This window comes from Corynebacterium sp. UMB8791 (genome assembly GCF_054166365.1).
In genome coordinates this window covers 1-57,671 of the sequence record NZ_JBSZCG010000125.1, presented here as the reverse complement: position 1 = coordinate 57,671, position 57,671 = coordinate 1, and the positions used below count along the sequence as shown (strand labels likewise).

The following is a 57,671-nucleotide window of genomic DNA, read 5'->3' as shown; positions in this document are numbered from 1 at the left end:
CGTCCAGCAGCGTGTCTTCGAAGTCATGGGCATCACCGAGGAAGAAGCCAAGGAGAAGTTTGGCTTCCTGCTTGAGGCATTTGCTTACGGTGCGCCACCGCACGGCGGCATCGCATTCGGCTGGGACCGCATTGTGTCCTTGCTTGGCGGGTTTGACTCCATTCGTGACGTCATTGCCTTCCCGAAGTCCGGCGGCGGCGTAGACCCACTGACGGATGCGCCTGCGCCTATTCCAGACGAGCAGCGTAAAGAGACTGGCGTTGATTTTAAGCCGAAGAAGTAGCGTCGACATTGCGCACGGATGAGCCGGCGCAATGAAACAAACGCGTGCCGGAGCGTCGGCAACCGTGTAGGTTGTTGGAGCTCCGGCTTTTCTCACAGGTGGTCGGCCTGCCGGGACTGAGCGGTAGTTTTTGAGGAGAGTAAACATGTCGCAGGGTGATCTATTCGGTAACTCCTTACCGACTAGTGGCCAGCAGACTGCCAATGATGGTGGCGCACAACGTGGCTCAGACTTTTTTGCAGCAGGTCACGGTGCACCCCTCGCTGCCCGAATGCGCCCTCAGAGTTTGGATGAAGTTGCTGGGCAGCAACACCTTCTTTCCGAGGGCAAACCTCTACGCCGGCTTGTAGAAGGATCGGGTGCAGCCTCAGTGATACTTTACGGTCCACCCGGTACTGGTAAAACAACCATCGCTTCGTTGATCGCTAAAACAATGGGGCAAAACTTCGTTGGTCTTTCTGCACTGTCTTCAGGGGTGAAGGAGATCCGCGCGGTCATCGATGCAGCGCGTAGAGATTTGATCTCGGGTGAGAGCACGGTCCTGTTTATTGACGAGGTTCATCGGTTTTCTAAGACTCAACAGGATGCGCTGTTAGCTGCCGTCGAGAATCGCACGGTGTTGCTTGTAGCGGCTACGACGGAGAATCCCTCATTTAGCGTGGTAGCCCCGCTGCTTTCACGCTCGTTGCTTCTGAAACTTGAATCCTTATCGGCTGAAGACCTCGGCGTGGTGATTGATCGAGCGATACAAGACGAACGTGGGCTCGCGGGTTCCGTGAAGCTTGCCGACGACGCGCGAGCGCAACTCATAGCCTTGGCGGGTGGAGATGCACGCCGCAGTTTGACGTACTTGGAGGCAGCTGCAGCATCAGTCGAACCGGGGGAGACAATCACTCTTGATGTCGTGAGGGAAAGCGTGAACCGTGCGGTGGTGCGTTACGACCGGGACGGCGACCAGCACTACGACGTAGTTTCCGCATTCATCAAGTCGATTCGAGGCTCAGATGTCGACGCAGCGTTGCACTATTTGGCACGGATGATTGAAGCTGGTGAGGATCCTCGCTTTATAGCCCGCAGGCTGGTCATTCATGCTTCGGAGGACATTGGTATGGCCGATCCATCAGCGTTGCAAACTGCAGTTGCCGCAGCGCAGGCGGTACAGCTGATCGGGATGCCTGAGGGTCGACTGACACTTGCACAAGCGACGATTCATTTGGCTACCGCGCCAAAATCGCCAGCAGTGATTCAGGCGATTACGCGCGCCCAGGAGGACGTGCGCGCGGGAAAGATTGGCCCGGTTCCAGCGCATTTACGGGACGGGCATTATGAGGGCGCGAAAGCGATGGGCAATGCAGTCGGTTATGTCTACCCGCATGATGACCCGAAGGGGGTAGTACAACAACAGTACATTCCCGACGGCTTAGAGGATGCGGTCTACTACACACCAACGGACCACGGTGACGAGCGAAGAATTTCCGGGTTCTTGGGTAGGCTGCGTAGGTTAGTACGTGGTTGAGGGGTAGAGTAGTTCGAGATTGATTCGAACTTGAAAGGAAACTACTCCGTGCAAACCCATGAGATTCGTGAGCGCTTTACGCAGCACTTCGTTCGTGCAGGACATACACCAGTTCCGAGCGCATCGCTTATCTTGGACGATCCGACACTGCTGTTCGTGAATGCGGGCATGGTTCCGTTCAAGCCGTATTTTCTTGGCCAACAGAACCCTCCCTTTGAACATGGGAAAGCGACTTCGATTCAAAAGTGCGTGAGAACGCTTGATATTGAAGAAGTAGGTATCACGACTCGCCACAATACGTTTTTCCAGATGGCCGGCAACTTCTCCTTCGGCCAGTATTTCAAGGAAGGCGCGATTACTCACGCATGGGAGCTGCTGACGGGCAGCGTAGAGGATGGCGGTTACGGCCTCGACCCAGAGCGGCTGTGGGTGACGGTGTATCTGGATGACGACGAGGCTGCTTCGATTTGGGAAAACAAGATCGGGGTAGATCCGTCGCATATCCAGCGAATGGGCATGGAGGACAACTTCTGGTCCATGGGTATTCCTGGGCCGTGTGGTCCGTGCTCGGAGATCTACTATGACCGTGGCCCTGAATACGGTAAAGAGGGCGGGCCAATCGCTGACGATAACCGCTACATGGAGATCTGGAACTTGGTCTTCATGGAGTCGATTCGCGGTGAGGGCGACAAGAAGGGCAACTTTGAGCTCGTCGGAGAGTTGCCAAAGAAGAACATCGATACCGGGCTAGGCATCGAACGCGTTGCCTGCCTGCTGCAGGGCGTCGACAATGTGTATGAAACAGATCTGCTCCGCCCGGTTATTGACGCGGCAGTTGAGCTTACCGGCACTAAGTACGACGCAGGAGTGCACGAAGATGATGTAAGGTTCCGCGTGATTGCGGACCACTCGCGTACAGGCATGATGATCATTCTCGATGGTGTTACGCCGTCGAACGAGGGGCGCGGTTACATTCTGCGCCGCTTGCTGCGCCGAATTGTTCGCTCTGCACGTCTCCTAGGCGCAACTGGGAACGTGCTTGAGGTCTTTATGAACACCATTATGGATACAATGACGCCGTCGTTCCCGGAGATCGCGAAGAACCGGGAACGTATCCTGCGGGTTGCTTTGGCTGAAGAGCGTGCCTTCTTGAAGACCCTCGAATCCGGTACACACCGATTCGACGAAACAGTCGAGCAACTGCGTGCATCCGGAGCGAAGACTCTGCCTGGCCAGCAGGCATTCGAACTCCACGACACGTACGGTTTCCCAATTGACTTGACGTTGGAGATGGCGCATGAGGCCGGACTTGACGTCGATATGGACGCATTTAACTCCGCCATGCAGGAGCAGCGAGCTCGGGCGAAGGCTGACAATAAAGCGAAGAAGCACCGTAACGTTGATGAATCGCTCTATCGGGAGTGGGTGGACAATCACCCGACCGAGTTTGTGGGCTATTCAGAACTTGAGCATGATGCCCGAGTCCTCGGTCTCGTCCGCGACGGTGACAAGGTGAACGAGGCTGCGGAAGGCGATGAGGTCGAGGTTATTCTCGACGTCACTCCGATGTACGCCGAAGCCGGTGGCCAGATGGCCGACCGCGGTCTGATTCGCGTTGGCGATACGATGTTGCAAGTTCACGACGTGCAGAAGATCGGCAAGAAACTGTGGGTGCACAAGGCAACCGTGGAACATGGCGGCATTGGCCTCGGCGATCAGGTACAAGCTGAAGTTGATGAGAAGTGGCGTCATGGGGCGCGACAGGCGCATACCGCTACCCACCTCATTCACGCTGCGCTACGTCAGGTGCTCGGCCCAACCGCTGTCCAGGCTGGTTCGATGAACAAGCCTGGCTACCTGCGTTTCGACTTCAACTACACCGAACAGCTGACTGATGCTCAGCTCCAGGAGATTGCAACCATTACGAACCAGGCGGTGGACGCAGACTTCGCGGTTAACACCATCGAAACTTCGCTATCAAAGGCGAAGGAAATGGGCGCGATGGCGCTATTCGGCGAGAACTACGGTGACCAGGTGCGGGTGGTAGAGATCGGCGGGCCGTTCTCGATTGAGCTGTGCGGTGGTACACACGTTGAGCACTCGTCACAGATTGGACCTGTTGCTGTGCTCGGCGAGTCTTCTGTTGGCTCTGGCGCACGCCGTATCGAGGCGTACTCCGGCATGGACTCCTTCCAGTACTTTTCGAAAGAAGCTGCACTGGCCTCGGGGCTCGCTGCCGAGCTCAAGACTCCAACAGGCCAGCTGCCGGAGCGCATTGCGCAGCTCACAGAGCGGCTCCGAGCTGCTGAAAAAGAGATTGAGAATTTGCACCGTCAGCAGTTGCTGTCGAAGACTGGCGAGTTCTTGGACCGCGCAGAGACCATCGGTGCGTACAAGGTGATTGCTGCGAAGCTGCCCGACGGTATCGAAGCTGGCGATGTTCGCACCTTGGCGAACGACCTACGCGGCAAGCTGGAAGGTGAGGCCGCGGTCATTGCGCTGGCCTCTGATAACGGTGGCAAGGTGCCGTTCGTGTTTGCGGCTACCAGTGCGGCGGTAGAGAGCGGGATCAAGGCTGGCGAACTTGTGAAGTCCTTCGGTGAATACGTCAACGGGCGCGGTGGCGGCAAGCCGAACCTTGCTCAGGGCTCCGGCTCTTCCGCTGATGGTATCGATGCCGGCTTCAAGGCAATCCGCGACGTACTTGGTGCCTAAGCCCCGTAAGCACGGATCAATAGTGCGACACGCCGTATTTGGATATCCGTTGTCCCAAAAAACCAGTAGGTTTTAAGGGAAGGCACAGAGTAAACGGTTGGAGTGATGGTATGACGGTGCAGCCCGATCGCCCCGGGGTTCAAGATCCCGGGCCGGGACGTCGCCTCGGAATTGACGTCGGTACAGTTCGTATCGGTGTCGCATCGTCAGACCGTGATGCAAAGCTAGCGACTCCACTTGAGACTGTTGCCCGTGTTACAGGATTTAAAGATCGCGACGGAGCAGATATCGATAGAATCATCGACATCATCGACGAGTACAAGATCGTTGAAGTTGTTGTTGGTCTGCCACGCGATTTAAAAGGTCACGGCTCACGTAGCGTCAAACACGCGAAAGAGATCGCGTTCCGGATTAGGCGACGATCTGGGCTTCCCGTAAGAATGGCTGATGAACGTCTAACAACTGTTGCTGCAGCTCACGCCTTGCGTGCGAGCGGCGTGAACGAGCGCGCTGGTCGTAGTGTGATTGATCAAGCTGCGGCGGTTGAGATTTTGCAATCCTGGCTGGACGGCCGAACGAATTACTTCAAGGAGAATCAATCGTGACGACCCCAACAACCTCGAAACGACGTACACGGGGCACGGCGGTGCTCGTAACGTCGATCTTGCTGATCATTGGATTGATTGCCTGGATCGCGGTGATGCGTAACGGCACGAACGCCGATTTTAACGGTACCGGTAATGGTGAGGAACAAGTCGTCGAGATCCCCGAGGGCTCGAACATTTCGTCGCTGGGTCCTGAGCTTGAAGAACGTGGCATTGTTGCTTCGAACGGAGCGTTCCAGACTGCAGCTGCGAATAATGCGGACTCGGACAACATTCAGCCTGGATTCTACCGCTTGGAAGGTGAGATGAGTGCGGACAGCGCCGTGGCTGCGCTGCTCGACCCATCCAAGCGCGTGACGCCACTACAGGTTTATGGGGGTGCAACGCTCATGGATGTCAACGTAGTTGGTGGGCAACGGCGTCTTGGTATCTTGTCCATGATTCAGCAAGTTTCTTGTGGTGAGGAAGTTAAACCTGGTTGCGTTACTGTTGAAGAGCTGCACCACGTTGCGGCCGATGCGGATCCGGCGAGCCTCGGCGTTCCAGAGTGGGCACTCGAGGTAGTGAACGCTCGAGCGGGAGACGCGAAACGTCTTGAAGGACTTATTGCTCCGGGTGAGTACATCGTGGATCCAGGGGTGTCTGCCGAGGCCGTGCTCACTGATTTGATTACGCGATCTGCAAAGCAGTATGAAGCGACAGACATAGTCACGAGGGCAAAGTCAGTTGGATTGACTCCGTACGAACTCGTCGTAGCTGCATCTCTGGTTGAGCGTGAGGCTCCCGCCGGAGAGTTCGATAAGGTGGCTCGAGTTATCCTGAACCGTCTCAAAGAGCCTATGCGTCTCGAGTTTGACTCGACCGTCAACTATGGGTTGCCCTCTGTTGAGGTTGCGACGTCACGTGAGGACCGTGAGCTGGTCACTCCTTGGAACACGTACGCGATGGATGGACTACCGCAAACGCCGATTGCATCACCATCGATGGAAGCAATTGAGGCGATGGAGCGGCCTGCAGAAGGTGATTGGCTGTTCTTTGTGACCATCGATAAGGATGGCACGACAGTCTTTAACCGCACTTTTGATAAGCATTTGGAGGATACGCAGCGCGCGTATGACTCTGGCATTCTCGATTCTCAGCGCGAAGGAAATCGGGAGCAGTAATGTACCAAGCAGCCGTCCTCGGTTCCCCGATTGAGCATTCACTCTCACCGGTCTTGCACCACGCTGGGTATAAGGCTCTGGGGCTCGATGATTGGCGTTACACAAGGATTGAGTGCGTCGAAGCAGACCTTCCCAGGGTCGTGCTTGAGGCGGACGAGAGTTTCCAAGGGTTTTCAGTTACGATGCCCGGCAAGTTTGCCGCGTTAAAGGTTGCGGATCGGGCAACCGATCGGGCAACTGCGATCGGGTCCGCGAACACCCTGGTCCGCACGCACCAGGGGTGGCGGGCGGATAACACTGACTGCGAAGGAGTGCTGTACGCGCTTCGCCGTTTGCTTGGCGGAGCAGATATCCAACGAGCGGTTGTGATCGGCGCCGGCGGTACTTCTCGGGCTGTGATTTGGGCCCTTCGGGAACGAGGGGTTGAGGAAATTACTGTTATCAATCGTTCAGATAGGAGCGGCGAGCTTCGAAGATTGACGGAAGGCATTAGGTGCAACTTCGTATCTTTTGACGGTGATCTATTCAAAGTTACGGCTGCTGCTGACGTGGTTGTTTCGACTGTCCCCGCAGATACGCTGCGGCCCTATGTTCAGCAGCTGGCTCACGCCCCGTTGCTGGACGTCATATATGATCCGTGGCCGACTCCGCTGGTATCCCAATCTGCCGCGAACGGTTACAAAGCAGTCGGGGGGCTGACGATGCTAGCGGGGCAGGCGTTCTCACAGTTCGAACAGTTCACGGGACGCAATGCGCCGCGTGAAGAAATGGAAACGGCGCTCGTGGAGCATTGGACCGCGTTAGAGCAGCAAAGTCACTAGAAGATGGCGGGGGGAGCTGTTTGGGGCGCGGTCGCTCTGGGGTTGGCCTGGTCGATACTGACATGCTGGTACGACCTGAAATACACGAGGTTGCCTAATTGGCTCACGTTGCCACTGTGCGTTGTAGCTGTCATTGCCGTCGCGTTCGAGCCTTTCTTATCTGTGGGTATGCTTTGGCCTGCCACCTATTTGCTGTTTGGACAGGGCATTGGTGGTGGTGACATCAAACTCGCGCTTCCACTGGGCGTTGCTTCGGCAGCGGCTGGTGGATTCATCGGTGTTATGGCGGCGTTGTTTATAAGCAGCTTCTGCACGGTATGTTTCGCGTTACTCGTAAGGTCTCACCGTGTTCCACATGGCCCGTCGATGCTATTGGCGAGTTGGGCAGTAATTGGAATCTATGCCGGAAACTGCATCTTCTCATGAGAAGTGTGACAGAATAGCCATCATGTTTCGCTGGACCACTGCCGGAGAATCCCACGGCCAAGCCCTGATCGCACTTGTTGAGGATATGCCTGCTGGCGTGCCAATTACTGAGCAGGAGATCGCACATCAGCTCGCTCGTCGCCGTCTCGGGTACGGACGCGGCGCGCGGATGAAGTTTGAGCAAGACAAGCTGGAGCTGCTCGCTGGAGTTCTGCACGGCACCACGATTGGCAGCCCGATTGCGATTCAGATCGGCAATACAGAGTGGCCAAAGTGGACGACGATTATGTCTCCGCATCCATTGGATACTTCGAATGAAGATGTACAGAAGGCTATGTCGTCTGGGCGTGGTGCAAAGTTGACTCGGCCGCGACCCGGGCATGCGGATCTTCCTGGCATGATCAAATACGGATTCGATTCGGCACGACCTGTGCTTGAGCGTTCGTCAGCACGTGAAACGGCTGCGCGAGTCGCCGCAGGATCGGTTGCGCGTGCGCTTTTGCGTGAGGCCCTGGGCGTTGAGGTGTTTTCGCACGTGGTTTCAATTGGGGACTCAGTGCCTGATTGTGACGTGTTGCCTTCCTTTGCTGACATTGATGCTATCGACGCCTCCCCGGTACGTGCCGCAAGCAAGGAAGCAGAAGCCTCGATGGTTGCGTGTATCGAATCCGCAAAGAAAGCAGGGGACACCTTGGGCGGAGTCGTCGAAGTAATTGTCGACGGCCTCCCAATCGGCCTGGGCTCCCACATCTCTGGGGAAGCACGCCTCGACGCTCAACTTGCGGGCGCGCTGATGAGCATTCAATCCGTGAAGGGCGTTGAAATTGGAGATGGTTTTGAGACTGCTACGCGTAGAGGGTCGCAAGCGCACGACGAAATTACGTTGAAAGATGGCCGGGTTCAGCGGCTGTCTAACCGAGCCGGTGGCCTTGAGGGTGGTATGACCAACGGTGAGCAGCTTCGTGTGCGAGCTGCCTTCAAGCCGATTTCTACGGTGCCTCGCGCGCTGCAATCTATCGATATGGCTACCGGAGCGGAGGCCACAGGTATTCACCAGCGATCCGATATCTGTGCTGTCCCAGCGGGAGGCGTGGTTGCAGAGGCGATGGTGGCACTTGTGCTTGCGGAAGCGACATTGAAAAAGTTCGGTGGGGACAGTCTCGACGAGTTGAGGCGTAATATTGCGTCGTATCAGCAATACGTTGCGCAGCGCTTCCGTTTTGATGGGGAGTAGTCCGCAAAGAAAGGATGACTGTGAACGCAGATACAGGTTCCCGACCAGCCATAGACGAGGTTCTAGGGTCGTGCGAGTCCGGTATTCCAAAAGTCGTGCTTGTTGGCCCTCCAGGCGCTGGGAAGACGACGATTGGGCGTCGATTAGGGAGGGCATTGAACCTTCAGTTCGTGGATTCTGATTCGATAATCGAGCAAGCTGAAGGTAAACCGTGCGGTGAAGTCTATGCATCGTTGGGGGAGGATGCGTTTCGTGATCTTGAGCACGAGGTTGTGAAGCAGGTATTAGGGAGCAAGGGCGTTGTGAGCCTAGGCGGTGGCGCTGTGGTTCGGCCTGAGACGAGAGCTCTGTTAGAAAACCACCTTGTCGTGTGGGTTGACGTCGGGGTGAAAGAGGGCACTCGACGGACTGCAGGAGACGGGACTCGTCCAGTGCTGGCAGCAGAAGACCCTGAAGCGCGTTACCAGGCGTTGCTTACTGAACGTGAGCCTTTCTACCGCGAGGTTGCTGACTACCGCGTCCGCACTGACGATCGTCCGCCACAGCGCATCGTTGCTGAAGTGTTAGGCGTCATCGATAGCGAATAGAACGATTCCTAGAGACAAGAGAGGCAAGTCATGGCAGTAGTGGATGTTTGTGGGCCCCAGCCGTATCAGGTCTTCATCGACCACGACACAACTATGATGGTCGGTAATCACGTGCAGGCGCTCGGGGCGAGAAAGGCTCTGATCGTGCATCAGCCTCCGCTAGCTGCCGTTGCACGAAGTATCGCGCAAGACTTAGAAAACAATAACATTGACCCCCACCTGGCGGCCGTCCCTGATGCGGAGGACGGCAAGAGCATTGCGGTTGCAAGTGAACTTTGGGATGTTCTTGGGCGTGCCGGTTTCTCGAGGCAGGACGCCGTGGTCACTGTGGGCGGCGGTGCAGCAACTGATATGGGTGGATTTATCGCTGCTACTTGGATGCGTGGCATTGACGTCGTGCATGTCCCAACTACATTGCTAGCAATGGTGGACGCCGCAGTAGGCGGGAAGACTGGGATGAACACAGCGGAAGGTAAGAACCTGGTCGGTGCATTTCATGAGCCGAAGGGCGTCTTCATCGACTTGGAACGCGTGTACACCCTTCCAGAAGAAGAGATCGTGTCTGGCTCCGCGGAGTTGATCAAGACGGGTTTTATCGCTGACCCAAAGATTTTGGATCTATTTCAGGAGGGTGCCTCTCGTCACTGGCCTGAGCTCATCGAGCGCTCTGTCGCTGTCAAAGCAGGCGTCGTCTCCGAGGACCTCAAAGAGTCGGGACTCCGTGAAATCTTGAACTATGGGCACACGCTTGGTCATGCAATCGAGCGACGCGAGCAGTACCGTTGGCGGCACGGAAATGCTGTTGCTGTGGGAATGATGTTCGTTGCGTACCTTGCGCTGCAGCGGGGACTTATCGACGAATCGGTTGTTTCGCTACACCGTACGATCCTTGAAGCGGCTGGGTTGCCAACGCGCTACGAGCATGGCGTGTTCGATGAGCTCTATGAGGGAATGACCCGCGATAAGAAGAATAAGAACGGGCACATTCGGTTCGTGGTACTCGATGGTATCGGTTCTTGTACACGAATCGAAGATGCCACCAAAGAAGAGATGCGTGCTGCTTACGAAGCCATGATGGGGGACTAGCGCGATGATGATCCTTGTTCTCAACGGACCAAACTTGGATAGACTCGGCAAGCGGCAGCCCGAAATCTATGGCGCCGAAACCTTGGAGACACTCACACAGCGGCTGCAGAGCAAGGCTACAGCGGCAGGCGTGGATGTTGAGGTTCGTCAGTCCAACCACGAGGGCGACTTGATCGATTGGGTGCACGAGGCGGCTGACAGTAAATGGCCTGTCATCATTAATCCGGGCGGTTTTACGCATACATCAGTGGCGCTGCGCGATGCTGTCGTTGAGTTGGGAGACGGTCCGGGGTTTGTGGAAGTGCACATTTCGAATATTTACGCGCGTGAGGCCTTCCGACACCATTCGTATTTGTCGCCGGTAGCGCGTGGCGTAATTGCCGGTCTTGGTCTGGAAGGTTACGAGCTTGCAATGCAAGTATTTATCAACGACTTGAAGGAGTCTCAATGGGTTTAGCAGATACTCGATTTGAAAACCGGCGCCGTAAGCTGGCGTCTCTTTTAGCTGGTCACCGGATCGACGACATGTTAGTAACCCATTTGACGCATGTCCGTTACTTGTCTGGGTTCTCTGGTTCCAATGGTGCGCTATTGATCTCCAAAGACCGCTCAGCCCGTATCACAACAGACGGGCGATATGCGACGCAGGTCGCAGAAGAAGTTCCTGATATCGAGGCGACGATCACTCGAAAAGTCGCCACCGAACTGCTGAGCGCAGTTGTAGAGGGACACCGCGTTGGGTACGAAGCAGACTATGTCAGTGCATCGCAGCTTGAAGCTCTGAAGCAGGCTTGTCCTGAAGGCGTGACCTTGGTGCCTGTCACGCAACAAATCGAGGGAATTCGGTTAGTGAAAGATGAACTGGAGCTTCAACGCTTGGCTGAGGCCGCGGAGCTGGCATCGACAGCGCTTCGCGAACTAGTTGACGCCGGTGAGCTCGCAGCAGGACAGTCAGAGCGCCAAGTCGCTGCCAACTTGGAATACCGGATGCGATTGCTTGGCGCTGATCGCCCGAGCTTTGACACGATTGTCGCGTCGGGTTTGAATTCGGCTAAGCCACACCATGGTGCCTCTGACCGCGTGATCGAAGACGGTGACTTTGTCACGATTGATTTCGGAATGTACCGTGCAGGATTCAACTCCGACATGACAAGAACATTTGCGGTGGGGGAACCTTCTGCGTTTCTCCGCGAAATCTACGAGGTTACTCGTGAATCCCAGCAAGCAGGTGTCGAGGCGGCTGTTGCAGGTGCGAAGTTAGTCGACGTAGACAAAGCATGTAGAAGCATCATTGAAGACGCGGGCTACGGCGAATACTTCGTGCACTCGACGGGTCACGGTATCGGGTTGGATGTGCACGAGGGACCATACGCGGCGCTGACTGGCACTGGAGAGCTAGAACCATCGATGACCTTGACCATCGAACCGGGTATTTACGTTCCTGGGAAGGGAGGTGTCCGAATTGAGGACACCCTGATTATCACCAGCGGTGCACCACGTATTATCACCCAGTTCCCCAAGGAACTCATCGTGCTGTAGCATAATTGTGATTGCGAGAGCACATCTATTGTTAGAAAGAAGGAAGGCTTCAAGTGGCAACTACTGCTGATTTTAAAAACGGTTTGGTTCTGTTGGTAGATGGGAAACTCCAGCAGATTGTTGAGTTCCAGCATGTGAAGCCCGGTAAAGGCCCAGCTTTCGTTCGTACTAAGTTGAAGGATGTTGTCTCCGGCAAAACCGTGGACAAGACCTGGAACGCTGGCGTTAAGGTTGACACGGCAACGGTTGACCGCCGTGACATGACCTACCTGTACAACGACGGAACCAACTACGTGGTCATGGACGACAAGACCTTTGAGCAGTTCGAGCTTCCAGAAGAGAAGTTCGGTGATGCCGCAAAGTTCCTGCTGGAAAACATGCATGTCCAGGTCTCGTTCTACGAGGGCGACGCACTGTTTGCAGAACTACCGATCTCGGTCGATCTCAAGGTCGAGCACACCGAGCCGGGTCTGCAGGGCGATCGCTCCACCGGTGGCACCAAGCCTGCAACCCTGGAGACCGGCGCCGAAATTCAGGTCCCACTGTTTCTTGAGACCGGTAATGTAGTGAAGGTTGATACGCGTACTGGTGAATACCTTTCGCGTGTGAACAACTAATGGAGAATTTCAAACGCCATGGCGCACGATACCGTGCGCGTCGTAGAGCCGTCGATATCCTCTTTGAAGCCGAAGCTAGAGACATCGACCCGGTTGCTATTGTCGAAGACCGAGAGACGCTGTCTCAGAACCCGCTGAATCAAATTGCCCCGGTGGCTCCGTATACCCGGACCATCGTGGAGGGCGTGGCCCTTCAGCTCGATGATATTGACGACGCAATCGAGAAGTTTCTCAGCAGCGATTGGGAGTTGGATCGAATCCCCGCAGTGGATCGGCAGATCTTGCGCGTAGGTATCTGGGAGATCCTGTTCAACGCAGAGGTTGATGCCCCAATCACGATCTCGAATGCGGCTGAATTAGCTACGCAATACTCAGGTGCGAAAGCGGCACCGTATATCCACGCGGTGCTCGACGGAGTAATTCAATCGCAATCTGAAAATGCTCCAATGTCTCAGACTCACGCAGAAGAACCTGCTGACGGTCAGGAGGGCGAGGAAGCTTAACGAGTTTTCCGCTGTAAAAAAGTGGGAGGCAACGAATCAACGCGTTGCCTCCCACTTTTTAGTTTCCGCGTTGGGCGGCTTCAGCGATCGTTTCTGATAGCACTTTCATCATATTTTGTGCATAGAGCACCTGGTCGACACTACGGCGGAGAGCACTCGAAAGTTGTTCATCGGTCATGCCCGCGGCAACGTGTATCTCGCTTTCAGAACGGACAACTAGTGTCTCCCCTCTGTTTGCCACAACCGCGCGGCAACCGAGCAGCGAAGAGTTCGTCTGGTTCGCGGCGAGATAGAGTGAGGGATCTGTGGAGTCGGAAGGAACGTCTGTTTCGGCATCGGCGCGGACGATCAACACGGTGTCCAGGAGTACAAACAAGACATGGAAATCATTCAGGTTTGCATGCGCGACGCGCCCTGTCGGATCATCGGACAGTTCGATGCCGTGACCCCGCATTTGTTCAATGATGCGTTCGATCGTTACCTGGGGGGTAGAAGTACTAGTGCTCAACGTGGGGATCCTTCCAGTTCACTAACGTAGGAAATGACGTTTCCAGAAAATCAAAAGCCTGCAGTGTTGATTCGATCGATGTGACTATAAATGCGCCCAATTGATCTGGTGTTAACCCGTTTGTGACGTCTGTCGTACGGATTGCGCTCACCGCCAGTGATGGTGCATCGCTTCCTGTTTCGTTTTCGAAGAAACGCAAGGTTGGCGCAAAGTGGGTTTGGTTATGTTCGTTCATTGCCAAGAGCAAGTGTGAAGCCATTTCTTGTGGCACAGCACCGCGCCAAATGGATTCGAAAATCAGATAACTATCATCCAAAGCGCACACAGTCGCGCAGTTGACGAATCCGCTTCGCAAAATATTTTCTTCAATGCGGTACTCAAGGTCCTCATTTTCAAAAATGGCTGCAACATCTGCAAGCGAAACCGGACTGGGCTGTTCAGGGATTTGTTGCGTCGTCATTGTTCCAACCCTACCAATCATTCGTCGGCCAACTACCTATGCGGAATCCTCAGAAAACTTGGCGGGTACACCTGTATAGGGGAAGCGAGCAATCTAGTAAAGAGAATTATTGACTGATATAGCGAGACGCCTTTGTGAAGGTGCTAAAATTCTGACCAGTCTCAGCATAGACAAATACCAATTTCGACATCCTTTAAATTCCGCACAGCGAGGCGGGGAAGGAGGTTCGATGAGTGACAAGCAACGCGTGACGTCTGCGCTATTAAATGAGCGTGACGTTGAGCGAACAATTGCACGCATCGCGCACCAGATCATTGAAAAGAATGCGCTTGATTCGGAGTCTTCAGACACTCCAGTCCTATTGGGTATTCCTTCGGGGGGAGTGCCACTAGCAGAGCGGATCGCGGATGCGATTCAGTCTTTTACCGGGATCACCGTCCCCGTAGGCAGCCTGGATATTACGCTGTACCGAGACGATCTCCGAGACAAGCCTCATAGGGCGCTAATGCCGACGAACATTCCGGTTGAGATCAATAACGCAACCATAATCCTCGTAGATGATGTTTTGTTTTCCGGTCGGACCATCCGCGCGGCACTCGATTCGTTGCGAGATCTTGGTCGACCACGCACTATTCAGCTTGCAGTCCTAGTTGATCGTGGACACCGCCAACTACCAATTCGCGCCGACTACGTTGGCAAGAACATTCCAACCGCCATTGCTGAAGATGTCACGGTGTCTCTGACCCCAATTGATGACATCGATGCGGTGACGCTGACCAAGGAGGTCACCACCGAATGAAGCACCTGATTTCGATCGACGATCTCAGCGTTAACGACATTCACCTCATCATGGATGAGGCAGATCGGTTCCGAGAAACCCTCGAGGGTCGCGAGATTAAAAAGCTCCCAACGCTGCGTGGACGTACGATCTTCACGCTGTTTTACGAGAATTCAACGCGCACGCGCTCCTCATTCGAGACTGCAGGTAAGTGGATGAGCGCTGACGTCATCAATATTTCTGCGTCCTCTTCTTCCGTGAAGAAGGGCGAGTCGCTGAAGGATACGGCCTCGACGATCGCTGCAGTCGGCGCTGACGCCATTGTCGTTCGCCACCCATCGTCTGGTGCAGCGAAACTCATTGCTGACTGGGTTCCTAATGTATCTGTTGTCAATGCGGGCGATGGCCAGAACCAGCACCCGACGCAGGCGCTCCTTGATGCGGTAACAATGCGTCAGAAGATTGGTGAAATCGCCGGCAAGAAAATCATCATTGTCGGCGATATTTTGCATTCAAGGGTCGCACGCTCCAACGTGCAACTGCTGTCGAAGCTTGGCGCGGATGTCGTACTCGTTGCACCACCAACCCTGTTGCCAGTTGGGGCGGAGTACTGGCCATGCCGTATCAGTTACGACTTTGATGCCGAGATTCCAGACGCGGACGTTGTAATGATGCTGCGCGTTCAGGCAGAGCGTATGCATGGCGGGTTTTTCCCATCGCACCGCGAGTACGCCACGCTGTTCGGACTCAGCAAACAGCGAGCACAGCAAATGAAACCCGGCGCCATCATCATGCACCCGGGCCCAATGCTGCGCGGTATGGAAATCAACTTTGATGTTGCAGACCGCGAAAATACTGCTGTACTGCAGCAGGTCTCAAATGGTGTTTATACGCGAATGGCTGTGCTGTTCGCTTTGTTGGCTGGAGAGGATAGCTAGAAATGTCAGTAATTGCATTGACAAACGTTCGGCCATACGGCGAATCCACCGTAAACGTCCTGATCAAAGATGGGCAGATTGCTTCGGTAGGGGAAGACGTCGATACCTCGAAGGCTGACGAAGTACTAGATGGTCAGGGTTGGGTGCTGCTGCCTGGCCTGGTGGACATGCACGTCCACCTCCGTGAGCCGGGCCGGGAAGATACGGAAACCATCGCCACAGGTTCCGACGCAGCTGCGAAGGGCGGTTTTACAGCCGTGTTTACGATGGCTAATACGCGGCCGGTGATTGACCAGCCATTCCTTGCTGAAGCGGTGTGGAACAAGGGGCAAAGCTACGGTAAGTGCGACGTGTACCCGGTTGGATCTATCACGCAAGGGCTTGAGGGCAAGCAGCTCACCGAGATGGGATTGATGTCGAAGTCCCATGTTCGTATGTTCTCGGACGACGGAAAATGCGTAAACGATCCACAAATCATGCGGCGCGCAATTGAATATGCGAAAGCATATGATGTGCTGCTCGCACAACACGCCGAGGATCACCGTCTGACTGAAGACGCCAGCGCTCACGAAGGGCCAATGGCTGCGAAGCTGGGCCTTCGTGGATGGCCGCGCGTAGCTGAAGAATCGATTGTCGCCAGGGACATGATCATGTCGCGCGATTACGGCGGACGTCTCCACGTCTGCCACGCTTCGACGGAAGGAACTGTTCAGCTCTTGCGCCTGGCGAAGCAGCATTCCTCAAAGATTACGGCGGAGGTTACACCGCACCATCTGCTGTTGACAGATGAGAAGCTGGAGACGTTTAACGGAAACTTCCGGGTAAACCCGCCGCTGCGTGAGCACAGAGACACAATTGCGCTTCGTGACGCTTTGCTGAACGGGATTATTGACGTAGTTGCGACGGACCATGCCCCGCACGGTTCGGAAGAAAAGTGTGTGGAGTTTGAACACGCGAAGCCAGGCATGCTGGGGCTCGAGACATCGCTGGCAATCATTGCGCGTGTCTTCGTTGAAGCGGGGTTGGCGGACTGGCGGTTCGTCGCAAAGGTAATGAGTGAGAGACCAGCTGAGATTTTGAGGCTGGAGGACCAGGGGAGACCGATTACTGCTGGCGAACCAGCAAACCTCACCTTGGTCGACCCGAATTCGCCGTGGACGGTAGAGCCGGAAGAGTTGGCGTCGAAAGCCTCGAACACACCATACGAGGGAATGCAGTTCAATGCGCAGGTCAAAATGACGATGCTGCGTGGAGCTATTACGTACCAAGCTGATAACGAGTAAAGGAACTAAACAATATGGTTAATGAACGTATCCCAGCGCTTCTCGTGCTTGGCGACGGAAAGGTTTTTCGAGGCTTCTCATTTGGGGCGAAGAAGCAGGTCTTCGGAGAGGCAGTGTTTAGCACCGCGATGACGGGGTACCAGGAAACGATGACTGACCCGTCCTACCACAAGCAGATCGTGACCCTTACAGCCCCACAGATCGGCAACACCGGTTGGAACGACGAAGACAATGAGTCCCACGACAACAAGATCTGGGCTGCTGGCCTTGTGATCCGCGATCTTTCCACCGTGCACTCGAGCTGGCGCGCAAAGCGCAGCCTTGCAGAACAGATGGAAAACGAAGGTATCCCGGGCGTCTACGGGGTGGACACTCGTACTCTGGTGCGTCATCTCCGCAATCACGGCTCTATTGCGGCAGGAATTTTCGTCGGTGGAGACACCGAGCGTCCAGTCGATGAGCTAGTGAAGCTGGTGAACGAGCAGCCTGCGATGGCTGGGGCAGACCTCAGCGAAGAGGTCTCGACGAAGCAGCCGTACACTATCCCCGCTGAAGGCGAGAAGCGTTACACCGTCGTCGCCTACGACATGGGTATTAAGACTGCTACGCCTATGCAGTTTGCACAACGGGGCATTGAGACCGTCGTGGTGCCGGCAAATACTCAGCTAAAGGATATTGAACAGTACCGACCGGATGGTGTGTTCGTCTCGAACGGTCCAGGAGACCCATCCACCGCAGACGAAATGGTGGCGATTGTTCGCGATATTATCGCTGCTGAGATTCCGTTCTTCGGGATCTGCTTCGGTAACCAAATCTTAGGTCGTGCGCTTGGCCTCGAGACGTACAAGCTGCGCTACGGCCACCGGGGAGTCAACGTTCCGGTGAAGAACCTGCGCACGGGAAAGATTGATATCACGAGCCAAAATCACGGTTTCGCCCTCCGCGGCAAGGAAGGCGACACATTCGAGACAGATTTCGGCCCGGCTTCCATCACACATGTCTGCCTCAACGACGGCACCGTCGAAGGCGTGGCATTGGACAACAACATGGCGTACTCCGTGCAGTATCACCCCGAATCAGCCGCCGGACCGCACGATGCGAACCCGCTGTTTGACCAGTTCATCTCGTTGATGGACTCGAAAAGCCCGAACAACCAGTAACCAGCATTAGAGGAGATTCACACAATGAAGCGCGAAGATATCAACCATGTGATGGTTATTGGCTCCGGGCCAATCGTTATTGGCCAGGCGTGCGAGTTTGACTACTCGGGGACGCAGGCTTGTCGCGTCCTGAAGGAAGAAGGGCTACGAGTCACGCTCATTAACTCGAACCCGGCAACGATCATGACGGACCCGGAGTTTGCGGATCACACCTATGTTGAGCCGATTGACCCAAGCTACATCGACATGATCTTGGCCCGTGAAGCAGAGCAGGGGCATCCAGTCGATGCGATTCTGCCAACGCTCGGCGGTCAAACTGCCTTGAACGCAGCGATCCAACTTGAGCGCCAGGGTATCCTGGCAAAGCATAACGTGGAGCTTATTGGCGCAAACATCGATGCAATTGAGCGCGGTGAGGATCGGCAGAAGTTCAAGGACATCGTCGAGAAGATCGGCGGTGAATCTGCCCGCTCACGTGTGTGCTACTCGATGGATGAAGTCCACGAGACTGTCCAGGAGCTTGGGCTTCCGGTCGTTGTCCGTCCTTCCTTCACCATGGGCGGTCTTGGCTCTGGTCTTGCGTTCACTATGGAGGACCTTGACCGCATCGCAGGTGGAGGACTTGACGCCTCCCCGGAGGCAAATGTGCTGATCGAGGAGTCTATTCTCGGCTGGAAAGAGTTCGAGCTTGAGCTTGTCCGCGACCGCAATGACAACGTCATAGTGGTCGCCTCAATCGAGAACGTTGATGCGCTTGGTGTCCACACAGGTGACTCTGTCACCGTCGCGCCGGCTATGACGCTGACGGATCGGGAGTTCCAGACCATGCGTGATCAGGGTATCGCCATTATCCGCGAAGTGGGCGTCGATACGGGTGGCTGCAATATTCAGTTCGCGGTGAACCCTACTGACGGGCGCATCATCACAATTGAGATGAACCCACGTGTCTCTCGCTCTTCGGCTCTTGCGTCGAAGGCGACGGGCTTCCCGATTGCAAAGATCGCCTCCAAGCTGGCTATTGGCTACACGCTGGATGAGATTCAAAACGACATCACCGGGGTGACCCCAGCCGCGTTTGAGCCGACGCTCGACTACGTCATCGTCAAGATGCCTCGCTTTACGTTCGAGAAGTTCCCTGGATCAGACGAGACGTTGGGCACCTCGATGAAGGCTGTTGGCGAAGCGATGGGCATTGGGCGCAACTACATCCAAGGCTTGAATAAGGTCATGCGGTCAATGGAAGAGAAGCCGAACGGTTTCTGGACGAAGCCGGATAGCTACTTTGCTGAGGGTCGTGAGAATGATGTGGATGCTGTCCTCCAGGATCTGCGCGTCCCGACCGACAAGCGCATGTACGATGTTGAACTCGCGCTGCGCTTGGGCGCGAGCATCGAGCAGGTCTACGAAGCTAGTGGGATTGACCCGTGGTTCCTCGCTGAGTTGGCAGCGCTCGTTGAGTTCCGCCAGGCGCTAATCGACGCCCCCGTTCTCGACGCTGAGCTGCTCCGTGAAGCGAAGGTTTTCGGGCTCTCTGATGCACAGATTGCTGACCTTCGCCCTGAGTTAGCCGGTGAAGATGGCGTACGTTCGCTCCGGTGGTCTCTTGGCGTCCACCCTGTATACAAGACCGTTGATACTTGCGCGGGTGAGTTCGAAGCACAGACGCCGTATCATTACTCCGCTTACGAATGGGATCCTGAGGCAGAGTCTGAGGTTGCCTCCTCCGATAAGGAGAAGGTGCTGATCCTGGGCTCCGGCCCGAACCGCATCGGTCAAGGCATAGAGTTTGACTACTCGTGCGTCCACGCCGCGCTGGAGCTCTCGCGGGTTGGCTACGAGACAGTGATGATCAACTGCAACCCGGAGACCGTTTCCACTGACTACGACACGGCTGACAGGCTCTACTTCGAGCCTCTGACATTCGAAGATGTCATGGAGATCTATCGCGCTGAGTCTCTGTCTGGCACGGTTGCAGGCGTTATCGTGCAGTTGGGTGGTCAGACGCCACTCGGGCTCGCGCAGCGACTCGCCGACGCCGGGGTGCCGGTAGTCGGAACTAGCCCCGAAGCCATCGATTCCGCGGAAGACCGGGGCGAGTTTGGCAAGGTGCTCGACGCTGCCAAACTGCCTGCGCCAGCGTACGGTACCGCCGTTTCCTTCGAAGAGGCACGTCGAGTAGCAAATGAGATTGGATACCCCGTCCTTGTTCGTCCTTCCTACGTGCTGGGCGGTCGAGGCATGGAGATTGTCTACGACGAGCAAAGCCTTGAAGACTATATCAATCGCGCGACCGAACTCTCGCCGGATCACCCTGTGCTTGTTGACCGCTTCCTGGATTCCGCGATTGAGATCGACGTCGACGTGCTCTCGGATGGTAAGGACGTCTACCTCGGTGGCGTCATGGAACACATCGAGGAAGCCGGTATCCACTCCGGCGATTCGGCCTGTGCACTGCCTCCGATGACCATTGGGCCAGAGGACATTGAAAAGGTGCGTCGTTCTGCAGAGGCGTTGGCGCACGGTATCGGCGTTACTGGTCTGATGAACGTACAGTTCGCGTTGAAAGACGACATCCTCTACGTCATTGAAGCCAACCCGCGTGCGTCGCGAACCGTTCCTTTCGTGTCGAAGGCGACCGGCGTACACCTAGCCAAGGCGGCTGCTCGTGTGATGATGGGTGCGACCATCGCAGAGCTGAAGGCCGAAGAGATGATCCCGAGTGACTACGACGGTGGCTCGCTGCCACTTGATCACCCAATCGCAGTGAAAGAGGCCGTGTTGCCGTTCAACCGCTTCCGTCGGCCGGACGGAGCGATGCTCGACACCATCCTTGGTCCAGAGATGAAGTCGACTGGCGAAGTGATGGGCTTAGCGCCGTCGTTCGGAGTTGCCTACGCGAAGGCTGAGGCAGCAGCCTTTGGCGCACTTCCGACGGAAGGCACAGTATTCGTTTCTGTCGCTAACCGTGACAAGAGAACCCTGATTTTCCCAATTCAGCGCCTTTCCACAATGGGATTCAAGATTCTGGCTACAGGCGGCACAGCCCAAATGCTGCGAAGGAATGGGATCCCTTGCGAGATCGTATTGAAGGCCTCAGACGTCCGAAACGGGGCGGAAGGCAAATCGATCGTCGACTGCATTAACGATGGTGAGATTGACCTGATTCTGAACACGCCCGCAGGATCTTCAGGTGCACGCCACGACGGATACGATATCCGCGCCGCAGCCGTTGCACACGGCGTACCACTCATGACGACAGTTCAGGGCGTTACCGCCGCGGTCCAAGGTATCGAAGCGCTTCGTGACAATGAAATCGCTGTCATGAGCCTTCAGGAACTTGAGTCCGAAACTCGGACTGAGAACGGAGATAAGTAGCCGTGTCCTTTGCGCTCGACTTGCACAGTGCTGCCCGTGAACACGGGCAGCTGTGTGTGGGCATCGACCCGCATGCACAGATCCTTGAACAGTGGGGTCTCCCAGATACCGTAGATGGCCTTGCCGCGTTTTCCGATGCCTGTGTTGAGGCGTTTGCTGGCCATGCAGCTGTGGTCAAGCCACAGGTCGCGTTCTATGAACGATTTGGATCCGCAGGCTTCCGCGTCCTAGAGCGACTCATTCAACGCTTCCGGGAGTCACGAACGCTTGTGATAGCAGATGCGAAGCGAGGGGATATCGGTTCGACAATGCAAGGGTATGCCGACGCTTGGCTTCGACCGGGATCGCCCCTAGAAGTGGATGCCCTCACGCTGACTCCGTTTCTTGGCGTTGGTTCCCTTGCCCCTGCAATCAACACTGCTTTCGAGTATGGGAAAGGAGTATTTGTTATGGCTGCTAACTCGAACCCGGAGGCGCTGGAGTTCCAATCTCAACAGATAGACGGTGTAACAATTGCGCAGCAGATGGTTGATGCCTGTGAGGCGCTGAATAGCACGCACCGTTCAGATGTGGGGATTGTGGTGGGGGCGACGCTCTCATACGCGCTTGATCTTTCGAGGTTTACTGGGCCAGTCCTTATGCCAGGCGTTGGCGCACAAGGGGCTAGCTTTAACGACGTTCGTGAGATCGCGGGGAAGAGAATTGGGCAGTTTTATCCCAATATGTCACGTGGGATTCTTACTGCTGGTCCGGACCCAGATGAACTGCGAAAACGTGCCGTTGACCAGGCGAATTGGCAATAGAGATAGCTCGTATTTACCAGATTGCATAATTGCTGGTAGTTTAGTTGCGTCGATGCGTTGACGTGGCTAAACGCCATGCAATACATCATGAAGAAAACTTCCTAGTGCTACACTGGCTCGGAGCCGCTTGCTTAGTCCGGTACTATCGGGGCTGGTAAATCGCGGTCCGGTGCCAAAGCACTGGAGCAATAGAACTACTATCTACATGGAGGAAACCGTGGCACTTCCACAGTTGACCGATGAGCAGCGCAAGGCAGCACTTGAGAAGGCAGCAGAAGCGCGTAAGCAGCGTGCAGAGCTGAAGGCTTCGCTGAAGCGCGGCGACACGAACCTCGCTGAGGTTTTGGAGAAGGCAGCTACCGATGAAATCATCGGTAAGACCAAGGTCTCTGCGCTCCTGGAGGCTCTGCCAAAGGTTGGCAAGGTGAAGGCTCGCGAGATCATGGAAGAGCTTGAGATTGCACAGACGCGTCGTCTGCGCGGTCTGGGTGACCGTCAGCGCCGTGCCCTGCTTGAGCGCTTTGGTTTCTCCGAGGACTAATCCAGTGTCGACTCCCACTTCACGCGGTAATCTCGTAGTTCTGGCCGGCCCGTCAGCGGTAGGGAAGTCAACCGTTGTGCAGCGCTTGCGCACAGAAGTTCCTGAACTGTACTTCTCTGTCTCAATGACAACGCGCGCACCTCGGCCGGGCGAACAGGACGGCAAGGATTACTTCTTTGTTACGCCTGATGAGTTCCAACAGAAGATTGATTCGGGCGAGATGCTTGAGTGGGCAGATATCCATGGAGGGCTCCAGCGCTCCGGTACTCCAGCTTCTCCAGTGCGCGAGGCGTTGGAGGCTGGTCGGCCAGTCCTCGTCGAAGTCGACTTGGTTGGAGCTCGAAACATCAAAGGCTTGATGCCAGAGGCGGCCACCGTTTTCTTGGCCCCGCCGTCGTGGGAAATTCTTGTAGAGCGACTCACTGGCAGGGGCACGGAGACGCCAGAGGTGATCGAGCGTCGTCTGGAAACTGCCCGCAACGAGATTGCGGCGCAGGACGAATTCGACAACGTCGTGGTCAATGACAACATCGATGACGCTGTCGCTGCTATAGTGGACCTTCTTGTGGGGTCTGACGGCCGAGACACTGACAATTAATTGAAGTACAACGAGAAGTAGGTTGAATTGAGCACGATCAACAGCGATCTGTTGCAAGATGGCTCTGCGGGCGACGCGGAAGAAAAAGCATACGACACCCCTGATGGTATTACCGCACCCCCGATTGATGAGCTACTGACGAAGGTTTCGTCGAAGTACGCCTTGGTAATCTTTGCGGCCAAGCGCGCCCGCCAAATCAACAGCTACTACCAGAACTCAGACGAGGGCGTTTTTGAGTTCATCGGGCCATTGGTGACGCCGGAGCCGGGTGAGAAGCCGCTTTCGATCGCGCTTCGTGAGATCAACTCGAGTTTGCTCGAGCACGAAGAGGGCATGTAACTCCCCGCACCCTCATATCACACACTTGCCCCGCAGCGGCTCCCTAATGGAAGCGGCTGCGGGGTTTTGCGTACACTCTTTTGCTATGAACGAAGTGAGCAAGGTAGTCGTTGGCGTTTCGGGCGGTATCGCAGCGTACAAAGCCTGTCAGATTGTTCGCGGATTTCGCGAGCAAGGGGTTGAAGTACGGGTTATTCCGACAGAAAACGCCTTGAAGTTTGTAGGTGCGGCCACTTTTGAGGCGCTGTCTGGCGCTCCGGTAGACACTGATGTTTTTTCGCGCGTTGATGAGGTGCAGCACGTACGAATCGGGCAGGATGCGGACGTCATTGTGGTGGCTCCTGCTACTGCAGACTTTCTGGCGCGCGTGGCTAGTGGGCGCGCTGATGATCTCTTAACTTCCACACTGCTCATGGCAACGTGCCCCGTCGTGCTCGCTCCGGCAATGCATACTGAGATGTGGGACAATCGCGCTACGCAACACAACGTGTCGGTCCTTCGCTCTCGGGGGTACACCGTACTGGAGCCAGCGCATGGGCGGCTGACGGGCAAGGACAGTGGGGCAGGTCGGCTTCTCGACCCCTCGCAGATTGTCAAGCTGACAGAGACCGTGGCTGCTACCGGGCCAATTGAGCAAACGCTCAAGGGCAAAAGAGTGTTGATCAGTGCCGGAGGCACTCGGGAGCCACTTGATCCTGTCCGATTCTTGGGGAATCATTCCTCCGGCAAGCAAGGTTTTGCTCTGGCAGAGATTGCAGCACAAAGAGGTGCCCATGTTGATATCGTCGCGGGTGCCATTGACCACTTGAGCATCCCCGCTGGTGCCGAGATACATCGTGTCACTACTGCTCTCCAGATGAATGAGGCGATGCGCAGCCTTGCTCCACAAGCCGACATCATCGTTATGGCTGCTGCTGTAGCTGATATGAGGCCACGGCATGCGGCGCAGAAGAAACTGAAGAAAGATGATAACAGTCAAGAGCTTTCTCAGGTGGACCTGGTTGCAAACCCCGATATTTTGCAGGGACTTGGTGAGATGAGGAAAGAGGGGCTTACCTCTGCGACGATTGTTGGGTTCGCTGCGGAGACCGATAACGAACTTGAGAACGCCCGGCGCAAGCTGCAGCGCAAGGGAGTGGACGGTCTGATGGTGAATTCGGTGGCGCAGGGAGCTGTCTTCGGTCAGGCACACAATCAGGGGTGGTTCCTTGATAGTTCGGGTCGGGAACAGGCGATTCCGCATGGTACAAAGCTGGAAGTTGCAGTGCACCTGCTGGATAAGGTTGAGTCACTCCACATGTAGAAACGACGTTTGAGTTATTAGACCGAGTGGTCTACTCTAAAGTGCATTGCATCAACGGTTGGCGATGGTACGTCTTCGCTGGCCATTCTCTGTAGGAACGAAAGAGCAAAAGGAAGACCGCTTTGTCTACACGTGATACTGGTACGTACTACCGTTTATTCACCAGTGAATCGGTGACTGAAGGTCACCCCGATAAAATCTGCGACGCAATTTCGGACGCGATTTTGGACGACATGCTCAAGCAGGATCCGTCCTCGCGTGTCGCTGTAGAAACCTTAGTGACGACCGGTCAGGTGCACGTGGTGGGTGAGGTGCAAACCGAGGCTTACTCAAACATCGCCAAGATTGTCCGCGACAAGTTGGTCGGTATCGGGTTTTCCTCGTCGGAGGTGGGCTTTGATGGCCGTACATGTGGAGTGAACATCGCCATCGGCGATCAGTCTGCTGAAATTTCGGACGGCGTTAGTTTTTCTCAGGAGTCGCGCGAGAACGACACCATCGAAGCGCTCAACCAGACAGGTGCTGGTGATCAGGGGCTGATGTTTGGTTACGCTACGAATGAAACCGAAGAGTACATGCCGCTACCAATTGCGCTTGCGCACCGACTTGCGCGACGCTTGACCGAGGTGAGAAAGATGGGCACCGTCGTGGGCTTGCGCCCGGACGGTAAGACTCAGGTGACGTTCGCTTACGACGGCGACACCCCAGTGGCACTGGATACCGTGGTTATTTCCACGCAACACGACCCGGACTTCGTCGGAGAGGAACTCGAGAACGCGCTCCGTACCCATGTGCTCGAGTGGGTAATCGCTGACGCTGGGTTAGAGAAGTTCTACACGGATGACACCAAGCTGCTGATTAACCCTTCGGGTTCGTTTGTGCTTGGGGGCCCGATGGGAGACGCCGGGTTGACTGGGCGAAAGATCATCGTAGACACATATGGTGGCATGGCACGGCACGGCGGTGGTGCGTTTTCCGGCAAGGATCCATCAAAGGTTGACCGCTCTGCTGCGTACGCAACTCGTTGGGTTGCCAAGAATATTTGTGCAGCTGGTTTAGCAGACCGCGTCGAGGTGCAGGTAGCGTACGCGATTGGGCGAGCAACCCCGGTTGGCCTCTACGTTGAGACGTTTGGCACCGCAGCTGAAGGACAGACGAACGAGTCAATTCAGCAGGCTGTGGAGAAGGTCTTTGACCTTCGTCCGGCCGCAATCATCAAAGAACTTGACTTGCTTCGCCCAATTTATGCCCAAACGGCTGCGTACGGTCACTTTGGACGCACGGATGTCGACTTGCCGTGGGAGCGTTTGGACAAGGTAGATGACCTGCGCGCTGCAGCAGGGGTATAAGGCCCGACTGAATGTCGAAGCAGTCCGCAACCTTCCTTCCTGTCGCTAAGGTGCTACCGCAGCTTGGGTTGGCACATCTAGACCGCACCTTTGACTACTACGTAGCTGAAGAGCAGTCAGAAGATGCGCAGCCGGGAACGCGGGTGCGGGTGCGGTTCGCTGGTCGACTTGTTGATGGGTTGATTCTTGGCCGGACGGAGGCCCCTGAGCATGTAGGTAACTTGCGGTTCCTCGAGCGCGTGATTTCATCGGAGGTCGTCGCTCCAATCCAGTTACGCCAGCTTGTCGACGCACTCGCTGAGCGCTATGCCGGCGTCAGGTCTGATATCTATCGCTCAGCGATCCCTCCTCGGCATAAGAAAGCTGAAGAGACAGACACTTCTACACCTTGGGCGGAGCTTGGTGAGGCCACCGAGCCAGATCTTTCGGGATGGAGTACATATCAATACGGTGAATCATTCGTCGATGCTGTGCTTGCCAGAAAGCTAGTGCGAGCAGCGTGGCAGGTTGCACCAGGTGCTCCGTGGGCAGGTCCTGTTGCTGCTTTGGCTGCAAAAGTCGCGCTTGACGGTGGCGGAGCACTCATCGTCGTACCAGACCAGCGAGATGTAGATAGCCTCGAAGCACAGTTGAAGAAGGTGGTCGGGCCTCGGCAGATAAGCACGCTCACTTCTGCACAGGGTCCGCAGGCGAGGTATTCACGATATCTTTCGGCATTGCATGGGCAGGCCCGAATCGTGGTGGGGACTCGCTCAGCCGCGTTTGCGCCGGTACAGGATCTTCGACTGCTTGTGCTCATGGATGACGGCAACGACAATCTTGTTGATCCGCGTGAGCCGTATGTGCATGCTCGCGAGGTCTTGACGACGCGCTCCGCGCTTGAGCACGTCCCTTTAATCATCGGTGGTGTCGCAAGAACTGCAGAAACCCAAATGCTGGTCGAATCGGGTTGGATGCATGGGTTGGAGGCGTCGAAAGGTACGATTCGAGAGCGGATGCCGCGGATCTATGCAGCGGGGGATTCTGACATCGCACTAGAACGTGACCCGCGTGCAAGGCAAGCAAGGCTTCCTTCTGCGGCGTTCCAAGCAGCGAAGCGGGCGCTTGAGCGCAATCGCCCGGTGCTGTTTCAGGTGCCTCGTGCTGGATACATTCGTGCGCTGGCTTGCGGTGATTGCCGCACCCCATCGCGGTGTCGTGCGTGCAATGGACCGCTCGAGTTGCCACAAAGTGGGGATGCATCCGCACCAACCTGCCGGTGGTGTGGCCGCATAGATCCGTCTTATCGTTGTGTTGCATGTGGTTCGCGAAAGCTGCGCGCAGTGGTATTGGGCACAGACCGGACAGCAGAGGAGCTTGGCCGAGCATTTCCTCATGTTCGTGTGCGGAACTCCTCGGGCGAGAAGGTACTCGCTGAGGTTGAGCCTCAGGCACAGCTTGTTGTAGCCACGCCCGGCGCGGAACCCGTAGTGGAAGGCGGGTACGGAGCAGCGGTGCTGATGGATGCGTGGGCGCTGCTGCAACGTCCAGACTTGCGAGCGGCTGAAGAGACATATTCGAGATGGATAGCGGCTGCAGCGCTGGTTGAGCCCCATGAACGCGGCGGGGAGGTCGTCGTGACCGCTGATCCGGGAATTGCGGTTGTGCAGTTCTTCCTGCGCTGGGATCCGTCCGGCTATGCGGCGCTTGAGCTTGGACATCGAAGAGAGGTTTCGTTTCCGCCAGCTGCTCACGTAGCAGTGGTGGACGCACCACGTGTCGCTTTGGAAGATTTTTTCGCACATACGACGCTTCCTTTAGCTGCTGAGTTATTGGGGCCTGTCGACTTACCGAGCGGGGTCTCATTACCTGGCACTTGGGACGAGCAGCAGTTCGGCCCTGCGCAGCGCATGCTGGTGAGGTGCGCAGTGCAAGAACGGAATGAGCTAGGTCGTGCTTTACGGGCTGGAGTGATCAGTAGAGCGACGCGCAAGCAGGATTTACCGCTGCGGGTGCAGGTTGACCCTCTGCATATTGGATAGTGTTGCGCCCGTGGAGCCGAGAGATGGGTAGACTATCGGTCCATGACAGTTCGCAGGCTTCGATTGCTCGGGGATCCTGTGCTCAATGAAGTAGCTCAAGAGGTTACTGAGTTTGGCACTGGGATTCGCACGCTGGTCAATGACATGTTCGACACGATGGATGACGCAGGTGGTGTTGGCTTGGCTGCAAATCAGATTGGCCACAGTCTCAGGGTGTTCGTCTTCGATTGCCAGGGGCTTCGGGGACACATTGTGAACCCGTCGTGGTCGCCGCTTTCTGGGGATAGTCAGCTGGGTACTGAAGGGTGTCTGTCCATTCCCGGTGTTAGGGCCGATGTGGAGCGATATCGCTCCGTAGTCTGCAACGGTGTCGACGCAGAGGGACATCCGTTGTCGATCCTGGGAACAGGACTCCTCGCGCGGTGCATTCAGCACGAGACTGACCACCTTGACGGCGTTGTGTTCTTGGAGCGTCTGTCTGCGGAAGAAAAGAAACAAGCTATGTCACAAGTTCGAACATCAACGTGGTGGAAGGAACGGTAATGCGTATTGTGTTTGCTGGGACGCCAGAACCTGCAGTCGTGGCGCTGGAGGCGTTGCTTCATTCAGAGCATGAAGTAGTTGCGGTGCTCACGCGCCCTGACGCGCCGAAGGGGAGAGGGCGGACGCTTCACCCGTCGCCGGTTAAGAAAGTTGCGCTTGAGCATGGCATTGAAGTACTTGAGCCGAAGACATTGCGTGGTAATGCAGAAATCGTCGAACGTCTACGTGCGATTGCTCCAGATGCGATTCCCGTAGTAGCGTACGGCAACCTTGTTCCACCTGAGCTGCTCGACTTGCCTCAGCACGGGTGGGTGAACCTCCACTTCTCGCTTCTGCCTGAGCTCCGGGGAGCAGCTCCAGTCCAGGCTGCAATCTTGTCGGGATTGACGACGACCGGTGCCACGACATTCCGCATCGATGAGGGACTCGATACAGGTCCAGTTCTGGCTACGTTTGAGGAAGCGATTTTGCCTACCGATACCGCGGACGATCTCTTGACCAGGCTTGCGTACAAGGGTGCTGACTTGCTTGTTGCCACGATGGATGGTCTCGCCAGTGGCAGCATAGTACCGGAACCCCAGCCCGTGGATGGCACATATGCCCCGAAAATTCAGAGCAAGGATGCTCGGATTCAGTGGGATTGTGACGCCGAAGTAGTTGATCGTACGATCCGCGCATACACGCCAGGACCTGGTGCGTGGACAATGCTCGGTGAGCAGCGTGTCAAAATCGGGCCGGTGTCGATTGGTGACTCGGATACGCTTGGCGCGGGCGAAGTGGCCGTCGAAAAGAATCGGGTGCGAGTTGGGACTGGGACAGTCGATGTGATCTTGCAAGAGATACAACCGCCTGGGAAGAAGCGTATGGCTGCAGATGCGTGGGGGCGCGGGCTCGCAACCGAGACTATTGAGGCAGGGGTGAAGTTTGTATGAGCGGAGGGTTCCGATCCCGGTCTGCGGGGCGTCGTAAGCCTGCCGCGGTAAGCAAGAAGACGGCGAAGGTTGCGCAAAAGCGAACCAACCAGCAAGCGCCAAAGGTTGATATTGGTGACCCTGCTCGTGAGGCAGCGTGGTCGACGCTGATGCGCGTCGACATAGACGGGGCGTTCGCGAACTTGGTCTTGCCAGGAATACTCCGTGAACACAAGGTGCGCGGCAAGGATGCTGCATTTGCCACGGAGCTGACGTATGGAGCACTGCGATCGCTCGGAGTGATTGATGCAGTTCTTCAGGAGTGCTCGAGCCGCGCTATTGCTGATCTCGATGCTGAGGTACGCGCAGCTCTGCGATTAGGCGCTTACCAGTTGCTATACACCAGAGTCGGGCAGCATGCCGCGGTTGATACTTCTGTGCGCTTGGTTATCGGCGCTGGGAAACAGGGCGCGAAAGGTTTTGTTAATGCGGTGCTGCGAACGATGAGTCGGCAACCCTCGAAGCACTGGATAGACACCTGCAAGCCCAATGAGCCACTGGAGCGCATCGCGTTCGAGCACGCGCATCCTGTTTGGATTGCTCGTTCTTTTGCAACGGCGTTAGGGGTTGAAGCAGATGATCCGGAGCTGGCCGAGGCCCTCGAAGCTGACTCGGAGCGTCCCATCGTGCATCTTGTCGCACGGCCCGGCGAGATCTCCGCGGAGGAGTTGGCACTCATCACTGGTGGCGACATTGGCAAGTACTCCCCGTATGCCGTGTATTTGCCTGAGGGGAACCCAGGTGAGCTGCAGCCGGTACGTGATGGTTTCGCAGCGGTACAAGACGAAGGCTCTCAGTTGATAGCACGGGCACTTGTCCAAGCGACCGTCGCTGACGACCAGGGACGCTGGTTGGACCTCTGCGCAGGCCCGGGTGGCAAGGCTGCATTCATCGGTTCCTTGGCGGCAATTGATGGTGCACGCGTTGATGCAGTCGAGGTTGCGCCTCACCGTGCGGAGCTTGTGCAGAAGGCGACGAAAGGTTTGCCGGTCAGTGTTCGCACAGGGGACGCGACAACCATTGAGCTCGAGTCTGGATACGACCGAGTGCTTGTCGACGCCCCCTGTTCCGGCCTCGGATCGTTGAGGCGTCGGCCTGAAGCACGCTGGACGAAGCACGAGTCAGATATCGCTTCGCTCACCCAGCTACAGCTCAAGCTGCTCAACACAGCCATTACTGCGACAAAACCTGGTGGCGTAATCGTGTACTCGACATGTTCGCCAGATATTCGGGAGACCAGAGGCATCGTTGACGCTGTGCTGGCCACAGGCGAAGTCGAGGAGTGCGACGCACAGCAACTTGTTGCGCCAATGGAAAACGTCGGTCCACATCGTAGTGTGCAGATGTGGCCACACCGCCACGGAACTGACGCAATGTTCTTCGCAGTTCTTCGCAAGAAAACACTAGGGTAGAGGCATGATTTATATTGCGCCGTCCATCCTCGCCGCGAACTATGCAGCTCTCGGCGAAGATGTTGAGAAAGTTCCGAACGCCGACATGCTCCACGTAGACATCATGGACGGTCATTTTGTGCCGAACCTTTCTTTTGGTCCGGATGTGACCAAAGCAGTCAACGGGGTGACCGACCAGTTTCTCGACATGCACCTCATGATCGAGGAACCTGAGCAGTGGTTCGAGACCTATGCCAACGCTGGTGGTGATCGAATGATTTTCCACGTCGAGGCAACGAATGACCACGTCGCTGCTGCGAAGCAGTGCCGTGAATTAGGCGTGCAGGCGGGATTTGCTATTAAACCGGGCACACCAATCGAGCCATACCTCGACGATCTTGAGCATTTCGAGGAAGTGCTCGTGATGAGTGTGGAGCCCGGTTTTGGCGGACAGAAGTTCATGCCGGAAGTGCTCTCGAAGGTGTTTACCCTGCGTGACCACATTCGCGCTGCTGGCTTGTCCACGGTAATTGGGATCGATGGTGGCATCGCCAACTCCACAATTGCTCAGGCGGCCGAGGCCGGTGTGGACGCCTTCGTGGCTGGATCCGCAGTATTCGGCGCAGATAATCCCGCTGAAGCAGTAGATACGCTGCGTCGGATGGCAAAGGAAGCGGCTGGCGTCGCGTGATCGAAGCAGCTATCGCAGCAGGGGATGCAGTCCGCGGGACTACGAGTCCCAATCCACCAGTTGGATGTGCGTTGTATAGCCCAGACGGAGTTCTAGTCGCTACCGGTGCGACGGCCCCCGTCGGCGGGCCACATGCGGAGGTTCAAGCACTTCGTAAGGCAGGAGCTCGTGCAGAAGGCGCTACAGCCGTTGTCACGTTGGAGCCGTGTAACCACACTGGACGAACTGGCCCGTGCACAGAGGCACTGATTTCTGCGGGTGTTGCCAAGGTTGTGTATCTCACGGCTGACCCGAATCCTCTCGCTACAGGCGGTGCTCAGCGGCTTGAAGCCGCGGGTATCGACGTCCGCTTCGAGCCTTACCGCGTTGAAGCCCTTCAGCCTTGGATTTCCTCCATACGCCACAATCGGGTCAGCGTGACCGCGAAGTTTGCGATGACGTTGGATGGGTTCACCGCAGCGATTGACGGCTCCAGCAAGTGGATTACCGGACCTGAGGCGCGCCAGTTCGTGCACCGTGACCGCGCTCAACGCGACGCCATCATCGTTGGGACCGGAACCGCGATCACTGACAATCCTTCGCTCACCGCGCGTAGACCGGATGGAAGCCTGTATCCGCACCAGCCTCGCCGCGTTGTAATCGGCACGAGAGAAGTGCCCGAAGGAAACTTACGCGAGCTAGGCTTTTTGCAGTATCCGACCCCTGAGGCAGCATGCGCAGAACTTTGGGAACTTGGCTGCCGTGACGTACTTGTTGAGGGTGGAGCGAATCTCCTCAGCAGCTTCTTTACCCGCGGTGTTGTCGACCGGGTGCAAGCATATATTGCGCCAAAACTGCTAGGCCAAGGTCGCTCGGTGCTGGACGCTGCACTGGCGCGTACGATAGGCGACGCATTCGAATTTAAGATCTGCGACGTGCACCAACTTGGCGAGGACGTATTGATAGAAATGGAGACTGCATAGTGTTTACAGGACTGGTTGAGGAAGTTGGTTCGGTGGCGTCAATCGAGCCACTCGACGACGCAGTTCGGATCCGTATCGGCGCAGAGACCGTACTTGCAGGAGTGGAACTTGGAGACTCGATTGCTGTCGACGGGGTGTGTCTCACAGTAGTTGAGGCCACAGAAAATTCTTTTACTGCAGACGTCATGCTTGAAACTTTGCGTCGTTCCCGTATCGGTGAATACAAGGAAGCAACCCTGGTCAATCTTGAGCGCGCACTAGCAGTGGGAGACCGACTTGGTGGTCACATTGTGCAGGGGCACGTCGATGCAGTGGCGACACTTCAACATCGCTCGCCTGGTGAGCACTGGGACGTACTGCGGTTTTCGCTCCCTGAAAAAGTACGAAAGTACGTGGTGGAAAAGGGCTCTATCACGATCAGCGGGATCTCGTTGACCGTCTCTGCAGTAGGAGATGGTTGGTTTGAAGTTTCGCTCATCCCTGCGACCCTACAGGCGACAACCGCAGGCTCATGGAAATCAGGTGATTCGGTCAACATCGAAGTCGATATCATTGCCAAATACGTTGAGAACATGGTGAGGCACTAACATTGGGTTCCATGAATGCTCCTCAGGACTCCGTTGGACGTAATTCGCAGCTAGACACCGTCGAAGATGCAGTAGCAGCTATTGCTCGCGGTGAAGCAGTCGTTGTTGTTGACAACGAGGATAGGGAGAACGAGGGGGACCTCATCTTCGCCGCCGAGTTCGCAACCCCAGAGCTCGTAGCGTTTATGGTGCGATACACCTCCGGATACATTTGCGTCCCGCTCGAGGACGAGCGCGCAGATGAACTGCAGTTGCCACCGATGGTGGCGCACAACGAAGATGCACGAGGTACCGCCTATACGGTCACTGTCGATGCAGCGACAGGATCGACAGGTATTTCCGCAGCATCGAGAGCTGAGACTATTCGACGCCTCGTCGATACGAAGTACGGGCCGCACGACTTCACTCGTCCGGGCCATATCGTGCCTCTGCGCGCACGCAAGGGAGGGGTGCTCACGCGGGATGGACATACCGAGGCCTCAATCGATCTCGCGCGCTTGGCAGGACTTACTCCGTGCGGTGTGCTCTGCGAAATTGTGTCCGAGGAGGATCCGACGGATATGGCGCGGTTTGATGAACTGCGCAAGTTCAGCGACCGGCACGGTCTCAAGATGATCTCCATCGAGCAGCTTATTGCTTATCGACGCCGCCATGAGATGACAGTCGAGCGCACTGTCGAAACCAAGTTGCCGACCGAGTTCGGTACGTTTGCCGCGTACGGTTATCGCAATCGCATCGATGGTTCCGAGCACATCGCATTGGTAGTCGGGGACGTCGCGAACTGTGACGATGTACTTGTGCGGGTTCACTCCGAGTGCTTGACGGGGGATGCCTTTGCGTCGAAGCGGTGCGACTGTGGTCCGCAGCTCCACGAGTCGATGCGTCGGATTCAAGAAAAGGGTTGTGGTGTGCTCGTGTATGTTCGCGGGCACGAAGGTCGCGGTATCGGTCTCCTCGCCAAGCTCGAGGCCTATCGCCTGCAAGACCAGGGCCTTGACACCGTTGATGCCAACCTTGAGCAGGGGCTGCCCGTCGATGCCCGCGAGTATTCGGTTGCCGGACAGATTTTGAAAGACCTTGGTATCATTTCGCTTACACTGTTATCCAATAATCCGGAAAAGGTGGAAGCGCTCAGCGGCTTCGGTCCGATCGTGAAAGAGCGGGCTCGAATCGAAATTGTGCCTACTCACGAGAACATCCGGTATTTACGAACCAAGCAGTTGCGCATGGGGCATGATCTCCCGTTGGCTGCTTCGTGGACTGAGCAGGAGGACGATTAGATGGCAAGTGTCGGTGCACCTGATGCGCAGACGATAAGTGGCGAGGGCTATACAGTCGCCATTGTTTCGACACTGTGGAACCAGAAAATCGTGGAGCGTCTCCGGGACCGGGCGATCTCGACTGCCCGAGAAATGGGTGCTAAGTATGCGGAATTTACCGTCGCTGGCGCGTTAGAATTGCCGGTTGTGGTGCAGGCCTGTGCTCAGCGTTACGACGCTGTCGTAGCGCTAGGGTGCGTAATTCGAGGTGAGACGGCGCACTTTGAGTATGTTTGTGACTCGGTGACCGCAGGGTTGACCCGCATCGCACTCGACGAATCAACGCCGGTCGGAAACGGAGTACTCACCGTCGAAGAAGAAGACCAGGCCTACGAGCGTGCTGGTGGAGAGGACGCGAAGGAAGACAAGGGCGCGGAAGCCGTGCAGGCAGCAATCGGTGCCCTCATCGAGCTTGAAAAAGTCCGAGCGACCCCGAAGAAAGATTCATAACTGAAAGAACGTAGCGTGTGCTACGGCAGCGAGGAGTAAAGAGTAGTGAGCGAAGAACAGTCGGTTGCACGCAAGATTGATGAAGCGGAGCTTGCATACCTCAACGCACTAGACCCACATGCTTCGATCTCGACTAAGCCGTGGGAGCTGACGATTCGGTCCCCATTTCTGAAGAAAGTCGCAGCTGTATGCATTCTTGTGCTGATGGCCGTGCACATCTTCATGGCCGCTGTCGTTGACGTGGAATTTTCGGGCCTCACAATTACGTGGCTCGACAAGTTTGCTTTCGTTGGAGTCGGTATCATCCTCTCGATTCTGACCTGGCTGGTGTTGACGCGGCCGTGCGTCCAGGTCAATGAGGACGGCGTCGAGGTAGCCAACATTATCGGGACGCGATTTTATCCCTGGCTAGTTATCTACGGGCTTTCGTTCCCAAAGGGCGCCCGAATGGCCCGGCTAGAGCTTCCGGACTTTGAATACGTTCCGCTGTGGGCGATTCAGGCTGCAGATAAAGAGTTAGCGTTGCAGGCAGTTGCGGAGTTCCGCGAGCTCGAAGCTAAGTACATGCCGTCAGAATAGGGAGCGCGGAGCGTCTTGGCTGATCCCACTTCCTACCGTCCGGCTCCAGGGACGATCCCCACCGACCCAGGTGTTTATAAGTTTCGCGACCCTCATGGTCGCGTCGTCTACGTCGGTAAGGCGAAGAACCTGCGAGCTCGACTCAGCAACTATTTCCAGCCTCCGGCGCAGCTCCATCCGCGAACGCGCCAGATGGTTTTTACCGCCAGCTCCGTGGAGTGGACCGTTGTAGCGAGCGAAGTCGAGGCGCTGCAGCTTGAGTACACGTGGATCAAGAAATTTGATCCCTGGTTCAACGTCATGTACCGGGATGACAAGACGTATCCCATGCTCGCTGTGAGCGTGAAAGAGCGCTACCCCCGGGCATTCTTCTACCGGGGGCCGAAACGAAAAGGTGTCCGCTACTTTGGGCCGTTCTCGCACGCGTGGGCCGTACGCGAAACGCTTGATCTATTGACGAGAGTGTTTCCGATTCGTACCTGTTCGAACGGTGTGTTTAATCGACATGAGTCGCTCGGGAGACCATGCCTGTTGGGCTACATCGATAAGTGTTCGGCACCGTGCGTACAACGTGTTGATCAACAGGAATATGACGAGATTGTTGCCGGGTTCCTCTCGTTTATGGGCGGACGAACAGAGCACGTTGTCAGATCCCTCAAGCAGCAAATGGCTACTGCGGCAGAACAACTCGAGTTTGAAAAGGCAGCGCGTCTTCGCGATGACCTTGGCGCACTGGACAAAGTGATGGAGCGCCAAGCCGTAGTGCTCAGCAGTGATACGGATGCTGACATCATTGCTATGGACAGCGATGAGCTGGAAGCAGCTGTGCAAATCTTTAACGTTCGTGGTGGTCGCATTCGTGCCCAGCGAGGCTGGGTCGTTGAGAAGACCGGCGACGAACCCGGCAGTTTGGACCGGTTAGAAGAGGGGGAAAAGGACCCTGCAGTTCCCACACTGATGCAGGACTTTCTGGTTCAGTACTACTCAGATGCCGTTGAGCGTGACGCCCAGGAGCGAAAAGAAGACCTGCAAATTACAGAGCAATTCCGACGAAGGGGCGTCGATAAGCAATCGCATCGCGAAGCGGTGCCGAGTATTCCGGTGCCGCGTGAAATCCTTGTTGCGGAACTTCCAGAAGAGTTGGCCGACGTCTCTACGCTATTGACACAGCTTCGAGGTGCGCAGGTTGACATCCGCGTGCCGCAACGTGGCGACAAGGCAGCGTTGCTGGAGACAGTCCACCGCAATGCCGCTGAAGCACTCCATCAGCACAAGCTGAAACGCGTAGGCGATCTCACTGCCCGTTCACAGGCATTGCAGGATATTCAGTCGGCGCTTGGCATGGATGAAGCTCCGTTACGAATTGAGTGCACCGACATTTCTCATATTCAGGGCACAGACGTTGTGGCGTCGCTGGTTGTGTTTGAAGATGGTCTGCCGAAGAAGAACGATTACCGGCGATACCAAATTAAAGAAGCAGCCGGCGATGGGCGCTCCGATGATGTTGGATCGATAGCTGAGGTCACTCGACGGAGGTTTAAGCGCTACCACGAGGACAAACTCGCCAATCCCGACGAAGAAGTAAGCAAGATGATGTTTGCGGAGGAGGCGAGTGAGGTTGCTTCCACTGGCAATCAACGATTTGCCTATCCACCACAACTGTTTATCGTCGACGGCGGAAAACCACAGGTAAACGCAGCACAGGCAGTATTCGATGAGCTTGGCATCGTGGATGTGCAGCTCATCGGGCTGGCAAAGCGACTGGAAGAGATCTGGGTTGCCGATGACGATGAACCAATCATTTTGCCCAGAAACTGCGAGGGTATGTACCTGCTGCAACAGATACGAGACGAGGCTCACCGCTTCGCGATCACCTATCACAGACAGCAGCGTTCGAAACGGATGAGAGCATCAGTACTGGACAACGTACCGGGGCTGGGGCCTGCTCGGCGAAAAGAACTGGTGAAGCATTTCGGCAGTGTCAAACAGATTCGCAAGGCTTCGCTTGAGCAATTGCAGGAGGTAGCGGGGGTCGGGCCGAAGTTGGCAGAGACGATTTACGAGCACCTACACAAGGACATCGAAGCCTAGCTAGTATGGGCCTATGACTTCGCCTTTATTACCTGCATCCGAATCTCGTCGCCCTGTGATAATCACCGGGCTTTCTGGTGGTGGTTTGTCGACTGCCGCGAAAGTTTTTGAAGATAAGGGATACTTCGTTTCCCAGAATCTGCCTCCGCAGCTCATTCTCGATCTTGTCGAGATGTCAACTGCGGACGATTCCCCCGTTGACCATCTTGCTGTAGTCACTGATGTACGTGCCAGGATGTTCAATGGCTCGTTAATGGAGACGATTGAGGCGATTGAGGCAAAAGGCCTATCTCCGTTCATCTTATTTCTCGACGCCCGCGATGAAGTCCTTATCCGCCGATTCGACAGTGTGCGACGTACGCACCCGTTGCAGGGCAATGACACGCTGAAAGAGGGGATCGAACGGGAGCGAAAGGAGATCGCCCCGGTTCGGGAGCGTGCAGATCTCATTATTGATACGACACACCTCTCAGTTCACGACCTGCGTCGGTCGATTGAGGCCTCTGTTGGCGACCTCTCTGCACCGAAACAGCACGTCACCGTGGAGTCGTTTGGGTTTAAACACGGGACCCCTCGTGATGCGGATTTAGTGTTGGACGTACGGTTTTTGCCAAATCCGTTTTGGATCCCCGAGCTTCGGGAGTTTCGAGGTATCGATGCACCAGTCGCAGACTATGTTCTGTCGCAGCCTGGAGCGAAGGCATTCGTCGATAACTTCTTGACAATGCTGAAGGATATGCTCAAGGGCTACCGTCATGAAGGTAAGGACTTTATCACTGTTGGGATCGGCTGTACTGGCGGGCACCACCGGTCAGTCGCAATTTCGGAGGAGATTGTACGCAGGCTTCGGGAGTCCGATGACGTGGACGTCAACGTCTTGCACCGTGACTTGGAACGCAACTAGCTGCTCTTTATCGTTGGAAAGAAGCACTGATTAAATTATGGGACCTGCATTTACTTGCCTTGGGGGAGGGCACGGTTTATACCAAACACTATTGGCGGCGCGGGCGGCTGAGGCTCGAGCCATCCACGCCGTGGTAACAGTTGCTGACGACGGAGGCTCATCCGGTCGGCTACGCCGTGAGATGGATATCATTCCGCCTGGTGACCTGCGGATGGCGCTCTCAGCCCTGACCGCGGATGACGAAGATGGCGCTCTGTGGAGAGATACATTACAACACCGATTTGGCGGAAATGGAGCGATGGCAGGGCACGCAGTTGGCAATCTGCTCCTTGCCGGACTAAGCGAGGAACTCGGCGATATTCAGCAAGCGTTGGACGTCATCGGCTCATGGACAGGCGCACAGGGCAGGGTTGTTCCTATGAGTCCTATGCCTCTCGACATTGAGGCCGATGTCGCGGGGTTAGACGACGACCCCCGTGTTTTGCGTTCTGTTCGCGGTCAAGTTGCCGTTGCCACCACACCCGGAACTGTGCGACGCGTCCGCCTTTTGCCCCACAATCCTCCCGCAACCGACGAAGCAGTGCAGGCGATCATGGACGCAGAAGTGGTGACAATCGGGCCTGGATCGTGGTTTTCGTCGGTTATTCCGCATCTACTCGTTCCGGACATTGTCCGCGCGTTGAATGAGACGTCCGCGTTGGTAGTTGTAGTGCTGAATCTTTCTCCGGAGGCAGGAGAGACACCGGGATTTAGCACGGAACGCCATATTCATGTCTTCGAGCAGCACGCTCCGAACCTGCATGTTGATGTGTTCCTGGCTGATAACTCAATTAGCCCGACGGAGGGCGAACGCGTTCATCTCGGGCGAGCCGCGGATCGCGTGGGTGCAACTGTATTGTTCCGAGATATTCATGAAGTTGATGATCAGTACCGCAACACAAACCGGCATGATCCACGCAAGCTTGCACATGAGCTGCTATCTCTCGTTCGTGATTTTCACGCATAACGTGCGCTACACTAATCCACCGATGTTTTTGTAGAAAGGATCACTCGGTGTCGCTGACCGCCAAAACCAAAGAAGAGCTGCTTCGAACTCCAATAGGAGCGAAGTCTGCCGCGGCCGCCGAGGCATCCGCGTTAGTTCGGTTTGCAGGAGAACTTGACGCCTCAATCCACGGGGTAACTATGATTGCGGATTTCGCGGAAGAAGCGGTGGCACGTCGCTTAATCCTGATTCTTGAAACTCTTTTCATGAGCTCACCAAAGTTCGCCGTGGTTTCACCTGGCTCGGCGACAAAGGAAACGAAATACGAAGTACGTCTAGATACTGGTGTTGAAGCGCTGTATCGGCGTCTAAATCTTCGGACGCAGTCTGGTCATCTCGTGGTAGGTATGCCCCCGCAAATCGTTTCGGGAGAAATTGCTGAAGTTGAAGCCGCGTGGCGGGGTGCGTTCCTCGCTAGGGGAGCGCTCACAGAGCCGGGCCGAACTGCCGCTTTAGAGGTCGAGTGCCCATGCGAGGAAGCTGGGCTTGCCCTAGTGGGGTTAGCGCGTCGTCTTGGGTGCCACATCAGAATGCGGGAGACTCGCGGTGTTGAGCGTGTACATGTCCGTGATGCGGAGACGATAGGGGTGCTTCTCAGTCGAATGGGTGCGCCTCTTGCTCGCCTGGAGTGGGACGCAAAACTTCGGGAGAAGCAAGCGCAGATGCGTGGCGGTCAACGGTTGGCAACTTTTGACGACGCCAACACCCGCAGAAGCGTACATGCTGCGACGGTAGCCGCTCAGCGTGTGGAACGTGCGATGGAGATCCTCGGCGACGATGTGCCTGAGCATCTCGCCGAAGCCGGATACCTGCGTGTTGAGCACCGGCAAGCCTCGCTTGAAGAACTTGGCCGGTTGGCTGACCCACAGATGACGAAGGATGCGGTCGCTGGGCGAATTCGTCGGCTGTTGTCCCTTGCTGACAAGCGGGCTGCTGAGCTCGGTATAGCGAACACTCGCGGTAACGACACGAAGGCAACATAGAGCGTTCTGGGGCGCTCCCAGACCGCCCTGTGTGCAACATCACAATTCCGGGGGATAGCGCACAAGCAGTTTCGCCAGATACGCCCCGCGGGGGTAAAAGAGATTACCTTTGTCGTTGTTTGAGTCGCATTAGGTGTGGCTTTGGCGGTAAACAGACATTCATGCTTGGTGAAATTATGAGACGATACCCCCGGTTTCGCCGTCTCTTTGGTGATGCACCTTTAGGGCGTCTCTTGCGGCATCGTGGCCATGCACATGTTGAAATCTCTCGCTAAACTGATGAGCAACGGGCTGAACCAAGGAGCTCACCGAGAACGGAAAGAGATTGGTACCGGCCCATCAGCAAGTCTCAACAATTTCCGACATAGAGGAGTAAAGACTGTGACTATTCGTATTGGCATTAATGGCTTTGGTCGTATCGGCCGCTCGGCATTCCGCATCATCCTGGATCAGTACTCGAGCGACCTTGAGGTCGTGAAGATTAATGACCTGACCGACAACAAGACTTTGGCCCACCTTGTCAAGTACGACACAGCGTATGGCCAGCTCGGCCGCGACGTTGAGTACGACGAGTCCTCCATCACCGTTGATGGTCACCGCATCGAGGTTACCGAAGAGAAGGACCCATCCAAGCTCGCATGGGGCGACGCAAACGTCGACATCGTCCTTGATTGCACCGGCCGCTTCACCGATGGCAATGACGCAAAGGCTCACATCGAGGCTGGCGCTAAGAAGGTCATCATCTCCGCACCGGGTAAGAACGTCGATGGCACCTACGTCTGGGGCGTCAACCACACCGACTACAGCAATGATCAGCAGATTATCTCCGCTGCATCTTGCACCACGAACTCCCTTGCACCAGTCGCGAAGATTCTGGAAGAGCAGTTCGGCATCAAGTCCGGTCTGATGACCACCATTCACGCTTACACTGGCGACCAGCGCATTCAGGACGCACCTCACAAGGACCTGCGTCGTGCCCGTGCAGCAGCTCAGAACATCGTCCCAACGACGACGGGTGCTGCTAAGGCAGTTGCCCTGGTTCTGCCTGCACTTGAGGGCAAGCTGGATGGCTTCGCAATGCGTGTGCCAACGATCACCGGTTCCGCAACCGACCTGACCGTCGAGCTGAGCAAGGACGTCACCGTTGATGAGGTGAACGCAGCAATCAAGAAGGCTGCTCAGGACCCAGAGTTTGGCAAGGCGCTTGAGTACACCGAGGATCCAATCGTTTCCTCCGACATCATCGGCAACACCCATGGTTCCATCTTCGATGCTGGGATGACCCGCGTCATCGACGGCAACCTGGTCAAGCTGATTGCTTGGTACGACAACGAGTGGTCCTACACCTCTCAGTTTGTCCGCATGACGAAGCACGTCGCGGATAACTTGGCATAAGACCTAGAACGGCCCGGGTGTGCAGTACGCACACTTCGGGCCATTTCTTTCGCTACTGTTTGAAAAGAAAACTACTGCAAACAACAGTCAACTGAGGAGAGTCCCATGACAATGAAAACGCTGCAACAGCTTCTGGATGAAGGCGTCGAAGATCGCCACATCCTGGTCCGTTCTGACTTCAACGTTCCGCTTGATGAGGACGGCAATATTACCGATGCTGGTCGTATCGACGCATCACTGCCAACTTTGAAGGCGCTCTTGGAAGGTGGCGCGAAAGTCATTGTCATGGCTCACCTCGGCCGCCCAAAGGGGGAAGTGAACCCTAAGTTCTCCTTGAAGCCAGTGGCTGAAGCCCTAAGTGAGCGCCTAGGTCAGTTCGTAGCGCTCGCCGGTGATGTTTCTGGTGAGGATGCACATGAGCGGGCAAATGGGCTTACCGGTGGCGAGATTCTGCTTCTCGAGAATGTACGCTTTGACCCACGCGAGACCTCGAAGGACGAGGCTGAGCGCACTGAGTTCGCAGCTGAGCTTGTAGCACTAGCTGCGGACAACGGCGCGTTTGTTTCTGACGGTTTCGGTGTAGTACACCGCGCTCAAACCTCCGTCTACGACGTTGCTAAGAAGCTTCCTGCCTACGCTGGTTACCTCGTCGAGAAGGAAGTCAAGACTCTGAGCAAGGTGAAGGATGCTCCAGATCATCCATACGTTGTTGTGCTTGGCGGTTCGAAGGTTTCCGACAAGTTGGGAGTCATCGAGGCACTTGCGGCGAAGGCCGACAAGGTAATTATCGGTGGCGGCATGTGCTACACCTTCCTGGCTGCACAGGGCTACAACGTTCAAAACTCTTTGTTGCAGGAAGACATGATTGAGACCTGCAAGGACCTCATCGGCCGTTTCGGCGACAAGCTGCTATTGCCTGAGGACCTGATCGCAGCGTCTGAGTTTGCAAAGGATGCAGAGAAGCAGACCGTCGCGGCCGACGCTATTCCGGAAGGCTGGATGTCTCTCGACATTGGCCCGAAGACTGCCGCGCGTTATGGTGAGGCGCTGAAGAGCTCGAAGACCGTGTTCTGGAACGGGCCAATGGGCGTCTTCGAGTTTCCAGCGTTCGCCTCTGGCACAAAAGCCGTTGCTGAAGCAATGATCGCTGCTACGAAGGACAACGGGTCCTTCACGGTGGTCGGTGGCGGCGATTCCGCAGCATCTGTTCGCATTCTGGGCCTCGATGAGGCTGGATTCTCCCACATCTCTACGGGCGGTGGCGCATCGCTCGAGCTGATCGAGGGCAAAGAGCTGCCCGGCGTTGCTGTACTTGGACAGTAGTCGTTGTTGAAAAGGAGTATGAATATGTCTCGCAAACCACTGATTGCTGGTAACTGGAAGATGAACCACGACCATCTCGAAGCAATCGCTTCGGCCCAGAAGCTGGCGTTCGCCTTCCCGAAGGACGGCTATGAGTTCGTGGACGTTGCATTGACCGTGCCGTTTACCGACCTTCGTTCTATCCAGACTCTCGTTGAAGGCGACAAGCTGCAGATCACGTATGGTGCACAGGACGTGTCAGCACACGATGCTGGTGCCTACACTGGTGAAGTTTCGGCCACAATGCTGGAGAAGCTTGGCTGCACGTGGGTAGTTGTCGGCCACTCAGAACGCCGTGAGTACCACGGTGAGGACGATGAGCTAGTTTCCCGCAAGGCAAAGAAGGCACTTGAGCACGGCATGAACCCAATCGTGTGTGTCGGTGAGCCGCTAGACATTCGCGAACAAGGCACCCATGTCGACTACGTCGTAGAGCAGACGAAGAAATCCCTGGACGGTTTGAGCAACGAGGAGTTGGAGAAGACCGTCATTGCATATGAGCCGGTATGGGCTATCGGCACTGGCAAGGTTGCCTCTGCCTCCGATGCGCAGGAAGTGTGCCAGGCTATTCGCGGCCTGATCCGTGACTTGGCCGGTGATGCGGTTGCTGATGGCATCCGTATTTTGTACGGCGGATCCGTAAAGACGGAAACTGTCGGTGAGATCATCGCTCAGCCTGATGTTGACGGTGGTCTTGTCGGAGGTGCGTCTCTTGACGGCCAGGATTTCGCGAAATTGGCTGCTGCGGCTGCCCAGGCAGTACAGTAGATTTGCAAGATATGTCGCTCGGACCAGAGCGCGTCGAATAACACCCTTCGGTGACTTCGTGTAGTCTGGTCCGAGTTACATCAATGTAGGTTTTATAGTGAGGATTTACCACCATGACGTTGGCTCTTGAGATCGTGCTCGTAATCGCTGCGGTCTTGATGACAGTGTTCGTGCTGCTTCACAAAGGCAAGGGAGGCGGGCTTTCGAGCCTGTTCGGTGGTGGCGTGCAGGCTAACCTGTCCGGCTCCACTATCGTGGAGAAGAACCTCGACCGTTACACGGTTATCATTACGCTCATCTGGCTTGTATGCATCGTGGGCCTGAATCTTATTCAGACTTTTGCTGCTTAGCCGCTAGCAAAAGGCCCGCCTGGAGCAATAAGCTTCCGGCGGGCCTTTTCGTTGGTCAGAAATCCGAATCTGCGGGAATCTAACGTGGTGCCGCGTCCTCGGTGACCCACAAGATCGTTTCTTCCTTGCCGACAGCACCGGCCGCTGGCCAGTCAAGATACTCTGCCCGGTTTGCAACTGCGGACGCAGCTTCTGCCTTCTCTGCACCAGAAACAAGAAGCCAGACCTTTTGTGCTTTCCGAACAGCAGGTAGTGTCAACGAAACACGTTCCGCAGGTGGTTTTGGTGAATCCGTCACAGCAACAACCAGAGCGGCGTCCTCTCTCACAGCAGGCGTATGTGGGAATAGCGAATTAATGTGGCCTTCACCGCCCATTCCCAGTAGATGGAGGTCGAACCCCTCAGGCGCCTCAACTTTCACGTGCGCTTCATAACGAGTGACAGCGGGCTCCATCGTCCCTCCGTCCAACCCATACCCGAAAATGTTTCCTTCTGGGATATCTATATGATCGAGCAACGCTGCCCGGGCCTGGCCTTCATTCGAATCAGGATGGCTGACGGCTACGTTGCGCTCGTCGCCAAAGAATAGCTTCACCCTGGACCAGTCGATATCTGATGAAACTAGGGCTGCAAGGAACCGGATTCCGGCTGTTCCGCCAGTAAGCACAACACGTGCGGTTCCGTCGCCGTTTACACCACCGGTAGGGGAGCTGTGGATCTCTGAAATCAACGTTTGGAATGCGGAGGTGGAGACGTCGATAAGCTGTTCGAGGTCTGCAAATGTTTTGGTCTTGACTGTGTTGGACATCCGTCGACCCTCTTTCGGTGCGAAGTTAAGGGAGGTTATGTAACAATGCCCGAGCATACATGGCGTCAGGATCGAGGTGGCGTAGCTCCTCAGCGAGGCATTCTGCGTCCGAGCGAGCACTCAGTGCAACAAACGCATCAGGGTATCCCGGTACGGAAACTCGCACGGTGTGCTCATCAACAATTTGTACCTGCACAGAGCCTTGTTCGCAGTCCAGCGATAGGTGTTGGATTGGGGAGCCAGGAATGGCGTCGGCGCCTGCTACGTTTTGCACGGTTACCTCAACGCCAAAGCAGGCATCGAGCCAAGAGGCTGCGATTTGTACGCTTGGATGCTCGGTAATACCGCTGAGCAAGATCCGGCGTGGTTGCTGTTTATAGCGGTCGAAAGCTGAGGCGACAACGCCGCGCCATGGCGTGATTTTAGACCACATCATGTCCGAATCACCTGGGACGTACGCCTTTGCCAGCTGCTCTATGCATTCTGCCCCCATAGTGCGCCACGCGTTCGTGATTCTGCGGTGCGCGATATTACCAAGCTCTGCTTCTGCAGGAACATCTGGCACAGTTGTGGGCCACCAAGCAACGATAGGGGTATCGGGCAGCAACAGCGGGGTGACCACCGCGTCAAGATGCTGGGTAAGTTCACCGTGGAGAGTCATGACAACCATCTCAGAGGCGCCAGCGTCCGCCGCGACGATTACCTCTGCATCCATCCAGGTTTGCTCACTCTGGCAGTCGAGCAACAAGACGAGAACTCGAGCCGGGTGCTCCATGGTCGCGTTCCGGACCGTCTCCAGAATAGAATCGACATCATCCTCGGCATGTGCAGCGACCAAGAGTGTGAGCACGCGCCCAGTCGCCAACGAGTAATTTTCACGAGCCTCTAGGAGCGCTGTGGACACATCGCGGGTGGTCGTGTCGGGAAGAGTGACAATCAAGGATTAAGCCTCACGTTCGTTGTTTGCACACATTATGGACGACGCCATTGGCGGCCGTCCTTGGCCAGCATCGCGTCTGCTGATGCGGGCCCCCAAGTGCCCGCGCGGTATTCATCTGGATGTCCGTGCGACTCCCAGTAGTTGAGAATTGGATCGAGGATTTCCCAGCTCCGCTCGACTTCCGCATTGGTTGGAAACAAGCTGGATTCGTCGAGTAGCGCATCGAGGATGAGCCGCTCGTATGCTTCGGGAGACTGTTCCGTAAATGCCTCCGCGTACGAGAAATCCATGTTGACATCCCTAACTTCAAATGCAGTTCCAGGCACCTTGGAACCAAAGCGCATCAGCACGCCTTCGTCCGGCTGCACGCGGATAACGACTGCATTGTTCGTAAGTAGTTTTGTCTGATCGTCTTCGAACGGCTGGTACGGAGGACGCTTAAAGACCAGGGCAATCTCAGTCACTCGACGCCCGAGGCGCTTACCAGTGCGAAGGTAGAAAGGAACACCTGCCCAGCGACGCGAGTTTATCTCTAACGTACAGGCCGCATAGGTTTCGGTTGCAGAGTTGGGGTCAAACCCGGACTCCTCCCGGAGCCCGATTACGCGTTCAGAACCTTGCCAGCCCGCTACGTATTGGCCGCGTGCGGTCGTCTCATCGAACGGCTCGACGGGAGTCGTAGCGCGGAGGACCTTGAGTTTCTCCGCACGAAGACGCCCCGGGGAGAACGACGTCGGCTCCTCCATAGCGATCAAGGCGAGCAGCTGAATCAGGTGGTTTTGGATGACGTCTCGTGCTGCACCAATACCGTCGTAATAGCCTGCGCGGCCGCCGAGCCCAATATCTTCAGCCATCGTGATTTGTACGTGGTCGATGTAGTGCGAATTCCACACTGGTTCAAACATCTGGTTTGCGAAACGCAGCGCCATAATGTTCTGCACGGTTTCTTTGCCGAGATAGTGATCGATTCGGAATACGGATCGCTCCGGAAACACTGAATTCACTACTCGGTTTAGCTCTTTGGCGGATTCCAGATCATGCCCGAATGGCTTCTCGATGATCACTCGGCGCCAGCCGTGGTCTTGAGGCTGTGCCATTCCACTGCGGTCCAGCTGGTGGACAACGCTCGAAAAGTGCTCGGGCGGCACAGAAAGGTAAAAGGCCCAGTTTCCGTTCGTCCCCCGTGTTTCATCGGTCGAGCGCAGTGTATTGGCTAGGGCGTCGAACGCGGCGTCGTCATTAAACGAGCCCGAGACGAACTGCATACCTTCTGCGAGCCGGTCCCAAACGTTCGTATTAAACGCGGTGCGGGAAGATGCTTCAACGGCTTCACGCACATAGTCCTCAAAATCTTGTTTAGACCAGTTTCGACGCCCAAACCCGACGAGAGCAAAGCCCGGTGGGAGGAGACCCCGGTTCGCGAGGTCGTAAATTGCCGGCAGGAGCTTTTTCCGAGCTAGATCTCCAGTTACACCGAAGATCACCATCCCAGACGGACCCGCAATGCGGGGAAGCCGCTTATCCTCGGGGGACCGAAGCGGGTTCACCCAATGCGTGCTCTCGTCACTCACATGTACTCCTTTTTATTGCAGCTTTTCCGACATGGAATTTAGCAATTCTTGCCACGCATCAACAAACTTATCGACGCCCTCCTGCTCGAGGACTCGCACGACATCAGACAAGTCGATCCCTGCAGCGGTGATAGCGTCAAACGTCTTCTGCGCGTCGTCAGCACTGGCAGACAAAGTATCGCCGTGAAGACTGTCGCTAGCCAGGGTGGCGTCGATAGTTGATTCCGGCATGGTGTTGACCGTGTTTGGGCCAGCCAGCTCAGACACATACAACGTGGCAGGGTACTCAGGGTTCTTTACACCAGTCGAGGCCCACAGCGGGCGTTGAACGTTGGCACCAGCTGGAAGGTCATCCAACGAAGAAAATTCCTCAAGGAACAAGCGGTATGCCAGTTGAGCGTTTGCCACGCCTGCTTTGCCTCGCAACGCAAGTGCTTCAGAAGTAGCAATTTGCTCAAGGCGAGCATCGACTTCGGTGTCCATGCGAGACACGAAGAATGAGGCAACAGAATGAATGGTTGAGACATCGTGGCCGTTGGCTGCAGCCTGCCGAATACCTTCCTTGTACGCGCGAATGACCTCGCGGTAGCGCTCCACAGAGAAGATCAGCGTGACATTCACTGAAATACCAGCTGCCAGTGCTGCTGTGACTGCTGGCAACGAGGCGTCTGTGGCTGGAATCTTGATCATTGCATTCGGTTTACCCACGCGTGCCCACAGCTCTTTCGCTTGAGCGATCGTCTTCGCTTCGTCGTGAGCATAGCGGGGGTCGACCTCGATGGAAACGCGACCATCAAGGCCGTCGGTCGCATCGTAGATGTCCTGGAAGATGTCGCACGCGTCGCGGACGTCGTCAATGCTCATCGCGTAAACCGCCTCGTCAGGGCTGGCACCTGACGCTCTCAACTGTTGGATTTGCTCGTCGTACGCGCTTCCAGTCGACATTGCTGAAGCAAAAATTGCAGGGTTGGTTGTCACGCCAACGACCGACTTCTCACGTTTGACTGCTTCTAGATTGCCAGTGGCGATGCGCTGGCGAGAGAGATCATCCAGCCAAGTGGACGTGCCGAGCTCCCGAAGCCTTTCAACTGTGTTCATGCTCAGATTCCTTTCTAAAAAATGGGCCTGGCCAAGCTAGGGGAGGGCTTGACCAGGACAACTCTTCAACTATCGTTGCACCGCTGCTACAGACGCGCGTCCGGCTGCTGCAACGTTGTCTGCTGTAAAGCCGAACCGCTCGAAGAGCTCTGGACCTGGTGCGGAGGCACCAAAGTGCTCCAAGGAAACACACTGACCGGCGTCGCCTACAAAACGATGCCATGGCATGGACAGACCGGCCTCGACAGAGACCCTTGCTCGAACCTCTGCAGGAAGTACCGATTCAATGTACTCCGGCGATTGCTGCGTAAACCACTCCATGCAAGGCACCGAGACAACTCGAGTTCCGATACCTTCGGCTTCCAAGGACTTCGCAGCCTCAACAGCAAGCTGCACTTCCGAGCCAGAAGCCATCAGAATCAAATCAGGCGTCGGGGTAGAGGAGTCCACGAGTACGTACGCACCGCGAGCAACACCTTCGAATGCCTTTTCCTTTGTGCCCTCAAGCACAGGGAGGTTCTGACGGGAAAGCGCCAGTGCCTTCGGCATCGGCTTAGCCTCCAGCGCAGACTTCCACGCAGCAGACGTTTCATTCGCGTCGGCCGGTCGGATCACCGCCATATCCGGGATGGCTCGAAGCGCAGTGAGCGTTTCAACCGGCTGGTGGGTCGGACCGTCTTCGCCCAGGCCGATCGAGTCGTGCGTGAAGACGTAGTAGCCGTCGATACCTGAAAGTGCTGCGACGCGAATTGCCGGGTAGAGATACTCGGAGAAGATCAGGAACGTACCGCCGTAAACTCGTGTGTTGCCGTGCAGTGCAATGCCGTTCATGATCGCGCCCATGGCATGTTCGCGGATGCCGAAGTGCAAATTGCGACCGTACGGCTCAGCGCTGAACATATCGGTAGAAATCGCCTGAGGCCCGAACGATGCAGCCCCCTTGATAAGGGTGTTATTGGAGCCTGCAAGGTCTGCGGAGCCACCCCAAAGCTCTGGAAGGGCCGCAGCCGCAGCCTGGATTACTGCTTCAGAAGCCTTACGGGTAGCAAGGCCCTTTTCGTCAGCGTCCCAAGTTGGGAAGTCCTGCGACCAGTTGGATGGGAGCTCTCGAGCCGTCAATCGGTCAAACAGGGCCTTCTTCTCTGGGTTGGCCTCAGCCCAAACAGCAAACGTCTCGTCCCACTGTTTACGCTTCGCAGCACCACGGTCCCGGAGCTTTCGAGTATGGGTGATAACGGACTCTTCCTCCGGGAAGTGAATCTCCGGATCAAAGCCGAGAATCTTTTTGACAGCTGCGATTTCTTTCGCACCGAGAGCTGCGCCGTGTACTGCACCCGTGTTTTGCAGCGTAGGAGCAGGGAAGCCGATGACCGTCTTTACCTGAATGATCGTTGGGCGATTGGTGTCGGACTGTGCTTCCTTGATCGCTTTCTCAATCGCGACGACGTCCTCGCCGGACTCAACCGTTAGTGTTTGCCAGCCGTAGGCCTCGTAGCGCTTCATAACGTCTTCAGTGAACGCGATCTGGGTATCATCCTCGATCGAAATCCTGTTGTCATCCCAGAATACAATCAGGTTTCCGAGCTGCTGCGTCCCTGCGAGAGATGAAGCCTCCGATGTGACACCTTCTTGAAGGCAACCGTCTCCAGCCACGACGTAGATGAAATGATCGAACGGCGATTCGCCAGCCGGAGCCTCAGGGTCAAACAGGCCACGTTCCCGGCGCGAAGCCATCGCCATACCAACTGCTGATGCCAACCCCTGGCCGAGTGGGCCAGTTGTAATCTCTACGTGGTCCGTGTGGTTGTACTCAGGGTGACCGGGAGTCTTAGCACCCCAGGTACGAAGCTGCTGGAGGTCTTTAAGCTCAAGTCCCATGCCCCCCAGGTAGAGCTGAACATACTGCGTCAGGGAAGAGTGGCCGTTTGACAATACGAAGCGATCGCGCCCTGCCCAATGTGGGTCAGCGGGGTCTACATTCATCACCCGCTGGTAGAGCGTATATGCAAGAGGGGCGAGCGACATCGCGGTGCCTGGGTGCCCAGAGCCGCAGTTTTCCACGGCGTCAGCCGCGAGGATTCGGGCCGTATCAACTGCCCGCGTATCCACGTCGGTCCAGTCTTCGGGATAGTTACGTACAGTTTTTGCTTGAAGTTCAGCTGAAAGCGTCACAGAATCCTCGATTCATGCTATGGAAACAGAACAGGACCCAGCCTAGTGTAAAACTCGCTTTGTGGTGGTGACACCCAACGGTGTTGTGCGAAGAAAACTCGCGGGTGTAGCCGCCACGTTAATTCTGACAAATTGGTGAGCGGAGGCTAACATCACCGGGAGGGTCAAAGTATAAGAGGGCTGAAAAGATCATCGTGTAATGCGTTGCGGTACCATATCAGCCGAAATGCTCGACACCTGAACGCGAACCAATGTTGCGTAAGAGTTCTAGCCGAACGGTTGAAGTTTGATGTGGAGGAGAAGTATTGGAGACCATCAAGGCATACTTCGCGCTTACGAAGCCCAGGGTCATTGAACTTCTTCTAGTGGCAGCTATCCCCGCAATGTTGCAAGCAGACCGTGGCACTGTGCACGTGTGGCTCATTCTTGCAACGCTGTTCGGTGGTTGGATGGGGGCCGGTGCGGCAAATGCATTTAACATGGTCGCCGACTACGACATTGACCAGAAAATGGGGCGAACGCGTGCACGACCACTTGTCCGGGCAAAGGTCACCAAACAGAAAGCCGCCGTATTTGCTTGGGCGCTTCTCGTCGCGAGTGTGCTTTGGCTTGGATTCCTGTGTAAGTCGTGGCTCGCGGCGTTCTTTATCATTCTGACCAACTTCTTCTATATCTACGTGTATACAAAGTGGCTGAAGAGGCGAACTTGGCAGAACGTCATCTGGGGCGGCGCAGCAGGTTGCATGCCCGTGATGGTCGGTTGGGCGGCAATTAGAGATAATGTCACCGACGGCTCCAAGGATGCGTGGTGGCAGGCGATCGTGATGTTCATGATCATCTTCTTCTGGACGCCACCGCACACTTGGGCGCTGGCAATGAAGTATCGAGCGGATTACGCCCGCGCTAATGTCCCGATGCTGCCGGTGGTAGCTTCCCCGGCGGAGACAACCCGTCAGATTCTCATTTACTCATGGTGGACCGTCGGGGTGTCCCTGCTCCTGGTTCCTGCCACCTCGTGGATCTATCTTACAACCGCGCTGATTTCGGGTGCATTGTTCCTCGCCGTTGCCACACAGCTGCATGCTGGGGTAAAGCGCGGGGAGAAGGTGAAACCGCTCAAGCTGTTTATTCTCTCGAACAACTATCTTGCGGCGTTGTTCTTGGGGCTTTCCGTTGATGCGGTGCTCGGTTGGACTCCACTATTCGCTACCTTCTTCTAGCTCGTGGATTCTTGGAGCTTGATGGCTCCAAGGTCATTGCCACAAACCTCCGAAGTTTCGGAACCCAGTAGCGAGCTGGCGTCATCTATCGATTCACACACGTGAACTGGCGGTTCCCATCGTGTTTCTTCGAGCACTCTGGTAACGGTCTGTGCATGCTTACGGAAGCCGTTGGCATCCATTCGTATCGACGCTAAGTCCTCATAGCAACACGTACGCGCAGAGCTGCGCCCAACTTCGTGCGCAAAGCCATTTTTGAAGTCAGAGCGTGCCAGCACAACTGCATCCACCCCGATCCCATCATTGAGCGCTTTGATCTGTGCAGCAGTACCTGGCTGGCCACTGAATACGGCTGTGGCTCCAGCCTCATCTGCTGCTACTCGGCCTTCCTCGCTTTCCGAAACGGCATACACGATGATGTCCTTCTCTCGAGCGATTGCAATCATGTACAACCCAATTGCGGAACCTGCATTCGTGACGACGACAGCTTCACCTTGCACAAGCTTCAAAATTTCGAATAGCGAATAACTTGCGGCCATTCCGGGCCGCAACATTGAAGCACCAACGTGTGGGGCGATCACGTCCGATACAGCGACTACCCGGCTTCGGTCAACGACAACCTGCTCGGCGATGGGGCCGGTGGCATCGCTCCACGCAACCACAGTTCCTGGCGCAACCTCGTCGAGGGGGTCTTTCAGGACACGACCGCATCCTTGGTTACCGAAGGAGGCGTCGTGAAGAAAAAACCCAGCGTAGAGGACTTCGATTAGAAGTTCTCTATCGCTGGGGAACGGTGAAGCGATATCAATGCAACGCACCTGCTGCGCGTCGAACTCAATCGCTTTCATACTTTCTCAGGCTACATGGTGTTCGCGTCTAGCGATACAGCAACTCACGACGCACAGCGTGCGCGTACAAGAACGCCGTGAACGCTACAACTAGAGAAGACAGCCCAATATGGATCGGAACCGTCCAACGCGGCACGCCCATGTAGTACTGGCTTAGACCTACTGCCCACTGGACCACGATGAGTCCAAGAAGAATCCAGGAAGTTTTCTGCGCTGCATGCGGGGCCTTCGCTCTACGTAGCAGGAAAAATGTGATCACTGTAAGAAGTAGATACGCGTACATACACCCTGCGTGAATATATGCCAACAACGCTGTGTCAATCGCAAGCCGACCTTCCATACCGACGCTTGCGTCACCCGAGTGCGGGCCGGACCCTGTCACCATCGTTCCTGTCACAAGTACACAGCTCAACGCAACGGCAGCGATCACGGCGATCACTCGGATGTGCCCGGGGTAGCGGTCTTGAGCAACCGTGGACTCGTCTTCCGCCAAACGCATGTACAGCAATGCTGCGACCCACACAAGCACCATCGAAGGCAAGAAGTGCACGGCGACCGCCCACCACTGCAAATCAAGGCGAACAGAAATACCGCCGATAATCGCCTGGACAACGACGCCGGCGAGGGAGAACCATGCCAAGAATTGGGCATCTCGACCGCGGGATGCGCGGTAGACAGCCCAAAGCACGGCGATCGCGGCAGCCGCGACCACGAAAGCAAGCAGGCGGTTTCCAAACTCAATGGCTTGGTGAATCCAAGGTGCGGCACCAGCGACGGGGACAAGCGAACCTTCATGGCAAAGTGGCCACGTATTGCAACCAAGCCCCGAACCGGTCACTCGCACCAACGACCCTGTTACGGTGATCCCGCCTTGGCAGAGCAAGAGAATCATGGCTAGAGTTCGTTGCAACTTCAGACTGGGGGCTTGCTTTTTATCCTGATGCGTCATCGGCGCACCGGTCTGTTGTAAAGTCATGCACTTTCCTTGGACGTATAAAACACGTTCGACTATTCAGGCTCGAATCTTAGTCGATGAGCGCATGGCCTTAATCATCGAAACGGAAGAAGCGAACGCTTGAGCCAACGCCGACGATGAGCCACGCTAGCAAGCTAAGCAACGCAGGACCATTCGCAGTCAGCGCGAGTGCATCAGAAATACCAGCTGCCAGCGAAACCGTGGGTACTAGGTTCCACCAACCAGCGTGGCTAAGGTCGCCAGAATAGACGACCCAACCCACGATTCCCATCATGATCACCCACATTAAATTCGAAATGGCAAGGACCATCTCGGAACTTAGCGAGCCGCCCATGAGCAAGCCCAAGGAAGTAAAGCACGCAACCCCCAGGAACAAGACGCAGGCACCAAGCACCGCGCCAACGACTGAGGGGCGCCAGCCAAGGAAACATGCAACGGCTCCTAGCACCGCAATCTGGACGCAGACCATCGCGACCACGCCAAGGATTTTTCCGACGATGATCGTCCACGGTGGGACTCCGGAAGCACCGGTCCGCTTCAGCGCACCGTATCGGCGGTCAAAGGCGAGCGAAATCGCCTGGCCCGTAAATCCAGAGCTGGTCGCCGCGACGGCAAACACCATCGGCACCAGGGTGTCGAGGCTGTAGTCATCCCCAAAAACAGGCAAATATACTGATGCGATGAGCAACGCTGCCGGGATGAAGATGCTGAGCACCAACTGTTCGCCGTGACGGAGCATCAGCTTGCTTTCGATGAGTCCCTGAGCGCTGGCCATCGCAAACTTCGAAGACCGTTGCGGGGCGGGCGTAAAGGTTCCTTCCTTGATGTGCACCGCTAGCTCCTTAATTCCTTACCGGTGATGTTCAAAAACACTTCTTCCAACGCCATGTGGCTTACTTGCATATCCCGAATCAGCACGGATTGGCGAAGTGCTTCTTCGGTAATACAGGCGACGAGTTCAGGAGAAACCGAACCGTTGACTACGTAGCGCATTGGGCGAACTTGGGTCACAGCTGTATCGATCTGACACAAAGCCACGTGCTGCTTCAGCTTCTCGAGGTCGAGTGGTTTTGCCGTACCGAACGTGATTTGCTGCTCAAATGATCCGCTGGTCAGGTCCGCCGGTGTACCCGCGGCGACTACCTTTCCATGATCCATAATCACGATGTCATCGGCGAGCGACTCCGCCTCGTCCATCAGGTGAGTAGTTAGGACGATCGTGGTTCCGTCACGTTTTAGCGCAGAAACAATATCCCACACAGCGTTGCGGGACTGTGCGTCCATGCCAGCGGTTGGCTCATCAAGAAAAACCAGCTCCGGACGACCTATAAGTGCAAGCGCCAGGGACAAGCGTTGCTTTTGCCCTCCGGAGAGGCGTCGATACGTGGTATTGGCGACTCCCTCGAGCCCTAGGAGGGCCATGAGCCACTCAGGGTCGTGAGGGTTCGCGTTGTATGAAGCCGAAAGCTTCAGCATTTCTCTGACTTTGACGCCCGAATATGATCCGCCACCCTGCAGCATGATCCCAATTCGGTCTCGCACACGCTGAGGGTGGGTTGCAGGGTTTTCGCCTAGTACCGTGATTGTCCCTGAGGTTGGCCGGGTGAATCCTTCACACATCTCGATGGTCGTTGTCTTGCCGGCTCCATTCGGACCGAGCAAGGCCAGCACGGTTCCTTCTTTTGCGGCAAACGATGCTCCATCTACAGCAGTAACGTCCCCAAAAGTTTTCTTCACATTGTCAACTGAAAGAACAGGCGCGTTCATGGATAGCTAGTGTAGCCTGCCGGCACCAAAGCGCCGATACAACAGGAAACTGAGCCCAACAAATACGACAAAACAACAGGCTGAGACACCGTAAATAGTGAAAACTGTCTTTGCTTGCAGGCCGAGACCACGCGGTAGCACCAGAAAACTAAACACAGCAGAGTACACAGCCACTCCGGCGCGGAAAAAGAACCTATTTGCCCATGCAGCAAGGGGATAAATAGCCCACAGAGGGTACCAAGGGTGTACGACTGGGAAGAATATAACAAGCACGAGCGTTGCGACGCCAAGTCCACCTGCAGGGTGAATGGCTCCCCGCAACGTAGCCCACAGTAGGCGAACCAGAAACGCCACCGCGATGGCCACTCCAATCCCGCGGGTGACAATGAGAACTGCGTCAATGTGGTCGCCGAGACCTAGGAGCATTCCTAGAAAGCCGCTGATTACGCCCACGTCTGTTGAGATCGAGAGCCAGCTACGAATCGACGCTGCTCCGCCTTGACCAGTGACCCATCCGAGCCCAATGCTTGTTATAAGTGAAACGGTGGCAGTAGTGACAATGAGCATCAATGTCTGAAAAAGCACCGCGATGCTAAGGGCTGTAGCTATGCGCTGGCGTTGCCCAAGCACACGAGCGATTGCCATGCCTATAAAACCGAGACCGAGAAAGCCTGTCACTTTGACTAGTCCTCCGCAGGTAATGGTGATCGCGGAGAGAGCCAGGTAACCCCACGCTTGCGCTGAACTGATGGTCCTCAACCTGTCGGCCCCGCGAAGTCCTAGCTCAAACCCGACTAACACCAATCCGAGCATGATCGCTTCATTATGGATGCCACCAATGAGATGCAGAATCGTTAGCGGATTGAGAACCCCGAGCCACAGTGCGGCAGTCTCTGGTACGCCACAGCGGCCGGCAATCTTTCGGATTCCCCATGCTGCGGCGAGCACTCCGACGAGTGATACGACGCGGTGCGCAATCACCCCGAGCACAATAGAGTCGGCAGTAATACGAGAAATTGCCGCTGCAATACCTAACGCGACAGGCCCGTAGGGGCTTGGAGAATGCGCCCAAATAAACGGGACCGAGCGCGCTAGATGGTGTTCTGGCCCGAGAAGCTCGACTGGTCCAGCGGAGTACGGGTCAAGACCAAACCGGACAATTGCACCATTAGCTAAGTATGAATAGATGTCTTGAGTAAAGAGGGGAGCGGTAATCAACAGAGGAGCAACCCATGCAACGAATGTTCGCATGAGAAGCGGCGTCGAAACGCGGGGCCTCTGGCCACTTACGCCAACGAAGGGGCCCATACACAACCAAGCGGAGACCAA

The 57,671-nt window shown here is 55.9% G+C and carries 56 protein-coding genes (1 of these 56 running past the window's edge); 44 read left to right on the top strand and 12 right to left on the bottom strand.

The genetic code is table 11. The annotated features are described in order from the left end of the window. From aspS to nusB, 14 genes are all read left to right on the top strand, one after another. Positions 1–283, top strand: partial view of an aspartate--tRNA ligase gene (gene aspS, locus ACXIUA_RS07710; protein WP_070977190.1) — the 3' end only. The gene continues 1,493 nt to the left of window position 1, outside the view; 283 of the gene's 1,776 nt are visible here — the last part of the coding sequence; its start codon lies beyond the left edge, outside the window; it ends in the stop codon at positions 281–283. Positions 284–428: 145 nt separating this feature from the next. Continuing rightward, complete coding sequence (locus ACXIUA_RS07705) at positions 429–1,799, top strand: replication-associated recombination protein A (RefSeq protein ID WP_256041721.1); 1,371 nt, start codon at positions 429–431, stop codon at positions 1,797–1,799. A gap of 48 nt (positions 1,800–1,847) precedes the next feature. Further along, a complete protein-coding gene (gene alaS / locus ACXIUA_RS07700) occupies positions 1,848–4,514 on the top strand; it encodes an alanine--tRNA ligase (RefSeq protein ID WP_070477035.1) in 2,667 nt (888 codons plus the stop codon). 110 nt (positions 4,515–4,624) lie between these two features. Then, complete coding sequence (gene ruvX / locus ACXIUA_RS07695) at positions 4,625–5,119, top strand: Holliday junction resolvase RuvX (protein WP_070362388.1); 495 nt, start codon at positions 4,625–4,627, stop codon at positions 5,117–5,119. After that, the gene (gene mltG / locus ACXIUA_RS07690; protein ID WP_457976505.1) at positions 5,116–6,282 is read left to right on the top strand and encodes an endolytic transglycosylase MltG; all 1,167 of its coding nucleotides are present in this window, start codon (positions 5,116–5,118) and stop codon (positions 6,280–6,282) included. Before ruvX ends, mltG begins: the two co-directional genes overlap by 4 nt. After that, positions 6,282–7,103 carry a shikimate dehydrogenase gene (locus tag ACXIUA_RS07685; protein ID WP_457976504.1) on the top strand — a complete coding sequence of 274 codons (822 nt, stop codon included), beginning with the start codon at positions 6,282–6,284 and terminating at the stop codon, positions 7,101–7,103. Before mltG ends, ACXIUA_RS07685 begins: the two co-directional genes overlap by 1 nt. A gap of 3 nt (positions 7,104–7,106) precedes the next feature. Next, positions 7,107–7,529, top strand: coding sequence for a prepilin peptidase (locus ACXIUA_RS07680; protein WP_457976503.1), 423 nt, complete (start codon positions 7,107–7,109; stop codon positions 7,527–7,529). Positions 7,530–7,551: 22 nt separating this feature from the next. Beyond that, entirely contained in the window at positions 7,552–8,763 is a 1,212-nt protein-coding gene (gene aroC / locus ACXIUA_RS07675; protein WP_256000218.1) for a chorismate synthase, read from the top strand. A gap of 50 nt (positions 8,764–8,813) precedes the next feature. Beyond that, on the top strand, positions 8,814–9,350 hold the full coding sequence (locus ACXIUA_RS07670) for a shikimate kinase (protein ID WP_070977196.1): 537 nt from the start codon (positions 8,814–8,816) through the stop codon (positions 9,348–9,350). Between the two features lie 30 nt (positions 9,351–9,380). Continuing rightward, positions 9,381–10,436, top strand: coding sequence for a 3-dehydroquinate synthase (gene aroB, locus ACXIUA_RS07665; RefSeq protein ID WP_457976502.1), 1,056 nt, complete (start codon positions 9,381–9,383; stop codon positions 10,434–10,436). Between the two features lie 4 nt (positions 10,437–10,440). Beyond that, a complete protein-coding gene (aroQ, locus tag ACXIUA_RS07660) occupies positions 10,441–10,893 on the top strand; it encodes a type II 3-dehydroquinate dehydratase (protein WP_457976501.1) in 453 nt (150 codons plus the stop codon). Further along, on the top strand, positions 10,884–11,975 hold the full coding sequence (locus tag ACXIUA_RS07655) for an aminopeptidase P family protein (protein ID WP_070477047.1): 1,092 nt from the start codon (positions 10,884–10,886) through the stop codon (positions 11,973–11,975). Before aroQ ends, ACXIUA_RS07655 begins: the two co-directional genes overlap by 10 nt. 53 nt (positions 11,976–12,028) lie before the next feature. Beyond that, the gene (gene efp / locus ACXIUA_RS07650) at positions 12,029–12,592 is read left to right on the top strand and encodes an elongation factor P (protein WP_070362395.1); all 564 of its coding nucleotides are present in this window, start codon (positions 12,029–12,031) and stop codon (positions 12,590–12,592) included. Further along, the gene (gene nusB / locus ACXIUA_RS07645) at positions 12,592–13,095 is read left to right on the top strand and encodes a transcription antitermination factor NusB (RefSeq protein ID WP_070362396.1); all 504 of its coding nucleotides are present in this window, start codon (positions 12,592–12,594) and stop codon (positions 13,093–13,095) included. Before efp ends, nusB begins: the two co-directional genes overlap by 1 nt. A 58-nt stretch (positions 13,096–13,153) precedes the next feature. Here nusB and ACXIUA_RS07640 read toward each other — a convergent pair whose 3' ends face one another. Together ACXIUA_RS07640 and ACXIUA_RS07635 are read right to left on the bottom strand one after the other, a co-directional pair. Beyond that, on the bottom strand, positions 13,154–13,603 hold the full coding sequence (locus tag ACXIUA_RS07640) for a YbjN domain-containing protein (protein WP_070362397.1): 450 nt from the start codon (positions 13,601–13,603) through the stop codon (positions 13,154–13,156). Further along, a complete protein-coding gene (locus ACXIUA_RS07635) occupies positions 13,593–14,063 on the bottom strand; it encodes a YbjN domain-containing protein (protein WP_457976500.1) in 471 nt (156 codons plus the stop codon). The genes ACXIUA_RS07640 and ACXIUA_RS07635 overlap by 11 nt, the downstream gene beginning before the upstream one ends. Positions 14,064–14,292: 229 nt before the next feature. Here ACXIUA_RS07635 and pyrR point away from each other — a divergent pair, with 229 nt between their 5' ends. The 29 genes from pyrR to secG all read left to right on the top strand — a co-directional run bounded on the left by pyrR (position 14,293) and on the right by secG (position 44,942). Beyond that, entirely contained in the window at positions 14,293–14,862 is a 570-nt protein-coding gene (pyrR, locus tag ACXIUA_RS07630) for a bifunctional pyr operon transcriptional regulator/uracil phosphoribosyltransferase PyrR (RefSeq protein ID WP_070362399.1), read from the top strand. Then, a complete protein-coding gene (locus ACXIUA_RS07625; protein WP_070362400.1) occupies positions 14,859–15,779 on the top strand; it encodes an aspartate carbamoyltransferase catalytic subunit in 921 nt (306 codons plus the stop codon). The genes pyrR and ACXIUA_RS07625 overlap by 4 nt, the downstream gene beginning before the upstream one ends. A 2-nt stretch (positions 15,780–15,781) precedes the next feature. Next, positions 15,782–17,062, top strand: a complete 1,281-nt coding sequence (locus ACXIUA_RS07620) for a dihydroorotase (RefSeq protein ID WP_070362401.1) — start codon at positions 15,782–15,784, stop codon at positions 17,060–17,062. Positions 17,063–17,076: 14 nt separating this feature from the next. Then, positions 17,077–18,222, top strand: a complete 1,146-nt coding sequence (carA, locus tag ACXIUA_RS07615; RefSeq protein WP_421629238.1) for a glutamine-hydrolyzing carbamoyl-phosphate synthase small subunit — start codon at positions 17,077–17,079, stop codon at positions 18,220–18,222. A gap of 24 nt (positions 18,223–18,246) precedes the next feature. Next, positions 18,247–21,597: a carbamoyl-phosphate synthase large subunit gene (gene carB, locus ACXIUA_RS07610; protein WP_457976499.1), complete on the top strand. Its 3,351-nt coding sequence runs from the start codon at positions 18,247–18,249 to the stop codon at positions 21,595–21,597. Between the two features lie 2 nt (positions 21,598–21,599). Further along, positions 21,600–22,400: an orotidine-5'-phosphate decarboxylase gene (pyrF, locus tag ACXIUA_RS07605; RefSeq protein ID WP_256005037.1), complete on the top strand. Its 801-nt coding sequence runs from the start codon at positions 21,600–21,602 to the stop codon at positions 22,398–22,400. A gap of 217 nt (positions 22,401–22,617) precedes the next feature. Further along, complete coding sequence (gene mihF / locus ACXIUA_RS07600) at positions 22,618–22,941, top strand: integration host factor, actinobacterial type (protein ID WP_070363511.1); 324 nt, start codon at positions 22,618–22,620, stop codon at positions 22,939–22,941. 4 nt (positions 22,942–22,945) lie between these two features. Continuing rightward, positions 22,946–23,539, top strand: coding sequence for a guanylate kinase (gene gmk, locus ACXIUA_RS07595; protein WP_457976498.1), 594 nt, complete (start codon positions 22,946–22,948; stop codon positions 23,537–23,539). A gap of 36 nt (positions 23,540–23,575) precedes the next feature. Beyond that, the gene (gene rpoZ, locus ACXIUA_RS07590) at positions 23,576–23,878 is read left to right on the top strand and encodes a DNA-directed RNA polymerase subunit omega (RefSeq protein ID WP_240492815.1); all 303 of its coding nucleotides are present in this window, start codon (positions 23,576–23,578) and stop codon (positions 23,876–23,878) included. An 85-nt stretch (positions 23,879–23,963) separates the two neighbouring features. Next, entirely contained in the window at positions 23,964–25,181 is a 1,218-nt protein-coding gene (gene coaBC, locus ACXIUA_RS07585; protein ID WP_256005035.1) for a bifunctional phosphopantothenoylcysteine decarboxylase/phosphopantothenate--cysteine ligase CoaBC, read from the top strand. 122 nt (positions 25,182–25,303) lie between these two features. Beyond that, the gene (gene metK, locus ACXIUA_RS07580) at positions 25,304–26,530 is read left to right on the top strand and encodes a methionine adenosyltransferase (RefSeq protein WP_070477058.1); all 1,227 of its coding nucleotides are present in this window, start codon (positions 25,304–25,306) and stop codon (positions 26,528–26,530) included. Positions 26,531–26,541: 11 nt separating this feature from the next. Then, complete coding sequence (locus tag ACXIUA_RS07575; protein ID WP_457976497.1) at positions 26,542–28,551, top strand: primosomal protein N'; 2,010 nt, start codon at positions 26,542–26,544, stop codon at positions 28,549–28,551. A 42-nt stretch (positions 28,552–28,593) separates the two neighbouring features. Beyond that, positions 28,594–29,094: a peptide deformylase gene (gene def, locus ACXIUA_RS07570; RefSeq protein ID WP_256000212.1), complete on the top strand. Its 501-nt coding sequence runs from the start codon at positions 28,594–28,596 to the stop codon at positions 29,092–29,094. Beyond that, positions 29,094–30,026 (top strand): methionyl-tRNA formyltransferase, encoded by a 933-nt coding sequence (gene fmt / locus ACXIUA_RS07565; protein ID WP_070362411.1) that lies wholly within the window; start codon positions 29,094–29,096, stop codon positions 30,024–30,026. The genes def and fmt overlap by 1 nt, the downstream gene beginning before the upstream one ends. Then, positions 30,023–31,477 carry an RsmB/NOP family class I SAM-dependent RNA methyltransferase gene (locus ACXIUA_RS07560; protein ID WP_070362412.1) on the top strand — a complete coding sequence of 485 codons (1,455 nt, stop codon included), beginning with the start codon at positions 30,023–30,025 and terminating at the stop codon, positions 31,475–31,477. Before fmt ends, ACXIUA_RS07560 begins: the two co-directional genes overlap by 4 nt. Positions 31,478–31,481: 4 nt before the next feature. Further along, positions 31,482–32,147 carry a ribulose-phosphate 3-epimerase gene (rpe, locus tag ACXIUA_RS07555; RefSeq protein ID WP_070362413.1) on the top strand — a complete coding sequence of 222 codons (666 nt, stop codon included), beginning with the start codon at positions 31,482–31,484 and terminating at the stop codon, positions 32,145–32,147. Beyond that, positions 32,147–33,109: a bifunctional diaminohydroxyphosphoribosylaminopyrimidine deaminase/5-amino-6-(5-phosphoribosylamino)uracil reductase RibD gene (ribD, locus tag ACXIUA_RS07550; RefSeq protein ID WP_143000882.1), complete on the top strand. Its 963-nt coding sequence runs from the start codon at positions 32,147–32,149 to the stop codon at positions 33,107–33,109. The genes rpe and ribD overlap by 1 nt, the downstream gene beginning before the upstream one ends. Beyond that, positions 33,109–33,696, top strand: coding sequence for a riboflavin synthase (locus ACXIUA_RS07545; RefSeq protein WP_070362415.1), 588 nt, complete (start codon positions 33,109–33,111; stop codon positions 33,694–33,696). Before ribD ends, ACXIUA_RS07545 begins: the two co-directional genes overlap by 1 nt. Before the next feature lie 11 nt (positions 33,697–33,707). Continuing rightward, positions 33,708–34,976 (top strand): bifunctional 3,4-dihydroxy-2-butanone-4-phosphate synthase/GTP cyclohydrolase II, encoded by a 1,269-nt coding sequence (locus ACXIUA_RS07540; RefSeq protein WP_457976496.1) that lies wholly within the window; start codon positions 33,708–33,710, stop codon positions 34,974–34,976. Further along, positions 34,977–35,465, top strand: a complete 489-nt coding sequence (gene ribH / locus ACXIUA_RS07535; protein ID WP_071572598.1) for a 6,7-dimethyl-8-ribityllumazine synthase — start codon at positions 34,977–34,979, stop codon at positions 35,463–35,465. A 45-nt stretch (positions 35,466–35,510) separates the two neighbouring features. Then, positions 35,511–36,044 carry a PH domain-containing protein gene (locus tag ACXIUA_RS07530; RefSeq protein WP_252930861.1) on the top strand — a complete coding sequence of 178 codons (534 nt, stop codon included), beginning with the start codon at positions 35,511–35,513 and terminating at the stop codon, positions 36,042–36,044. Between the two features lie 15 nt (positions 36,045–36,059). Continuing rightward, positions 36,060–38,135 carry an excinuclease ABC subunit UvrC gene (gene uvrC / locus ACXIUA_RS07525; RefSeq protein ID WP_256008153.1) on the top strand — a complete coding sequence of 692 codons (2,076 nt, stop codon included), beginning with the start codon at positions 36,060–36,062 and terminating at the stop codon, positions 38,133–38,135. Between the two features lie 13 nt (positions 38,136–38,148). Continuing rightward, positions 38,149–39,039, top strand: coding sequence for an RNase adapter RapZ (gene rapZ, locus ACXIUA_RS07520; protein ID WP_070477070.1), 891 nt, complete (start codon positions 38,149–38,151; stop codon positions 39,037–39,039). A gap of 37 nt (positions 39,040–39,076) precedes the next feature. After that, positions 39,077–40,045: a gluconeogenesis factor YvcK family protein gene (locus tag ACXIUA_RS07515; protein WP_070976866.1), complete on the top strand. Its 969-nt coding sequence runs from the start codon at positions 39,077–39,079 to the stop codon at positions 40,043–40,045. A gap of 47 nt (positions 40,046–40,092) precedes the next feature. Continuing rightward, positions 40,093–41,067 carry a DNA-binding protein WhiA gene (gene whiA / locus ACXIUA_RS07510; RefSeq protein ID WP_457976495.1) on the top strand — a complete coding sequence of 325 codons (975 nt, stop codon included), beginning with the start codon at positions 40,093–40,095 and terminating at the stop codon, positions 41,065–41,067. Between the two features lie 381 nt (positions 41,068–41,448). Next, complete coding sequence (gap, locus tag ACXIUA_RS07505) at positions 41,449–42,462, top strand: type I glyceraldehyde-3-phosphate dehydrogenase (RefSeq protein ID WP_070362422.1); 1,014 nt, start codon at positions 41,449–41,451, stop codon at positions 42,460–42,462. 105 nt (positions 42,463–42,567) lie between these two features. Continuing rightward, entirely contained in the window at positions 42,568–43,785 is a 1,218-nt protein-coding gene (locus ACXIUA_RS07500) for a phosphoglycerate kinase (protein WP_070362423.1), read from the top strand. A gap of 24 nt (positions 43,786–43,809) precedes the next feature. Next, the gene (tpiA, locus tag ACXIUA_RS07495; protein ID WP_070976872.1) at positions 43,810–44,592 is read left to right on the top strand and encodes a triose-phosphate isomerase; all 783 of its coding nucleotides are present in this window, start codon (positions 43,810–43,812) and stop codon (positions 44,590–44,592) included. Between the two features lie 113 nt (positions 44,593–44,705). Beyond that, positions 44,706–44,942 (top strand): preprotein translocase subunit SecG, encoded by a 237-nt coding sequence (gene secG / locus ACXIUA_RS07490; RefSeq protein WP_070362425.1) that lies wholly within the window; start codon positions 44,706–44,708, stop codon positions 44,940–44,942. Between the two features lie 79 nt (positions 44,943–45,021). On the opposite strand, the gene pgl is transcribed toward secG, so the two are convergent. The 5 genes from pgl to tkt all read right to left on the bottom strand — a co-directional run bounded on the left by pgl (position 45,022) and on the right by tkt (position 51,531). Beyond that, positions 45,022–45,750, bottom strand: a complete 729-nt coding sequence (gene pgl / locus ACXIUA_RS07485) for a 6-phosphogluconolactonase (RefSeq protein ID WP_457976494.1) — start codon at positions 45,748–45,750, stop codon at positions 45,022–45,024. A gap of 25 nt (positions 45,751–45,775) precedes the next feature. Beyond that, positions 45,776–46,690, bottom strand: a complete 915-nt coding sequence (locus tag ACXIUA_RS07480) for a glucose-6-phosphate dehydrogenase assembly protein OpcA (RefSeq protein ID WP_070362427.1) — start codon at positions 46,688–46,690, stop codon at positions 45,776–45,778. Between the two features lie 32 nt (positions 46,691–46,722). Continuing rightward, positions 46,723–48,261: a glucose-6-phosphate dehydrogenase gene (zwf, locus tag ACXIUA_RS07475; RefSeq protein ID WP_070362428.1), complete on the bottom strand. Its 1,539-nt coding sequence runs from the start codon at positions 48,259–48,261 to the stop codon at positions 46,723–46,725. 12 nt (positions 48,262–48,273) lie between these two features. Next, positions 48,274–49,359, bottom strand: a complete 1,086-nt coding sequence (gene tal / locus ACXIUA_RS07470) for a transaldolase (RefSeq protein ID WP_070362429.1) — start codon at positions 49,357–49,359, stop codon at positions 48,274–48,276. 69 nt (positions 49,360–49,428) lie between these two features. After that, the gene (gene tkt / locus ACXIUA_RS07465; protein WP_083329547.1) at positions 49,429–51,531 is read right to left on the bottom strand and encodes a transketolase; all 2,103 of its coding nucleotides are present in this window, start codon (positions 51,529–51,531) and stop codon (positions 49,429–49,431) included. A gap of 305 nt (positions 51,532–51,836) precedes the next feature. On the opposite strand from tkt, the gene ACXIUA_RS07460 reads away from it, so the two are divergent. Next, positions 51,837–52,751, top strand: coding sequence for a heme o synthase (locus ACXIUA_RS07460; protein WP_457976493.1), 915 nt, complete (start codon positions 51,837–51,839; stop codon positions 52,749–52,751). Here ACXIUA_RS07460 and ACXIUA_RS07455 read toward each other — a convergent pair. The 5 genes from ACXIUA_RS07455 to mptB form a co-directional block, all read right to left on the bottom strand. Then, positions 52,748–53,599, bottom strand: a complete 852-nt coding sequence (locus ACXIUA_RS07455; protein WP_256000203.1) for an MDR/zinc-dependent alcohol dehydrogenase-like family protein — start codon at positions 53,597–53,599, stop codon at positions 52,748–52,750. The two genes, ACXIUA_RS07460 and ACXIUA_RS07455, sit on opposite strands and share 4 nt — an antisense overlap. Positions 53,600–53,627: 28 nt before the next feature. Continuing rightward, entirely contained in the window at positions 53,628–54,575 is a 948-nt protein-coding gene (locus ACXIUA_RS07450) for a COX15/CtaA family protein (protein WP_256000202.1), read from the bottom strand. Positions 54,576–54,645: 70 nt separating this feature from the next. After that, positions 54,646–55,407, bottom strand: coding sequence for an ABC transporter permease (locus ACXIUA_RS07445; RefSeq protein ID WP_457976492.1), 762 nt, complete (start codon positions 55,405–55,407; stop codon positions 54,646–54,648). Between the two features lie 2 nt (positions 55,408–55,409). After that, positions 55,410–56,342, bottom strand: a complete 933-nt coding sequence (locus ACXIUA_RS07440) for an ABC transporter ATP-binding protein (protein WP_457976491.1) — start codon at positions 56,340–56,342, stop codon at positions 55,410–55,412. A gap of 6 nt (positions 56,343–56,348) precedes the next feature. Then, positions 56,349–57,671 (bottom strand): polyprenol phosphomannose-dependent alpha 1,6 mannosyltransferase MptB (mptB, locus tag ACXIUA_RS07435; RefSeq protein ID WP_457976490.1); only part of this gene is annotated, 1,323 nt, incomplete at its 5' end.

Coding starts and splice junctions, on each gene's coding strand:
- ACXIUA_RS07455 (WP_256000203.1), bottom strand. CDS start 53,599: ATGAAAGCGATTGAGTTCGACGCGCAGCAGGTGCGTTGCATTGATATC.
- carB (WP_457976499.1), top strand. CDS start 18,247: ATGAAGCGCGAAGATATCAACCATGTGATGGTTATTGGCTCCGGGCCA.
- aroC (WP_256000218.1), top strand. CDS start 7,552: ATGTTTCGCTGGACCACTGCCGGAGAATCCCACGGCCAAGCCCTGATC.
- ACXIUA_RS07625 (WP_070362400.1), top strand. CDS start 14,859: ATGAAGCACCTGATTTCGATCGACGATCTCAGCGTTAACGACATTCAC.
- ACXIUA_RS07705 (WP_256041721.1), top strand. CDS start 429: ATGTCGCAGGGTGATCTATTCGGTAACTCCTTACCGACTAGTGGCCAG.
- secG (WP_070362425.1), top strand. CDS start 44,706: ATGACGTTGGCTCTTGAGATCGTGCTCGTAATCGCTGCGGTCTTGATG.
- aroQ (WP_457976501.1), top strand. CDS start 10,441: ATGATGATCCTTGTTCTCAACGGACCAAACTTGGATAGACTCGGCAAG.
- ACXIUA_RS07685 (WP_457976504.1), top strand. CDS start 6,282: ATGTACCAAGCAGCCGTCCTCGGTTCCCCGATTGAGCATTCACTCTCA.
- ribH (WP_071572598.1), top strand. CDS start 34,977: ATGGCAAGTGTCGGTGCACCTGATGCGCAGACGATAAGTGGCGAGGGC.
- tal (WP_070362429.1), bottom strand. CDS start 49,359: ATGAACACAGTTGAAAGGCTTCGGGAGCTCGGCACGTCCACTTGGCTG.
- ACXIUA_RS07655 (WP_070477047.1), top strand. CDS start 10,884: ATGGGTTTAGCAGATACTCGATTTGAAAACCGGCGCCGTAAGCTGGCG.
- ACXIUA_RS07540 (WP_457976496.1), top strand. CDS start 33,708: ATGAATGCTCCTCAGGACTCCGTTGGACGTAATTCGCAGCTAGACACC.
- ACXIUA_RS07500 (WP_070362423.1), top strand. CDS start 42,568: ATGACAATGAAAACGCTGCAACAGCTTCTGGATGAAGGCGTCGAAGAT.
- ACXIUA_RS07680 (WP_457976503.1), top strand. CDS start 7,107: ATGGCGGGGGGAGCTGTTTGGGGCGCGGTCGCTCTGGGGTTGGCCTGG.
- carA (WP_421629238.1), top strand. CDS start 17,077: ATGGTTAATGAACGTATCCCAGCGCTTCTCGTGCTTGGCGACGGAAAG.
- ACXIUA_RS07515 (WP_070976866.1), top strand. CDS start 39,077: ATGGGACCTGCATTTACTTGCCTTGGGGGAGGGCACGGTTTATACCAA.
- ruvX (WP_070362388.1), top strand. CDS start 4,625: ATGACGGTGCAGCCCGATCGCCCCGGGGTTCAAGATCCCGGGCCGGGA.
- rpe (WP_070362413.1), top strand. CDS start 31,482: ATGATTTATATTGCGCCGTCCATCCTCGCCGCGAACTATGCAGCTCTC.
- def (WP_256000212.1), top strand. CDS start 28,594: ATGACAGTTCGCAGGCTTCGATTGCTCGGGGATCCTGTGCTCAATGAA.
- ACXIUA_RS07450 (WP_256000202.1), bottom strand. CDS start 54,575: ATGACTTTACAACAGACCGGTGCGCCGATGACGCATCAGGATAAAAAG.
- ACXIUA_RS07620 (WP_070362401.1), top strand. CDS start 15,782: ATGTCAGTAATTGCATTGACAAACGTTCGGCCATACGGCGAATCCACC.
- fmt (WP_070362411.1), top strand. CDS start 29,094: ATGCGTATTGTGTTTGCTGGGACGCCAGAACCTGCAGTCGTGGCGCTG.
- nusB (WP_070362396.1), top strand. CDS start 12,592: ATGGAGAATTTCAAACGCCATGGCGCACGATACCGTGCGCGTCGTAGA.
- rapZ (WP_070477070.1), top strand. CDS start 38,149: ATGACTTCGCCTTTATTACCTGCATCCGAATCTCGTCGCCCTGTGATA.
- tpiA (WP_070976872.1), top strand. CDS start 43,810: ATGTCTCGCAAACCACTGATTGCTGGTAACTGGAAGATGAACCACGAC.
- pgl (WP_457976494.1), bottom strand. CDS start 45,750: ATGTCCAACACAGTCAAGACCAAAACATTTGCAGACCTCGAACAGCTT.
- ACXIUA_RS07575 (WP_457976497.1), top strand. CDS start 26,542: ATGTCGAAGCAGTCCGCAACCTTCCTTCCTGTCGCTAAGGTGCTACCG.
- pyrR (WP_070362399.1), top strand. CDS start 14,293: ATGAGTGACAAGCAACGCGTGACGTCTGCGCTATTAAATGAGCGTGAC.
- ACXIUA_RS07440 (WP_457976491.1), bottom strand. CDS start 56,342: ATGAACGCGCCTGTTCTTTCAGTTGACAATGTGAAGAAAACTTTTGGG.
- coaBC (WP_256005035.1), top strand. CDS start 23,964: ATGAACGAAGTGAGCAAGGTAGTCGTTGGCGTTTCGGGCGGTATCGCA.
- aroB (WP_457976502.1), top strand. CDS start 9,381: ATGGCAGTAGTGGATGTTTGTGGGCCCCAGCCGTATCAGGTCTTCATC.
- ACXIUA_RS07560 (WP_070362412.1), top strand. CDS start 30,023: ATGAGCGGAGGGTTCCGATCCCGGTCTGCGGGGCGTCGTAAGCCTGCC.
- ACXIUA_RS07635 (WP_457976500.1), bottom strand. CDS start 14,063: ATGACGACGCAACAAATCCCTGAACAGCCCAGTCCGGTTTCGCTTGCA.